This window comes from Nocardioides sp. GCM10028917 (assembly GCF_042666175.1).
Lineage (GTDB): Bacteria > Actinomycetota > Actinomycetes > Propionibacteriales > Nocardioidaceae > Nocardioides.
Genome location: NZ_JBHTFL010000013.1, coordinates 1 through 56,344, shown reverse-complemented (window position 1 = coordinate 56,344; position 56,344 = coordinate 1). Strand labels below are relative to the sequence as shown.

The 56,344-nt window shown below is 71.5% G+C and carries 54 protein-coding genes and 1 pseudogene (1 of these 55 cut by a window edge); 18 read left to right on the top strand and 37 right to left on the bottom strand.

Annotated elements, in window-relative coordinates:
- Both ACFQW6_RS20390 and ACFQW6_RS20385 read left to right on the top strand, forming a co-directional pair.
- Nucleotides 1–564: the 3' portion of a 2-oxoacid:acceptor oxidoreductase subunit alpha gene (locus tag ACFQW6_RS20390; protein WP_378549894.1), read on the top strand. 1,377 nt of this gene lie to the left of the window's left edge; the window shows 564 of its 1,941 coding nt (coding positions 1,378–1,941); its start codon lies beyond the left edge, outside the window; the stop codon is at nt 562–564.
- Complete coding sequence (locus tag ACFQW6_RS20385; protein ID WP_378549891.1) at nt 564–1,694, top strand: 2-oxoacid:ferredoxin oxidoreductase subunit beta; 1,131 nt, start codon at nt 564–566, stop codon at nt 1,692–1,694. The genes ACFQW6_RS20390 and ACFQW6_RS20385 overlap by 1 nt, the downstream gene beginning before the upstream one ends.
- Before the next feature lie 60 nt (nt 1,695–1,754).
- On the opposite strand, the gene ACFQW6_RS20380 is transcribed toward ACFQW6_RS20385, so the two are convergent.
- Complete coding sequence (locus ACFQW6_RS20380; protein WP_378549888.1) at nt 1,755–2,165, bottom strand: hypothetical protein; 411 nt, start codon at nt 2,163–2,165, stop codon at nt 1,755–1,757.
- A 100-nt stretch (nt 2,166–2,265) separates the two neighbouring features.
- Between ACFQW6_RS20380 and rarD the strand changes: the two genes are divergently transcribed.
- Genes rarD through ACFQW6_RS20365 form a run of 3 tightly spaced genes read left to right on the top strand, consistent with a single transcriptional unit; the run spans nt 2,266 to nt 5,085 of the window.
- Entirely contained in the window at nt 2,266–3,174 is a 909-nt protein-coding gene (gene rarD, locus ACFQW6_RS20375; protein WP_378549885.1) for an EamA family transporter RarD, read from the top strand.
- 48 nt (nt 3,175–3,222) lie between these two features.
- Nucleotides 3,223–3,915 carry an NADPH-dependent F420 reductase gene (locus ACFQW6_RS20370; RefSeq protein WP_378549882.1) on the top strand — a complete coding sequence of 231 codons (693 nt, stop codon included), beginning with the start codon at nt 3,223–3,225 and terminating at the stop codon, nt 3,913–3,915.
- An 18-nt stretch (nt 3,916–3,933) separates the two neighbouring features.
- Nucleotides 3,934–5,085 carry a glycosyltransferase gene (locus tag ACFQW6_RS20365; RefSeq protein WP_378549879.1) on the top strand — a complete coding sequence of 384 codons (1,152 nt, stop codon included), beginning with the start codon at nt 3,934–3,936 and terminating at the stop codon, nt 5,083–5,085.
- A 40-nt stretch (nt 5,086–5,125) separates the two neighbouring features.
- Here the strand turns inward: ACFQW6_RS20365 and ACFQW6_RS20360 are convergent, their stop codons facing one another.
- From ACFQW6_RS20360 to ACFQW6_RS20285, 16 genes are all read right to left on the bottom strand, one after another.
- Nucleotides 5,126–6,103: a polyprenyl synthetase family protein gene (locus ACFQW6_RS20360; protein ID WP_378550771.1), complete on the bottom strand. Its 978-nt coding sequence runs from the start codon at nt 6,101–6,103 to the stop codon at nt 5,126–5,128.
- A gap of 17 nt (nt 6,104–6,120) precedes the next feature.
- Nucleotides 6,121–7,713 (bottom strand): NADH-quinone oxidoreductase subunit NuoN, encoded by a 1,593-nt coding sequence (nuoN, locus tag ACFQW6_RS20355; protein ID WP_378549876.1) that lies wholly within the window; start codon nt 7,711–7,713, stop codon nt 6,121–6,123.
- Nucleotides 7,710–9,197: an NADH-quinone oxidoreductase subunit M gene (locus tag ACFQW6_RS20350; protein ID WP_378549873.1), complete on the bottom strand. Its 1,488-nt coding sequence runs from the start codon at nt 9,195–9,197 to the stop codon at nt 7,710–7,712. The genes nuoN and ACFQW6_RS20350 overlap by 4 nt, the downstream gene beginning before the upstream one ends.
- Nucleotides 9,194–11,104 carry an NADH-quinone oxidoreductase subunit L gene (gene nuoL / locus ACFQW6_RS20345; protein WP_378550769.1) on the bottom strand — a complete coding sequence of 637 codons (1,911 nt, stop codon included), beginning with the start codon at nt 11,102–11,104 and terminating at the stop codon, nt 9,194–9,196. Before nuoL ends, ACFQW6_RS20350 begins: the two co-directional genes overlap by 4 nt.
- A gap of 94 nt (nt 11,105–11,198) precedes the next feature.
- On the bottom strand, nt 11,199–11,492 hold the full coding sequence (gene nuoK, locus ACFQW6_RS20340) for an NADH-quinone oxidoreductase subunit NuoK (RefSeq protein WP_378549870.1): 294 nt from the start codon (nt 11,490–11,492) through the stop codon (nt 11,199–11,201).
- Nucleotides 11,489–12,316, bottom strand: a complete 828-nt coding sequence (locus tag ACFQW6_RS20335) for an NADH-quinone oxidoreductase subunit J (protein ID WP_378549867.1) — start codon at nt 12,314–12,316, stop codon at nt 11,489–11,491. The genes nuoK and ACFQW6_RS20335 overlap by 4 nt, the downstream gene beginning before the upstream one ends.
- A 67-nt stretch (nt 12,317–12,383) precedes the next feature.
- A complete protein-coding gene (gene nuoI / locus ACFQW6_RS20330) occupies nt 12,384–12,941 on the bottom strand; it encodes an NADH-quinone oxidoreductase subunit NuoI (protein WP_268109691.1) in 558 nt (185 codons plus the stop codon).
- Nucleotides 12,934–14,274: an NADH-quinone oxidoreductase subunit NuoH gene (nuoH, locus tag ACFQW6_RS20325; protein ID WP_378550767.1), complete on the bottom strand. Its 1,341-nt coding sequence runs from the start codon at nt 14,272–14,274 to the stop codon at nt 12,934–12,936. Before nuoH ends, nuoI begins: the two co-directional genes overlap by 8 nt.
- A complete protein-coding gene (locus ACFQW6_RS20320; protein WP_378549862.1) occupies nt 14,274–16,742 on the bottom strand; it encodes an NADH-quinone oxidoreductase subunit G in 2,469 nt (822 codons plus the stop codon). Before ACFQW6_RS20320 ends, nuoH begins: the two co-directional genes overlap by 1 nt.
- A complete protein-coding gene (gene nuoF / locus ACFQW6_RS20315; RefSeq protein WP_378549859.1) occupies nt 16,739–18,049 on the bottom strand; it encodes an NADH-quinone oxidoreductase subunit NuoF in 1,311 nt (436 codons plus the stop codon). Before nuoF ends, ACFQW6_RS20320 begins: the two co-directional genes overlap by 4 nt.
- Entirely contained in the window at nt 18,046–18,789 is a 744-nt protein-coding gene (nuoE, locus tag ACFQW6_RS20310; protein ID WP_378549857.1) for an NADH-quinone oxidoreductase subunit NuoE, read from the bottom strand. The genes nuoF and nuoE overlap by 4 nt, the downstream gene beginning before the upstream one ends.
- A gap of 70 nt (nt 18,790–18,859) precedes the next feature.
- Nucleotides 18,860–20,200 (bottom strand): NADH-quinone oxidoreductase subunit D, encoded by a 1,341-nt coding sequence (locus ACFQW6_RS20305; RefSeq protein WP_378549854.1) that lies wholly within the window; start codon nt 20,198–20,200, stop codon nt 18,860–18,862.
- On the bottom strand, nt 20,200–20,874 hold the full coding sequence (locus tag ACFQW6_RS20300) for an NADH-quinone oxidoreductase subunit C (RefSeq protein WP_378550765.1): 675 nt from the start codon (nt 20,872–20,874) through the stop codon (nt 20,200–20,202). Before ACFQW6_RS20300 ends, ACFQW6_RS20305 begins: the two co-directional genes overlap by 1 nt.
- Nucleotides 20,875–21,047: 173 nt before the next feature.
- A complete protein-coding gene (locus tag ACFQW6_RS20295; RefSeq protein WP_378549851.1) occupies nt 21,048–21,602 on the bottom strand; it encodes a NuoB/complex I 20 kDa subunit family protein in 555 nt (184 codons plus the stop codon).
- Nucleotides 21,603–21,613: 11 nt separating this feature from the next.
- Entirely contained in the window at nt 21,614–21,973 is a 360-nt protein-coding gene (locus ACFQW6_RS20290) for an NADH-quinone oxidoreductase subunit A (protein WP_191194416.1), read from the bottom strand.
- 201 nt (nt 21,974–22,174) lie between these two features.
- Nucleotides 22,175–22,864, bottom strand: a complete 690-nt coding sequence (locus tag ACFQW6_RS20285; protein WP_378549847.1) for a demethylmenaquinone methyltransferase — start codon at nt 22,862–22,864, stop codon at nt 22,175–22,177.
- A gap of 99 nt (nt 22,865–22,963) precedes the next feature.
- On the opposite strand from ACFQW6_RS20285, the gene ACFQW6_RS20280 reads away from it, so the two are divergent.
- Nucleotides 22,964–23,971 (top strand): peptidoglycan-binding protein, encoded by a 1,008-nt coding sequence (locus tag ACFQW6_RS20280; protein WP_378549845.1) that lies wholly within the window; start codon nt 22,964–22,966, stop codon nt 23,969–23,971.
- A gap of 11 nt (nt 23,972–23,982) precedes the next feature.
- Here ACFQW6_RS20280 and ACFQW6_RS20275 read toward each other — a convergent pair whose 3' ends face one another.
- Nucleotides 23,983–25,170, bottom strand: a complete 1,188-nt coding sequence (locus ACFQW6_RS20275) for an AMP-binding protein (RefSeq protein WP_378549843.1) — start codon at nt 25,168–25,170, stop codon at nt 23,983–23,985.
- 119 nt (nt 25,171–25,289) lie between these two features.
- Between ACFQW6_RS20275 and ACFQW6_RS20270 the strand changes: the two genes are divergently transcribed.
- Nucleotides 25,290–26,531, top strand: coding sequence for an isochorismate synthase MenF (locus ACFQW6_RS20270; protein WP_378549840.1), 1,242 nt, complete (start codon nt 25,290–25,292; stop codon nt 26,529–26,531).
- Between the two features lie 2 nt (nt 26,532–26,533).
- Here ACFQW6_RS20270 and ACFQW6_RS20265 read toward each other — a convergent pair whose 3' ends face one another.
- Nucleotides 26,534–27,169 (bottom strand): MBL fold metallo-hydrolase, encoded by a 636-nt coding sequence (locus ACFQW6_RS20265; RefSeq protein WP_378549837.1) that lies wholly within the window; start codon nt 27,167–27,169, stop codon nt 26,534–26,536.
- A gap of 134 nt (nt 27,170–27,303) precedes the next feature.
- Between ACFQW6_RS20265 and ACFQW6_RS20260 the strand changes: the two genes are divergently transcribed.
- Nucleotides 27,304–28,503, top strand: coding sequence for a family 16 glycosylhydrolase (locus tag ACFQW6_RS20260; protein WP_378549834.1), 1,200 nt, complete (start codon nt 27,304–27,306; stop codon nt 28,501–28,503).
- A gap of 52 nt (nt 28,504–28,555) precedes the next feature.
- Here ACFQW6_RS20260 and menD read toward each other — a convergent pair whose 3' ends face one another.
- Genes menD through ACFQW6_RS20245 form a run of 3 tightly spaced genes read right to left on the bottom strand, consistent with a single transcriptional unit; the run spans nt 28,556 to nt 32,156 of the window.
- On the bottom strand, nt 28,556–30,178 hold the full coding sequence (menD, locus tag ACFQW6_RS20255; RefSeq protein WP_378549831.1) for a 2-succinyl-5-enolpyruvyl-6-hydroxy-3-cyclohexene-1-carboxylic-acid synthase: 1,623 nt from the start codon (nt 30,176–30,178) through the stop codon (nt 28,556–28,558).
- On the bottom strand, nt 30,175–31,137 hold the full coding sequence (locus ACFQW6_RS20250; protein WP_378549828.1) for an o-succinylbenzoate synthase: 963 nt from the start codon (nt 31,135–31,137) through the stop codon (nt 30,175–30,177). The genes menD and ACFQW6_RS20250 overlap by 4 nt, the downstream gene beginning before the upstream one ends.
- Nucleotides 31,137–32,156, bottom strand: coding sequence for an AMP-binding protein (locus ACFQW6_RS20245; protein ID WP_378549825.1), 1,020 nt, complete (start codon nt 32,154–32,156; stop codon nt 31,137–31,139). Before ACFQW6_RS20245 ends, ACFQW6_RS20250 begins: the two co-directional genes overlap by 1 nt.
- A gap of 36 nt (nt 32,157–32,192) precedes the next feature.
- On the opposite strand from ACFQW6_RS20245, the gene ACFQW6_RS20240 reads away from it, so the two are divergent.
- From ACFQW6_RS20240 to ACFQW6_RS20225, 4 genes are all read left to right on the top strand, one after another.
- Nucleotides 32,193–33,461 (top strand): MFS transporter, encoded by a 1,269-nt coding sequence (locus tag ACFQW6_RS20240; RefSeq protein WP_378549822.1) that lies wholly within the window; start codon nt 32,193–32,195, stop codon nt 33,459–33,461.
- A gap of 52 nt (nt 33,462–33,513) precedes the next feature.
- Complete coding sequence (locus ACFQW6_RS20235; RefSeq protein ID WP_378549819.1) at nt 33,514–33,801, top strand: DUF1330 domain-containing protein; 288 nt, start codon at nt 33,514–33,516, stop codon at nt 33,799–33,801.
- 59 nt (nt 33,802–33,860) lie between these two features.
- Nucleotides 33,861–34,040 (top strand): hypothetical protein, encoded by a 180-nt coding sequence (locus tag ACFQW6_RS20230; protein WP_378549816.1) that lies wholly within the window; start codon nt 33,861–33,863, stop codon nt 34,038–34,040.
- Between the two features lie 112 nt (nt 34,041–34,152).
- Nucleotides 34,153–34,896 carry a hypothetical protein gene (locus ACFQW6_RS20225; protein ID WP_378549813.1) on the top strand — a complete coding sequence of 248 codons (744 nt, stop codon included), beginning with the start codon at nt 34,153–34,155 and terminating at the stop codon, nt 34,894–34,896.
- Between the two features lie 3 nt (nt 34,897–34,899).
- On the opposite strand, the gene ACFQW6_RS20220 is transcribed toward ACFQW6_RS20225, so the two are convergent.
- On the bottom strand, nt 34,900–35,376 hold the full coding sequence (locus ACFQW6_RS20220) for a hypothetical protein (protein ID WP_378549811.1): 477 nt from the start codon (nt 35,374–35,376) through the stop codon (nt 34,900–34,902).
- 99 nt (nt 35,377–35,475) lie between these two features.
- The gene (locus ACFQW6_RS20215) at nt 35,476–36,147 is read right to left on the bottom strand and encodes a hypothetical protein (protein WP_378549808.1); all 672 of its coding nucleotides are present in this window, start codon (nt 36,145–36,147) and stop codon (nt 35,476–35,478) included.
- Between the two features lie 346 nt (nt 36,148–36,493).
- On the opposite strand from ACFQW6_RS20215, the gene ACFQW6_RS20210 reads away from it, so the two are divergent.
- The 3 genes from ACFQW6_RS20210 (at nt 36,494) to ACFQW6_RS20200 (ending at nt 40,058) form a co-directional block, all read left to right on the top strand.
- Nucleotides 36,494–37,846: an MFS transporter gene (locus ACFQW6_RS20210; protein ID WP_378549805.1), complete on the top strand. Its 1,353-nt coding sequence runs from the start codon at nt 36,494–36,496 to the stop codon at nt 37,844–37,846.
- A gap of 12 nt (nt 37,847–37,858) precedes the next feature.
- On the top strand, nt 37,859–38,734 hold the full coding sequence (locus tag ACFQW6_RS20205) for a 1,4-dihydroxy-2-naphthoate polyprenyltransferase (RefSeq protein WP_378549802.1): 876 nt from the start codon (nt 37,859–37,861) through the stop codon (nt 38,732–38,734).
- A 70-nt stretch (nt 38,735–38,804) separates the two neighbouring features.
- The gene (locus ACFQW6_RS20200) at nt 38,805–40,058 is read left to right on the top strand and encodes a GNAT family N-acetyltransferase (protein ID WP_378549799.1); all 1,254 of its coding nucleotides are present in this window, start codon (nt 38,805–38,807) and stop codon (nt 40,056–40,058) included.
- Here ACFQW6_RS20200 and ACFQW6_RS20195 read toward each other — a convergent pair.
- Both ACFQW6_RS20195 and ACFQW6_RS20190 read right to left on the bottom strand, forming a co-directional pair.
- Nucleotides 40,045–41,081: pseudogene (locus tag ACFQW6_RS20195) on the bottom strand (DNA glycosylase AlkZ-like family protein). The gene ACFQW6_RS20200 and the pseudogene ACFQW6_RS20195 sit on opposite strands and share 14 nt — an antisense overlap.
- Nucleotides 41,082–41,156: 75 nt before the next feature.
- Nucleotides 41,157–41,420 carry a DUF4229 domain-containing protein gene (locus ACFQW6_RS20190; RefSeq protein ID WP_378549796.1) on the bottom strand — a complete coding sequence of 88 codons (264 nt, stop codon included), beginning with the start codon at nt 41,418–41,420 and terminating at the stop codon, nt 41,157–41,159.
- A gap of 36 nt (nt 41,421–41,456) precedes the next feature.
- Between ACFQW6_RS20190 and ACFQW6_RS20185 the strand changes: the two genes are divergently transcribed.
- Nucleotides 41,457–41,633, top strand: coding sequence for a hypothetical protein (locus ACFQW6_RS20185; RefSeq protein WP_378549793.1), 177 nt, complete (start codon nt 41,457–41,459; stop codon nt 41,631–41,633).
- Here ACFQW6_RS20185 and ccsB read toward each other — a convergent pair.
- From ccsB to hemL, 6 genes are read right to left on the bottom strand one after another with little or no spacing between them, the layout of a single operon-like run.
- Nucleotides 41,550–42,593, bottom strand: coding sequence for a c-type cytochrome biogenesis protein CcsB (gene ccsB / locus ACFQW6_RS20180; RefSeq protein WP_378549790.1), 1,044 nt, complete (start codon nt 42,591–42,593; stop codon nt 41,550–41,552). The two genes, ACFQW6_RS20185 and ccsB, sit on opposite strands and share 84 nt — an antisense overlap.
- On the bottom strand, nt 42,590–44,251 hold the full coding sequence (locus ACFQW6_RS20175) for a cytochrome c biogenesis protein ResB (protein ID WP_378549787.1): 1,662 nt from the start codon (nt 44,249–44,251) through the stop codon (nt 42,590–42,592). The genes ccsB and ACFQW6_RS20175 overlap by 4 nt, the downstream gene beginning before the upstream one ends.
- Complete coding sequence (locus ACFQW6_RS20170) at nt 44,248–44,997, bottom strand: cytochrome c biogenesis CcdA family protein (RefSeq protein ID WP_378549784.1); 750 nt, start codon at nt 44,995–44,997, stop codon at nt 44,248–44,250. Before ACFQW6_RS20170 ends, ACFQW6_RS20175 begins: the two co-directional genes overlap by 4 nt.
- A complete protein-coding gene (locus tag ACFQW6_RS20165; protein ID WP_378549781.1) occupies nt 44,990–45,529 on the bottom strand; it encodes a TlpA family protein disulfide reductase in 540 nt (179 codons plus the stop codon). The genes ACFQW6_RS20170 and ACFQW6_RS20165 overlap by 8 nt, the downstream gene beginning before the upstream one ends.
- A 29-nt stretch (nt 45,530–45,558) precedes the next feature.
- A complete protein-coding gene (locus ACFQW6_RS20160; protein ID WP_378549778.1) occupies nt 45,559–46,236 on the bottom strand; it encodes a histidine phosphatase family protein in 678 nt (225 codons plus the stop codon).
- 1 nt (nt 46,237) lies between these two features.
- Nucleotides 46,238–47,566: a glutamate-1-semialdehyde 2,1-aminomutase gene (hemL, locus tag ACFQW6_RS20155; protein ID WP_378549776.1), complete on the bottom strand. Its 1,329-nt coding sequence runs from the start codon at nt 47,564–47,566 to the stop codon at nt 46,238–46,240.
- 194 nt (nt 47,567–47,760) lie between these two features.
- Here hemL and ACFQW6_RS20150 point away from each other — a divergent pair, with 194 nt between their 5' ends.
- Nucleotides 47,761–48,999: a lytic murein transglycosylase gene (locus tag ACFQW6_RS20150; protein WP_378549773.1), complete on the top strand. Its 1,239-nt coding sequence runs from the start codon at nt 47,761–47,763 to the stop codon at nt 48,997–48,999.
- A gap of 17 nt (nt 49,000–49,016) precedes the next feature.
- Here ACFQW6_RS20150 and hemB read toward each other — a convergent pair whose 3' ends face one another.
- Genes hemB through ACFQW6_RS20125 form a run of 5 tightly spaced genes read right to left on the bottom strand, consistent with a single transcriptional unit; the run spans nt 49,017 to nt 54,615 of the window.
- Complete coding sequence (gene hemB, locus ACFQW6_RS20145; protein ID WP_378549770.1) at nt 49,017–50,012, bottom strand: porphobilinogen synthase; 996 nt, start codon at nt 50,010–50,012, stop codon at nt 49,017–49,019.
- 43 nt (nt 50,013–50,055) lie between these two features.
- Complete coding sequence (locus tag ACFQW6_RS20140) at nt 50,056–51,708, bottom strand: uroporphyrinogen-III synthase (RefSeq protein ID WP_378549767.1); 1,653 nt, start codon at nt 51,706–51,708, stop codon at nt 50,056–50,058.
- Nucleotides 51,705–52,661, bottom strand: coding sequence for a hydroxymethylbilane synthase (hemC, locus tag ACFQW6_RS20135; protein WP_378549764.1), 957 nt, complete (start codon nt 52,659–52,661; stop codon nt 51,705–51,707). Before hemC ends, ACFQW6_RS20140 begins: the two co-directional genes overlap by 4 nt.
- A complete protein-coding gene (locus ACFQW6_RS20130) occupies nt 52,658–53,944 on the bottom strand; it encodes a glutamyl-tRNA reductase (protein WP_378549761.1) in 1,287 nt (428 codons plus the stop codon). The genes hemC and ACFQW6_RS20130 overlap by 4 nt, the downstream gene beginning before the upstream one ends.
- Nucleotides 53,941–54,615, bottom strand: coding sequence for a redox-sensing transcriptional repressor Rex (locus ACFQW6_RS20125; RefSeq protein WP_378549758.1), 675 nt, complete (start codon nt 54,613–54,615; stop codon nt 53,941–53,943). Before ACFQW6_RS20125 ends, ACFQW6_RS20130 begins: the two co-directional genes overlap by 4 nt.
- Before the next feature lie 571 nt (nt 54,616–55,186).
- Here ACFQW6_RS20125 and ACFQW6_RS20120 point away from each other — a divergent pair.
- Nucleotides 55,187–56,344: hypothetical protein (locus tag ACFQW6_RS20120; RefSeq protein ID WP_378549755.1), on the top strand; the 1,158-nt coding region annotated here is incomplete at its 3' end.

Below are 56,344 nucleotides of genomic sequence, written 5' to 3'. Positions count from 1 at the left end.
CTCGCGCGGCCGTGGGCGATCCCGGGCACCCCCGGCCTCGAGCACCGCATCGGCGGCCTCGAGAAGGGCGACGGGCACGGCAACATCTCCTACGACCCCGCCAACCACGACTTCATGGTCCGCACGCGCCAGGCGAAGGTCGACCGGATCGCCGACTCCATCCCGTTGGTCGAGGTCGACGACCCGTCGGGCGAGGCCAAGGTGCTGGTCCTCGGCTGGGGGTCCACCTACGGCCCGATCGGCGCCGGCGTACGCCGGGTGCGCAAGGCCGGCTACCAGGTCGCCCAGGCGCACCTCCGCCACCTCAACCCGTTCCCCAGCAACCTCGGCGAGGTCCTCAAGGGCTACGACAAGGTGCTCGTGCCCGAGATGAACCTCGGCCAGCTGTCGCTGCTGCTGCGCGCGAAGTACCTCGTCGATGCCGTCGGCTACAACCACGTCCGCGGGCTGCCCCTCAAGGCCACCGAGCTCGCCCACGCGATCGGCGAGCTCGTCGGTCAGGCCGAGGGCCTCGACGTCGAGCTCGGCGTGTGGGGCGAGCCCACCCAGAAGGAGCACATCTGATGAGCACCCCCCTGACCGGCACCCCCATCCAGATCGGTCTCCCCGGCCTGCGCTCCGGGACCGAGCAGGTGCCGGCGGCCGACGGACCGCAGACCGGCAAGGACTTCACCTCCGACCAGGAGGTGCGCTGGTGCCCCGGGTGCGGCGACTACGCCGTGCTCAAGGCCGTCCAGTCGTTCCTGCCCGACCTGGGCCTGCGCCGGGAGAACATCGTGTTCGTCTCCGGCATCGGCTGCTCCTCGCGCTTCCCCTACTACCTCGACACCTATGGCATGCACTCGATCCACGGCCGCGCGCCGTCGATCGCGACGGGCATCGCCACGGCGCGCGAGGACCTGTCGGTGTGGGTCGTCACCGGTGACGGCGATGCGCTGTCGATCGGCGGCAACCACCTCATCCACGCGCTGCGTCGCAACGTCAACATGACGATCCTGCTCTTCAACAACCGCATCTACGGCCTGACCAAGGGGCAGTACTCCCCCACCTCGGAGACCGGCAAGGTCACCAAGTCGACCCCGATGGGCTCCCTGGACCACCCGTTCAACCCGGTGTCGCTGGCCCTGGGTGCCGAGGCGTCGTTCGTGGCGCGCACCATCGACTCCGACCGCAAGCACCTCACCGCGGTGCTCGCCGCCGCCGCCGCCCATCGCGGCACGTCGCTGGTGGAGATCTACCAGAACTGCCCGATCTTCAACGACGGCGCGTTCGACGCCATCAAGTCGGCGGAGACCAAGGCCGACGCCATCATCCCGCTCGTGCACGGCGAGCCGATCACGTTCGGCGCCACGCTCGAGGACGGGCGCCGGGCGAAGGCGCTCGTCCGCGACACCGCGACCGGCGGTGTGCAGGTCGTGGCGACCGCCGACGCGGACGCCGCGGACGTCCTGGTCCACGACGCGCACAGCCCCGACCCGACGATGGCCTTCGCGATCTCGCGGCTCACCGACTCCGGCTACCTCAACACCTCGCCGATCGGGATCTTCCGCCAGGTCGAGCGACCGACGTACGACGACCAGGCTCGCGAGCAGGTCTCCGCCGCCGTCGACGAGGCCGGAAATGGCGCCACCGCCGACCGCTCCGCCCGTCTGGCGGCGCTGATCGGCGGCGGCGACACCTGGACGATCATCTGACGATCAGCTGATCGTCGTCCGGATCGTCCAGCCGGATCGTCCAGGTGCGGTGACCGGGGCTCAGTCGAAGAAGAGCGTCCAGACCTTGCCCTTGGTGTTGCCGAAGCCGTTCGAGTGGTCGACCTTCGAGCGCCACTTCCAGCGACCCCGGTCCGGGGCGTAGATGCGGGTCTTGAAGACGCCGCTGTCGTTGGTCTTCACCTTCTTCACGGTCTTCCACTTGCAGGAGCCGCACGCCTTCTTGAGGATCTTCACCTTCTGGTTGGCGTAGGGCAGCAGGGTGCCGTCGAGCTGCGGCTCCGAGACGGTGCCCTTGAGCTTGAAGGCGTTGTAGGAGACCTGCTTGGTCTTCGGCGGCACCTCCTCGATGACGCGCTTCGGCAGCGACCCGGCGCCGGCGCTCGTGCTGAGCCCGCCGACCAGGAGCAGTGCGGCGACCAGCGCCGCCAGGACGGTGCGAAGAGTCCGCATGGTGGAGTTCCCCCTCAGTGGTGATGACGTCGTGGCCTGACGGGGTCCGCACCCCGAGGCCGCTCCATCGTAGGCGAACGGCCGCCTCTAGACTCCGGGAGTGCCAGATAGCCGACGCGGACTGATCTTCGGCGCGCTGGCCTACATCCTCTGGGGCACCTTCCCGCTCTACTGGACGCTGCTCGAGCCCGCCGGCGCGATCGAGATCCTCGCTCACCGCATCGTCTGGTCGGTGCTCACGATGCTCGTCATCCTCGTCCTGGCGCGACGCGTGGGACACTTCCGGGCGCTGCTGCGCGACCGCCGCAAGCTGCTCCTGATCAGCGGCGCGGCCGTCGTCATCACGGTCAACTGGGGCGGCTACATCTGGGGCGTCAACAACGACCGCGTCGTCGAGACCTCGCTGGGCTACTTCATCAACCCGCTCGTGACCGTGCTGATGGGCGTGCTCGTCCTGGGCGAGCACCTGCGGCGCCTGCAGTGGGTCGCGATGGGCATCGCGTTCGTCGCGGTCGTCGTGCTCACCATCGACTACGGACGACCGCCCTGGGTCGCACTCGTCCTCGCCTTCTCCTTCGGCACCTACGGCCTGCTCAAGAAGCAGGCGGGCGTCGGAGCGGTGGAGAGCATCACGCTGGAGACCCTCGTCATCGCGCCGTTCGCAGCGGCGTACGTCGCCTGGCTGGTCACCACCGGCGAGTCGACGTTCGGCACCGAGGGCGCCGGGCACGCGCTCCTCTTCACCACCACCGGCATCATCACCGCCGTCCCCCTGATGCTGTTCGGCGCCGCGGCGATCCGCGTGTCGATGGTGTCGCTCGGACTGCTGCAGTACCTCGCCCCCACCATCCAGTTCGCCCTGGGCATCCTCGTCTTCGACGAGGCCATGCCCGCCAGCCGCTGGATCGGCTTCGGCCTGGTCTGGGTCGCGCTCGTCATCTTCACCGTGGAGGCGGTCAACCACCGCCGCCGCCAGCTGCGCCTCGTGGCACACGCCAGCGCCGTCTGATCGGTGCTCTCGCGGAATGCACCGGACCCGCGTGAGGTTCGGCCCTCCATGACGACCATCGGACTCATCGGCAGCGGGAACATCGGCAGCACCGTGGCACGGCTGGCGGTCGCCGCGGGCCACGACGTGGTGCTCTCCAACAGTCGAGGACCGGAGACCCTCACGGACCTGGTCGCCGAGCTGGGTGACCGCGCCCGGGCAGCGACCGCGACGGAGGCGGCGGAGGCCGGTGACATCGTCGTGGTGACGATCCCGCTCAAGGCCTACCGCGAGGTGCCCGTCGAGCCGCTGCGCGGCAAGACCGTCATCGACACGAACAACTACTACCCGGACCGCGACGGGCACATCGCCGAGCTCGACGACGAGTCGACCACCACGTCCGAGCTCCTCCAGGCCCACCTGCCCGGATCGCACGTGGTGAAGGCGTTCAACAACATCTTCTTCCCCCACCTCGCCTCCTTGGGCCGCCCGCAGGGCGATCCCGACCGGTCGGCGCTCGTGATCGCCGGCGACGACGCGGACGCCAAGCGCGAGGTCACCGAGCTCCTCGACTCGATCGGCTACGACGCCCTGGACGCGGGACCGCTCCGCGAGGGCTGGCGCTACCAGCGCGACACGGCGGCGTACGTCCAGCCGTACGCGCAGCCCGACGCCGAGGACTTCGCGACGGGCACCCGCCCGGCCACCGCGGCCGACCTGCGAAAGGCCCTGGACGCCGCCGTCCGCTACCGCGACATGTGAGCCCTAGGCTGCGACACCATGCGCCTGCTCGTGACGTTCGTCGGAGGTCTCGGCCACCTCGCACCCCTGCTTCCGCTGGCTCGGGCGGTGCGCGCCGCCGGACACGAGGTGGCGATCGCCGGCTCGGGCGGCCTGGTGCCGCGGATCGAGGAGGCGAACTTCACCGCCTTCGCGACCAGCCCGTCGCCACACCACGCCCAGGCGGCGGCCGCTGAGGGTCGCGCGCCGCTGGAGGTGATGGACGCGCGGGCGACCGAGCTCGAGTTCGCCGACAACTTCGCCGACCGCGGCGCACGCCGGATGGCGGCAGCCGTGCCCGACGTGGTCCGCGAGTTCGGGCCCGACCTCGTGCTGCGGGACGAGACCGACCTGGGCACGACCATCGCCGCCGAGCTGCTGGGCGTCCCCGTCGCCAGCCACCTCGTGCTGGCCGCCGGCCTGCTGCTCCGGCCGGAGCTCGTCGCCCCCCGCCTCGACGCCCTACGCGCCGAGCACGGCCTGCCACCGGACCCCGCGCTGACGCGGCTGACCTCGGGGCTGGTCCTGAGCGAGGCTGCGCCGTCGTTCCGCAGTCCCGGGTCGCCACTGTCGCTCCGGCCCACGTACTACCGGTCGGTCCGTACGCCGCGGTCCCCCACGAACGCCGGTCGCCCGAGCGTCTACGTCACCCTCGGCACGATCTTCGCGCGCGCGTCCGGGGACCTGTTCGAGCGCATCCTGGCCGGGCTCGGCTCGCTCGACGTCGACGTCGTGGCCACCGTGGGGCGCGGGACCGACCCCGCCGACCTCGGACCCCAGCCGGCGCACGTACGGGTGGAACGGTTCCTGCCGCAGGCCGAGCTCCTGCCCGAGGTCGACCTGGTCGTCTCGCACGGTGGCTCGGGCAGCCTGATGGCGACCCTCGCGCACGGCCTGCCGTCGCTGCTCCTCCCGCTCGGCGCGGACCAGCCACACAACGCCGTGCGCGCTGCCGAGCTGGGCGTCGCAGCGGCGCTCGACGCCGTCACCGTCACGCCCGAGGAGCTCGGGTCGAGCGCTCGCGCGCTCCTCGACGACGGCGCGATGCGGGCAAGCTGTGTCGCTGTCGCCGACGAGATGGCCCGCCTGCCGGAGGCGTCGGTCGCCGTTGCGGCGCTGGAGGAGGCCGCGCGCCAGGCACACCCGTGGTGAGCGCTGCACTGACGGGTGCCCGCCCCAGGAGCGGGCGGGCTCAGGACGAGCGGGTCGCGACGATGTCGGCGAAGGACTCGAGGGCCGTGCGCACGGGGCCGGGGTCGAGGGCCTCGAGGAGCTTCTTGGCGCGGGCGGCCTCGGCCAGCACGTGGTCGCGGGCCTGCTCCATGGCCGGGTGCCGGCGCATGAGCTCGAGGGCCTCGGCGTGCTCGGCGTCGTCGGCCAGCGGCCGGCCGAGGAGCGACAGCAGCCGGGCGTCGGCCGGGTCGGTGGAGGCCTGGGCCATGAGCACGGGGAGCGTGGGTACGCCCTCGCGCAGGTCGGTGCCGGGCGTCTTGCCGGACGCGTCGGACTCCGAGGCGATGTCGAGGATGTCGTCGGTCAGCTGGAAGGCCGAGCCGACGATCTCGCCGTAGGAGCTCAGGGCCTCGACGACCTCCGGGCGGGCCCCGCTGAACATCGCGCCGTAGCGGGCGGACGTGGCGATCAGCGAGCCCGTCTTGCCGGCGACGACGTCCAGGTAGTGCGCCAGCGGGTCCTCGCCCGGGCCGGGCGGGACGGTCTCCATGATCTGGCCCTCGACGAGCCGGGTGAAGGTGCGCGCCTGGATGAGCACAGCCTCCGGACCCAGCTCGGCGGTGAGCTCCGAGGAGCGCCCGAACAGGAAGTCGCCCGTGAGGATGGCGACGTTGTTGTCCCAGCGGGCGTTGGCGGTGTGGGCGCCGCGGCGCAGGGACGCCTCGTCCATCACGTCGTCGTGGTAGAGCGAGGCGACGTGGGTGAGCTCCACGACGCAGGCGGCGGTGTCCACCGCGTCCGCGTCGGGGTCGGGGCCGGCCTCGGCGGCGAGCAGCACGAGCAACGGTCGGAAGCGCTTGCCACCGGCCATCATCAGGTGCGTCGCGGCCTCCGAGACGAACTGTGCACGCCCCCTGCAGTGGTCGGCGAGCATCTCCTCGACGCGCGCCATCCGCTCGACCAGCCGCTGCTCGAGAGCGGCGTCGACGACGGGCATGGCAAGGGGCGAGTCGGTCACCTGATGAATTCTCCCGCAACAGCCGCCAGGTCGAGCACCGGCCCCGGCAGCACGCCGAGGACGAGGGTGATCGCGGCACCGACGGCGATGGTCGTCGCGGTGAGCACCGACGGGTACGCCACGCTCGGGCCGTCGCCGACCGGCGCGTCGAAGTACATGACCTTGATGACCCGGACGTAGAGGAACGCCGCGATGATGCTCGCGATCACGGCCGCGACCACGACGGGCCAGGCGCCCGCGGCGAGGGCCACGGAGAAGACCGCGAGCTTGCCCACGAAGCCGGAGGTGAGCGGGATGCCCGCCATGGCCAGCAGGAAGAAGGCGAACACCGCAGCCACGACGGGCGACTCCTTGCCGAGCCCGGCCCACCGGTCGATCGAGGTGGTCTCGCCGGCCCCGTCGCGGACCAGGCTCACCACCGCGAAGGCGCCGATCGTCGCGAATCCGTAGGTCGCCAGGTAGAAGAGCACGGCCTGGACGGAGCTGATCTCGCCGACGGCCAGCTGGTCAGCGGCCTGCAGGCCGAGGACGCCGGTGAGGATGAAGCCGGTGTGGGCGACCGAGGAGTAGGCCAGCAGGCGCTTGATGTCGGTCTGCGTGATGGCCAGCGCGGCACCGACGAACATCGACAGCACGGCGATGATCCACAGCATCGGCTGCCACGACCACCGGTCCGCACCGAGAGCGACGTAGAACAGGCGCATGATCGCACCGAAGGCGGCGACCTTGGTGCCGGCCGCCATGAAGGCGGTGACCGGGGTCGGGGCGCCCTGGTAGACGTCGGGCGTCCAGGCCTGGAACGGGACGGCGCCGACCTTGAAGAGCAGGCCGACCGAGAGCAGGCCCGTGCCGATGAGCAGCAGGCTCTGGTTGCCCACGTCGTTGCGCACCGCCTCGTTGATCGAGGCGAAGTCCAGGGCGCCGGCGAAGCCGTACAGCAGCGCCGCGCCGTAGAGGAAGAAGCCCGAGGAGAACGCGCCGAGGAGGAAGTACTTGAGCGCGGCCTCCTGGCTGAGCAGGCGGCGGCGACGGGCGAGGCCGCTCAGCAGGTAGAGCGGCAGCGACAGGACCTCGAGGCCGACGAACATCGTCAGCAGGTCGTTGGCGGCCGGGAAGAGCATCATGCCGAAGACCGCGAACATCATCAGCGGGTAGACCTCGGTGTGCTCGCGGTTGGCCGCGATCGACGCGGTCTCCGCGTCGGTGCCCGGCACGGCGGCGGCCTGGCCGGCGAACGCCGACACCCCGCCGTCGAGGTGCCGCTCGGCGAAGAGCAGCACACCGGCGATGGCCAGCGCCAGGACCAGGCCCCAGATGAAGAGGGTCGGCCCGTCGACCGCGATCGTCCCGCCGACGGCGAGGACGCCACGCGCGGCGCCGTCGTCGTACGTCTGGACCTCCTGCGCGACCAACACCACGCCGACGAGGGCGAGCACGAGGCCGCCGAGGGCCAGCACGACCTGGGCGGTGTAGCGGATCGAGCGCGGGAGGAACGCCTCCACGACCACCCCCAGGCAGGCGACGCCGAAGACGGCCAGCAACGGCCAGAGCTCGAAGTACTCGACGCTGGGCTTCACGAACTCGGTCACTGGGGACCACCCTCCTGGCCGATGCCCACACTCGCGAGCGACTCGTGGACGAACGGGTTGATGACGTCGAGCAGCGGCATCGGGTAGAAGCCGAACAGCAGGAGCGCGAGCAGCAGCGGGGCGAGGATGCCCACCTCACGCCGGTCGAGGTCGGCCACCGGCGCGACACCGATCCGCTCCGGACCGGTCATCGTCCGCTCGTACATCCAGAGCGCGTAGAACGCGGCGAGGACGATCGCGAGGACGGCGACGGAGCCGACCAGCCAGTGGTGGTCGAACGCGGCGATGATGACGAGCATCTCGGAGACGAACGGCGACAGGCCGGGGAGGCCGGCCGCGGCGAGGCCACCGACGAGGAAGAACCCGGCCAGCACCGGGGCGGCCTTCTCCACCCCGCCCATCTCCCGGATGGACGCGGTCCCGGTGCGACGGATCAGGAACCCGGCGACGAGGAACATCAGCGCCGTCGCGATGCCGTGGTTGACCATGTAGAGGATCGCGCCGGAGCTGCCGTTCGAGCTGAACACGAAGATGCCCAGCACGATGAAGCCGAAGTGCGAGAGCGACGTGAGGCCGATCAGGCGCAGGACGTCGTCCTGGGCGAGCGCGACCAGCGCGCCGTAGATGATCGAGATCAGCGCGAGCACGATCACGACGGGCGTGGCCCACTGCGAGGCGTCGGGCAGCAGCCCGAGGCAGAACCGCAGCATGCCGAACGTGCCGATCTTGTCGAGGATGCAGACCAGCAGGACCGAGGTGCCGGTGGTCGCCTTCTCGGTCGTGTCGGCCAGCCAGGTGTGGACCGGGAACATCGGCGCCTTGATCGCGAAGGCGACGAAGAAGCCGACGAACAGCCAGCGCTGCGTGGTCTCGTCGATGTCGAGCGCGGCCAGGTCGCTGATGAGGAAGCTCGGGTTGCCCGCGTCGGCGGAGACGACGTAGAGCCCGATCACCGAGGCGAGCATGATCAGCCCGCCGGCGAGCTGGTAGATGAGGAACTTGGTCGCGGCACGTCCCCGGCCGGCCCGGCCGAAGCCGCCGATCAGGAAGTACGCCGGGATCAGCGTGGCCTCGAACACGACGTAGAAGAGCAGCACGTCGGTGGCGGTGAAGACCGCCAGCGACATCGCCTCCAGGGCCAGGGTCCAGGCGAAGAAGGCCTTCGCGCCGTTGTTGCCCGGCGCCTCCGACTCGTGCCAGCCGGCCAGCAGCACGATCGGCACGAGGACGACCGTGAGCAGCACCATCAGCAGGCCGAGGCCGTCGACGCCGAGGGCGTAGTGGACGCCCAGGGACTCGATCCAGGTGTGGGTCTCGGTGAGCTGCATGCCGTCGCCGGCGTCGTACTGCGTCGCGGCCACGATGCCGGCGACCAGGGTCGCGGCGGCGAAGCCGAGGCCGACCAGCCGGGCGACCGCGGCCGGCACGAAGGCCGTGACGAGGGCGCCGACGAGCGGCAGCAGGATCAGGACAGTCAGGATCATCCGAGGTTCACCGCCAGCAGAGCGACGACGACCAGCAGGGCGCCACCGAGGAGGGACAGGGCGTAGGAGCGGACGAAGCCGTTCTGGACTCGACGCATCGTGGTGGACAGGCCGCCGACGGCGGACGAGCCGCCCTCGACGACACCGTCGACGCCGACGCGGTCGAAGGTGGCCAGACCACCGACGAGCGCGGCTCCGGGGCGTACGACGACCGCGTCGTTGATCGCGTCACCGTAGAGGTCGGCGCGGGCCGCGCGGGTCGCGAACGACACGTCCTGCGGGGCCTCGCGCGGGATGTCCCGCTTGCCCACCAGGAACCAGGCCGCGGCGACGCCGAGCGCGACGACGGCGGTGATGATCAGCGTGATCACGAGCGCCGGCAGCGGCGGCTCGTGGTGCTCGACGTGTCCGGTCACCGGCTCGAGCCAGGTGACGATCCAGTCGTTGAACAGCAGGAGTCCACCGAGCACCGACAGCGCCGCCAGCACGATCAGCGGGACCGTCATCACCTTGGGCGACTCGTGCGGGTGCACGCCCTTCTCCCAGCGCTTGCTGGTGAAGAAGGTCATCAGCATGAGGCGGGTCATGTAGAAGCCGGTGATGCCCGCGCCGACGAGGGCCAGGATCCCGATGAAGAGGTTCTCGGCGAGCGCGGTCTCGATGATCCGGTCCTTGGACCAGAAGCCGGAGAAGCCCGGGAAGCCGATGATCGCGAGGTAGCCCATCGCGAAGGTCAGGAAGGTGACCGGCATCGCCTTGCTGAGCGCGCCGTAGTGGCGCATGTCGACGTCGTCGTTCATCCCGTGCATGACCGAGCCGGCTCCGAGGAACATGTTGGCCTTGAAGAAGCCGTGGGTGAGCAGGTGGAAGATCGCGAACGGGTAGCCCACCGGGCCGAGGCCGGCGGCGAGCATCATGTAGCCGATCTGGCTCATCGTCGAGCCGGCCAGCGCCTTCTTGATGTCGTCCTTGGCGCAGCCGAGGATCGCACCCCAGAGCAGCGTGACGGTGGCGACGACGACCACCGCGGTCTGCGCGACGGGCGTGAGGTCGTAGATGAAGTTGGACCGCACGACGAGGTAGACGCCGGCCGTCACCATGGTTGCGGCGTGGATGAGGGCCGAGACCGGGGTCGGGCCCTCCATGGCGTCGAGCAGCCAGGCCTGGAGCGGGACCTGCGCGGACTTGCCGCACGCGCCGAGCAGGAGCAGCAGCCCGAGCGCGTTGAGCGTGCCCTGGCTCGCCTCGCCCGCCAGCTCGCTCACGGCACCGAAGTCGGTGGTGCCGAAGGTGGCGAACATCAGCGCGATCGCCAGCGACAGGCCGACGTCACCGACACGGTTGATGACGAACGCCTTCTTCGCGGCGGCAGCGGCCGACGGCTTGTGCTGCCAGAAGCCGATGAGCAGGTACGACGCCAGGCCGACGCCCTCCCAGCCCAGGAACAGGCCCACGAAGTTGGCCGACAGGACCAGCGTGAGCATCGCCGCGACGAACAGGTTGAGGTAGCCGAAGAAGCGGCGACGACGCGGGTCGTGCTCCATGTAGCCGATGGCGTAGACGTGGATCAGCGACCCGACACCGGTGATCAGGAGCAGGAACAGCGCGGCGAGCGGGTCGTAGAGCAGGTCCATGCCGACCGTCAGCGAGCCGGTCTCGAACCACGTCCACAGGTGCTGGCCGACCTGGCGCGACTCGGCGTCGCGGCCCACCAGCGTGAAGAACAGCACGAGGCTGAGCACGAAGGACAGCGCCGCCATCGCGGTGCCGAGGAGGTGGCCGTGCTTGTCGGCGGCCGCCTTGAGCGAGGCCGGCAGGAACGGCGCGACACCGAGCAGCAGGACCGCGCCGAGCGCCGGGAGCGCGATGACCAGCCAGAGCAGGTCGAACACACCGCCCGCGCCCATGTCGGGCGCGACCACGGGCGCGTGGGAGCCCTCCTCGGCCATCGGCAGGCCAGCCGCGAGGACTGAGTGGGACAACAGGTTCACGAGCGCTCCCTCAGTACTTCAGCAGGCTGGCGTCGTCGACCGAGGCCGAGCGTCGGGTGCGGAAGATGGTCATGATGATCGCGAGCCCGATCACGACCTCGGCAGCAGCCACCACCATCACGAAGAAGGCGGTGATCTGTCCGTCGAGGTTGCCGTGCTGCCGGGCGAAGGCCACGAACGCCAGGTTGCAGGCGTTGAGCATCAGCTCGATGCACATGAACACCACGATGGCGTTGCGGCGCGTGAGGACACCCACGCAGCCGATCGTGAAGAGGATCGCCGAGAGGACTACGTACTGGGTCACTTGTGCACGCCCTTCTCGACGTCCTCTTCGGTGGTCGCGGGTGCGCCGGCCTTGCCCGAGGTCTCGGGCATCGTGGCGGGGTCACCGATCTGACGGCGTACGTCGTCGATGTCGTCGGCGAGCGCGGGAGCCGAGCGGACCGTGCCGCGGGCGGCGAGCACCCGGGAGACCGACGACTCGGCGGCGGTGCCGTCCGGCAGCAGGGCCGGGGTGTCCACCGCGTTGTGGCGGGCGTAGACGCCCGGCGAGGGCAGCGGGCCGAGGTGCTTGCCGTGCTCGGCGTAGTCGCGCAGGCGCTGGGCGGCCTGGTCGGCCTGCGTCGCCTTCGGGGCCAGGCGCTCGCGGTGGGCGAGCACCATCGCGCCGAGCGCGGCGGTGATGAGCAGGGCGCTGGTCGCCTCGAAGGCGAACACGTAGCGGGAGAACAGGATGTTGGCGATCGCCGGGACGTTGCCGCCGGCGTTGGCCTCGTCGAGCCCGACCACCGTGCCGAGCGTGACCTGGCTGATGCCGACGACCAGCACGACGCCGAAGAGGAGCCCGAGGACGACCGCCATCACACGCTGGCCGCGGATCGTCTCCACCACGGAGTCGGTCGCGTCGACGCCGATCAGCATCATCACGAAGAGGAACAGCATGAGGATCGCGCCGGTGTAGACGATGATCTGCACCGCGAAGAGGAACGGGGCGTCGAGCACGGCGTAGAGGAACGCCAGGCTGATCATCACCACGGCGAGCAGCAGCGCGGCGTGCACGGCCTTGCGGACGAACAGGATGCCCAGCGCGGCGGCCACCATGATCGGGGCCAGGATCCAGAACGTCATCGGGGTCCCCTCGAAGTTGTCGGGCGGAGGAGCGAAGCGGGGGAGAACGAGAACTTCGTGGGGTGGTTCATCGGGTGGCCCCCCGGTAGTAGTCGCCCTCGTCGTCGCCGAGCCGCATCGCGTGCGGCGGCTCCTCCATGCCCGGCAGCAGCGGGGCGAGCAGGTCGGACTTCTCGTAGATGAGGTCGGCGCGGTTGTCGTCGGCCAGCTCGTACTCGTTGGTCATCGTGAGCGCGCGGGTCGGGCACGCCTCGATGCAGAGCCCGCACAGGATGCAGCGCAGGTAGTTGATCTGGTAGACGCGGCCGTAGCGCTCGCCGGGGCTGAAGCGTCCCGAGCCGTCCGGGAGGTCGACGTTGGACGCGCCCTCCACGTAGATGGCGTCGGCCGGGCAGGCCCACGCGCACAGCTCGCAGCCGATGCACTTCTCGAGGCCGTCGGGCCAGCGGTTGAGCTGGTGCCGGCCGTGGAAGCGCGGAGCCGTCGGGAGCTTCTCGAAGGGGTACTGCTCGGTGACGACCTTCTTGAACATCGTCCGGAAGGTGACGCCGAACCCGGCGATCGGGTCCCAGAGGCTCTCCTTGATGCCCTTGGACCCCTGCTCGGACTGAGGGGACTCACTCATGGTTCTCCTCCGCTGAAGCGGTGACGGTGGTGCGGCTCTGGGCGAACGTCAGCGGCGCGGCGCCGCCGCGCACGGCGCCGCCAGCGGGCATCGGCGGGACGGGGAAGCCGCCGGCGAACGCGTCGTGCGGCTCGTCGCTCGCCTCGACCGGGCTCTGCTCGTCCGTCTTGTCGCCACGGTCCCCGACGAACATCAGCGCCACGGTGAGGACGAGCAGGACGGCGATCGCGGCGACGAGGTAGGTGCGGTTGATGTTGCCCTCGAGCGAGATGACGCGGATCGTCGCGACGGCCACGATCCAGGCCAGCGAGACGGGGATCAGGATCTTCCAGCCCAGCGCCATGAACTGGTCGTAGCGCATGCGGGGCAGCGAGCCGCGCAGCCAGACGAACAGGAAGACGAAGCAGAAGACCTTGCCGAAGAACCAGAGCAGGGGCCAGTAGCCGCTGTTGGCGCCCTCCCACACGTTCTCGATGCCCCACGGCGCCGCCCAGCCGCCGAGGAACAGCGTCGTGGCGATGGCCGACACGGTCGCGAGGTTGATGTACTCGGCGAGGAAGAACAGCGCGAACTTCAGGCTGGAGTACTCGGTGTGGAAGCCGCCGACCAGCTCACCCTCGGCCTCGGGGAGGTCGAAGGGGGCACGGTTGGTCTCGCCGACCATCGAGATCACGTAGATGACGAACGACGGCAGCAGGATCAGGCCGAACCACAGCCGGTCCTGCGCAGCCACGATCTCCGACGTCGACATCGACCCGGCGTAGAGGAACACCGCCACGAGCGCGAGGCCCATCGCGACCTCGTAGGAGATCATCTGGGCGCTCGAGCGCAGCCCGCCCAGCAGTGAGTACGTCGAGCCCGACGACCAGCCGCCGAGGACGATGCCGTAGATGCCGATCGAGGCGATGGCGAGCATGAAGAGCACCGCCACCGGCATGTCGGTGAGCTGCAGCGGCGTCTCGACGCCGAAGAAGTTGACGACGGGGCCGAGCGGGATGACGGCCCAGGTCACGAAGGCGGGCACGGTCGCGATGATCGGCGCCAGCAGGAAGACGACCTTGTCGGCCGCCTTGGGGACGATGTCCTCCTTGAGCGCGAGCTTCACGCCGTCGGCGAGCGACTGCAGGAGGCCGAAGGGGCCGTGCACGTTGGGCCCGACGCGGTGCTGCATCCGGGCGACCACACGGCGCTCGAACCAGATGTTGAAGAGCGTCAGCAGCACCAGGATCAGGAAGATGAACAGGGCCTTGAGCAGGATCACCCACCACGGGTCGTGGCCGAAGGCGGCCAGGCCCGGGTCGGGCAGGTCCGCCGCGAGCGGAGCGAGCTGCATCATCGAGTGGCTCCCTTCAGGGTGACCGTGCTGCCGGGCGAGGCGAGCTCGGCGAGGACGCCGCGGCCGAAGGACCGGGCCGGGACCCAGACGACACCGTCGGGCATGTCGGCGACGACGACGGGCAGCGTCACGCTGCCCCGGTCGCCGGTGACCGTGACGAGCTGCTCGCTGCCGGGCTGCGACTCGAGCATGCCGAGCACCGACTCGTACGACGCGCGGCTGACCCGGGCGACCGGCCTGCGGGCGGTGGCGCGCAGGTGCTCCTCGCCGTCCTGCATCGAGCCGAGGTCGAGGAGCTGCTTCCAGGTGGCGAGCGCGAAGGCCGTCTCGCCCTTCTTCGGCGCCCTGGCCGGCTTCGGCGCCTTGCCGGCGTCGTGCGCCGGACGGGCACCGTCCCACGGGCCCAGGGCCTGGATCTCGTCGCGGACCTCGGCGACCGTGCGGAAGCCCAGCGGCCGGCCGTGGCCGATCGCGGCGAGCTCGTCGGCGATCCCGGACAGAACGCGCAGGTCGGGCAGCGAGGACGGGTTGGCGAACACCGCGTCGAAGGACCGCGCACGGGCGTCCCACGTCACGAAGGTGCCGGCCTTGTCGGTGACCGGTGCCACCGGCAGGACGACGTCGGCGACGCGGGTCACGTCGGTCTCGCGCAGCTCGAGGCTGACGACGAAGCGCGCCGCGTCGAGCGCCGCCCGGAAGGCGGCCGGGTCGGCCGTGTCGTCCGGGTCGACGCCGCCGACGACGAGGCCGCCGAGGTCGCCCTTGAGGAGCGCCGCCACGATCGCGTTGCCGTCGCGGCCGACCTTGGCCGGCAGCGACTCCACGCCCCACGCGGCAGCCAGGTCGACGCGCGCCGCCGCCTCGGTGACGGGGCGACCGCCGGGCAGCAGGTTGGGCAGCACACCGGCCTCGACCGCACCGCGGTCACCGGCGCGGCGCGGCACCCAGGCGATGCGGGCGCCGGTGCTCGCCGCCAGCTGCGCCGCCGCGCTGAGCGCGCCGTGGGTCAGCGCGAGGCGCTCGCCGACGAGGATGACGGCGTCCTTGGAGATGCCGTGCTCGGCGTCCTTGAGCGAGCCGATCACCTCGACCTCGGTGCCGGGGACGGCCGGCACGAGCCGGCCGTTCATCTTCGTCAGCCCGCGCGAGGCGTAGGGGGCCACGGACACGACCTGCGTACGACCGCGCTTGGCGGCCTTGCGCAGCCGCAGGAACAGCGTGGCCGCCTCGTCCTCGGGCTCGAGCCCGAGCAGCACCACGACGGGTGCGGCGTCGAGGTCGGCGTAGGTGACGTCTGCCGACAGCGGCACCTGGGAGGCGAGGAAGCTGGCCTCCTCGGCGGTGTGCGGGCGGGCGCGGAAGTCGATGTCGTTGGTGCCGAGCGAGACGCGGGCGAACTTCGCGTACGCGTGCGCGTCCTCGACCGTCAGCCGGCCGCCGGTGAGCACGGCGGCGGCGCCGGCGTCGCGGAGGCCGCGGGCGGCGACGGCGAACGCCTCGGTCCAGGACGCGGGTCGCAGCTCGCCCCGTTCACCATTGGGCAGAGTCTCGCGGACCTGCGGGTAGGTGATCCGGTCCGCGACCTGGGCGTAGCGGAACGCGAAGCGGTCCTTGTCGCTGATCCACTCCTCGTTGACCTCGGGGTCGTTGCCGGCGAGGCGCCGCATGACCTTGCCGCGGCGGTGGTCGATGCGGATCGCCGCTCCGCAGGCGTCGTGCTCGGCGACGCCCGGCGTCGAGACGAGGTCGAAGGGACGCGAACGGAAGCGGTAGTCGGCCGAGGTGAGGGCGCCCACCGGGCAGATCTGGATCGCGTTCCCGGAGAAGTAGCTCTCGTAGGGCTCGCGCTCGTAGATCGCCACCTGCTGCAGCGCGCCGCGCTCGGCGAGGGCGATGAAGGGGTCACCGGCGACCTGCTCGGAGAAGCGGGTGCAGCGCGCGCACAGCACGCAGCGCTCGCGGTCGAGCAGGACCTGGGCGGAGATGTTGATCGGCTTGGGGAAGGTGCGCTTGATGCCGCCGCGCTCGGCGAACCGGCTCTCGCCACGGCCGTTGCTCATCGCCTGGTTCTGCAGGGGGCACTCGCCGCCCTTGTCGCAGACCGGGCAGTCGAGCGGGTGGTTGATGAGCAGGAACTCCATGATGCCCTGCTGCGCCTTGTCGGCCACCTCGCTGGTCGCCTGCGTGTTGACGACCATGCCCTCCGCGACCGGCAGGGTGCACGAGGCCTGCGGCTTGGGGAAGCCGCGTCCGTTGCCGGCGTCGGGGATGTCGACCAGGCACTGGCGGCACGCGCCGACCGGGTCGAGCAGCGGGTGGTCGCAGAAGCGCGGGATCTGCACCCCGACCTGCTCGGCGGCGCGGATGACCAGGGTGTCCTTGGGGACGCTGACCTGGACGCCGTCGATGGTCAGGGTGACCAGGCCGGTGTCGGTCTTCTCCGGCGCCTTGTCGGTCGCTGTCATGCAGAGGCTCCCACGGGTGCGAATGCGGTCGAGGCGGCCGGGTCGAACGGGCAGCCGCCGTGGGTCAGGTGCGCGAGGTACTCGTCGCGGAAGTGCTGGATCGAGCTGGAGATCGGGCTGGTCGCGCCGTCGCCGAGGGCGCAGAACGAGCGGCCCAGGATGTTGTCGCACTGGTCGAGCAGCAGGTCGAGGTCGCCCTCGTCGCCCTGGCCCTTCTCGAGGCGGGCCATCGTCTGCGTCAGCCACCACGTGCCCTCGCGGCACGGGGTGCACTTGCCGCAGGACTCGTGCTTGTAGAACTCCGTCCACCGCAGCACCGCGCGGACCACGCAGGTGGTCTCGTCGAACAGCTGCAGGGCGCGCGTGCCGAGCATGGACCCGGCAGCGCCGACGGACTCGAAGTCGAGGGGCACGTCGAGGTGCTCCGGCGTCAGCAGCGGGGTGCTCGACCCACCGGGCGTCCAGAACTTCAGCTCGTGGCCCTCGCGCATGCCGCCGGCGAGGCCGATGAGCTCACGCAGGGTGATGCCCAGCGGCGCCTCGTACTGGCCCGGGTTCGTCACGTGTCCCGACAGGCTGAAGATGCCGAAGCCGTTGGACTTCTCGGTGCCCATGCCGGCGAACCAGGCAGCACCGTTGGTGATGATGCTCGGCACCGAGGCGATGGACTCGACGTTGTTGATCACCGTCGGGCTGGCGTAGAGGCCGGCGACGGCCGGGAACGGCGGCCGCAGGCGCGGCTGGCCGCGACGGCCCTCGAGGCCCTCGAGCAGGGCCGTCTCCTCGCCGCAGATGTAGGCGCCCGCACCGGCGTGCACGATGAGGTCGAGGTCGTAGCCCGAGCCGTGGATGTTCTTGCCGAGGTGGCCGGCCAGGTAGGCCTCCTGCACCGCTCGCTGCAGGCGGCGGATCACGTGGAGGACCTCCCCGCGCACGTAGATGAACGCGGTGTTGGCGCGGATGGCGTAGGAGCTGACGATGACGCCCTCGACCAGCGTGTGCGGGCTGGCCATCATCAGCGGGATGTCCTTGCACGTGCCGGGCTCGGACTCGTCGGCGTTGACGACGAGGTACTTCGGCCGAGGGTTGTCCTGCGGGATGAAGCCCCACTTCATGCCCGTCGGGAAGCCGGCGCCACCGCGGCCGCGGAGACCGGACTCCTTGACGGTGTCGATCACGGCGTCGGGCGTCATCGCGAACGCCTTGTCGAGGGCGGCGTAGCCACCGCGCTCTTCGTACGACGCCAGCGTCCAGGCGCGGTCGGCGTCCCAGTTGTCGGTGAGGACCGGGGTCAGGGTGTCGGTCACTTGTTCTCTCCCTCGGCTCCGGAGGCTTCCTCGACCGACCTGTCGGCACCCGCCGTCCAGCCGTTCTCGCGGGCGATGGCCAGGCCGGCCAGCGAGGCGGGGCCGGCGGCCGGCCCCTCGTCGGCGCGGTCGTCGGGGAAGCCGGCGAGCACGCGCTCGGCCTCGCGCCAGGTGCACAGCCGCGGCCCGCGGGTCGAGTGGACCTCCCGGCCGGCACGCAGGTCGTCGACGACCTGGACGGCCGACTCGGGCGTCTGGTTGTCCATGAACTCCCAGTTGACCATCATCACCGGGGCGTAGTCACACGCCGCGTTGCACTCGACGTGCTCGAGGGTGATCTTGCCGTCCTCGGTGGTCTCGTCGTTGCCGACGTCGAGGTGGTCCTTGAGCCGCTCGAAGATTAGGTCGCCGCCCATGACGGCGCACAGCGTGTTGGTGCAGACGCCGACGTGGTACTCGCCGACCGGCTTGCGCTTGTACATGGTGTAGAACGTCGCGACCCCGTTGACCTCGGCGGCGCTGATCCCGAGGATCTCCGCGCACGCCTCGATGCCCGCCGGGGTGATCCGACCCTGCACCGACTGCACGAGGTGCAGCATCGGGAGGAGGCCGGAGCGGGCCTCGGGGTATCGGGCAGCGATCTCGCGCAGCTCGCCCCAGGTCTTCTCGTCGAGCATCTCCCCGGATGCGACGGCGGCGGCTTCCGCCTCGGCCTTGGCGACGGTGGACTCCGTGCTCATCGTCGGGGTCCCCTCGAAGTTGTCGGGCGGAGGAGCGGAGCGGGGGAGAACGGGAGCTTCGTGGGGTGACTCATCGGTCGACTCCTCCCATGACGGGGTCGATCGAGGCGATGGCGACGATGACGTCGGCGACCATGCCGCCCTCGCTCATCACGCTCGTCGCCTGCAGGTTGGTGAACGAGGGGTCGCGGAAGTGCGCACGGAACGGACGCGTGCCGCCGTCGGAGACGACGTGGGCGCCCAGCTCGCCGCGAGGCGACTCGATCGGGACGTAGGCCTGGCCGGCCGGGACGCGGAAGCCCTCGGTGACCAGCTTGAAGTGGTGGATCAGTGCCTCCATCGACTCGCCCATGATGTGGCGGATGTGGTCGAGGCTGTTGCCCATGCCGTCGCTGCCGATGGCGAGCTGGCTGGGCCACGCGATCTTCTTGTCGCCCACCATGACGGGCGCGCCCTCGAGGCCGGCGAGGCGGTCGGCGGCCTGCTCGACGATCTTGAGCGACTCCCACATCTCGTTGAGCCGGATGCGGAAGCGGCCGTAGGAGTCGGCCGTGTCCCAGGTCTGGACCTCGAAGTCGTAGTCCTCGTAGCCGCAGTAGGGCTGGGTCTTGCGCAGGTCCCAGGCGTAGCCCGTCGAGCGGAGCACCGGACCGGTGATGCCGAGCGCGATGCAACCAGCGAGGTCGAGGTGGCCGACCCCCTCGAGCCGCCCCTTGAAGATCGGGTTGGCGTTGCAGAGGGCGGCGTACTCCGGCAGGCGCTTCCTCATCAGGGCGATGAAGTCGCGGATCTCGTCGAGCGCGCCGGGCGGCAGGTCCTGGGCGACGCCACCGGGACGGATGAACGCGTGGTTCATCCGGAGGCCGGTGATCAGCTCGAACAGGTCGAGCACGAGCTCGCGCTCGCGGAAGCCGATGGTCATCACCGTCAGGGCGCCGATCTCCATCCCGCCGGTCGCGATGGCGACCAGGTGGGAGGACATGCGGTTGAGCTCCATGAGGAGCACCCGCATGACCTGCGCCTTCTCCGGGATGTCGTCCTCGATGTCGAGCAGCCGCTCGACGCCGAGCGCGTAGGTCGCCTCGTTGTAGAACGGGGAGAGGTAGTCCATGCGGGTGCAGAACGTCGTGCCCTGCACCCAGGAGCGGTACTCCATGTTCTTCTCGATGCCCGTGTGCAGGTAGCCGATGCCGCAGCGGGCCTCGGTGACCGTCTCGCCCTCGAGCTCGAGGATGAGCCGGAGCACCCCGTGCGTCGAGGGGTGTTGCGGGCCCATGTTGACCACGACCCGCTCCTCGGCGGACTCGCCGATGCTCTGCGTGATCGAGTCCCAGTCCTGGCCCGTGACGGTGAACACGCGGCCCTGGCTGGTGTCCCCGGGGGCGGCGTAGAAGTCCTGTTCGGTCGTCATCAGTTGTAGCTCCTGCGCTGGTCCGGCGGAGGGATGGACCCACCCTTGTACTCGACGGGGATGCCGCCGAGCGGGTAGTCCTTGCGCTGCGGGTGGCCCGGCCAGTCGTCCGGCATGAGCACCCGGGTCAGAGCGGGGTGACCGTCGAAGATCAGCCCGAACATGTCGTACGTCTCGCGCTCGTGCCAGTCGAGCGTCGGGTAGATGCTCACCAGGCTCGGCACGTGGGGGTCGCTGTCCGGCGCGGTGACCTCGACGCGGATGAGCCGGTTGTGGGTCATCGACGTCAGGTGGTAGACCGCGTGCAGCTCGCGACCGTGGTCGTCGGGGTAGTGCACACCGCTGACACCGGAGCAGAGCTCGAAGCGCAGCGCCTCGTCGTCACGCAGCATCTGCGCCACGAAGGGCAGGTCCTCGCGGCGGACGTGGAAGGTGATCTCGCCCCGGTGCACCACGACGCTCTCGATGGCCGACGTGAGCTCGGTGGCCTCGAGCCGCGCCTCCAGCGCTGCGGCCACCTCGTCGAACCAGCCGCCGTAGGGCTTCTGCGACGGGGCCGGGAAGACCTTCGCGCTGACCAGGCCGCCGTAGCCGGAGGTGTCGCCGGTGCCGCTGACGCCGAACATGCCGCGGCGCTCGCCGACCGCGTGCACCTCGCCGGTGGGCGCGGGCAGGTTCTCCGGCGACTGCTCGGGCGCCGGCTGCTCGACGCCGCTGCCGGTGCCCGTCTCGGACTTGGCCTTCTCGAGGTTGCGCTCCTCGGCGGGACGCGCTGCCTCGTTCTTGTCCGTCTTGTCGTCCGACTCGTCCTGGGCCTTGCCGGCGTGCTTCTCGTCTGGCTTGTCGGTCACCTGAGGAGGCCCTTCATCTCCGAGGTGGGCAGCGCGCGCAGGGCGGCGGTCTCGAGCGCGGCGACCTCGTCGCGACGGTTGGCGCCGAGCTTGGTCTGCTGGACCTGGTCGTGCAGCTTGAGGATCGCGTCGATGAGCATCTCCGGACGCGGCGGGCAGCCGGGGAGGTACATGTCGACGGGCACGACGTGGTCGACGCCCTGGACGATCGCGTAGTTGTTGAACATGCCGCCCGAGGAGGCGCACACACCCATCGCGAGGACCCACTTGGGCTCGGGCATCTGGTCGTAGATCTGGCGCAGGACCGGGGCCATCTTCTGGCTCACCCGGCCGGCGACGATCATCAGGTCGGCCTGCCGCGGGCTGGCGCGGAAGACCTCCATGCCGAAGCGCGCGAGGTCGTACTTGGGGCCGCCGGTGGTCATCATCTCGATGGCGCAGCAGGCCAGGCCGAAGGTGGCTGGCCAGAACGACGCCTTGCGCATGTAGCCCGCCACGCCCTCGACGGTCGTCAGCAGGACGCCGGACGGCAGCTTCTCTTCAAGTCCCATGGGTGAACTCCTCAGTCCCAGTCGAGTCCGCCGCGGCGCCACACGTATGCGTAGGCGACGAAGACAGTGGCGATGAACAGGACCATCTCGACGAGGCCGAAGAGGGCCATCTGGTCGAAGTGGACGGCCCACGGGTAGAGGAAGATGATCTCGATGTCGAAGACGATGAAGAGCATCGCGGTGATGAAGTACTTCACCGGGATCCTGCCGCCGCCCACGGGCTGCGGCGTCGGCTCGATGCCGCACTCGTAGGAGTCGAGCTTGGCCCGGTTGTAGCGCTTGGGACCCACGACGGCGCTCATGATCACGGAGAAGACCGCGAAGCCCGTCGCGATGAGTGCCAGCGCCAGGATCGGCGTGTAGAGCTCCATCGCTTCCCTTCCGGTGGACCTGCGCCCCGCCCAGACGGGCATGTGACTTTGTGAATGGCTTCACGAGTGGCGCGCGCCACAGTCTAGGACGCCGGTGGGGCGTGCGTCACGTCGGGGTGCGGACCACCTCGGCACCGGCCATTGCCGCCCTGACCTGCGCATTTAGGTGACGCGGACGTCACCTAAATCAGTCGCTCCCGGTCAGGCCGTGGCGCGGTGCAGGGCGACGATGCCGCCCGTGAGGTTGCGCCACTCCGGGCGCTGCCAACCGGCCTCGGCGACCATCGCGGCGAGCCCCTCCTGGTCAGGCCAGGCGCGGATCGACTCCGCGAGGTAGACGTAGGCGTCGGACGCGCTCGCGGTGAGCGAGGCGATCCGGGGCAAGGCCTGCATGAAGCCGTCGAGGTAGATCGTGCGCAACGCGCCGTTGGTGGGCGTGCTGAACTCGCACACGACGAGTCGGCCGCCCGGTCGCGTGACGCGGAGCATCTCCTTCAGCCCCGCCACCGGGTCGACGAAGTTGCGCAGACCGTAGGAGATCGTCACCGCGTCGAAGGTGTCGTCCAGGAACGGCAGCCGGGTGCCGTCGCCGGCGACGAACGGCAGTGAGGGCCGGTCCTTCTTGCCCTGCTGGAGCATGCCGACGGAGAAGTCGCACGGCACGGCGACCGCCCCGTGGGTGCCGAAGGGCTCGCTCGAGCAGCCGGTGCCGGCCGCGAGGTCGAGGACCAGGTCACCGCGCTGCGGTGCGACGGCGTCCACCATCGCCCGGCGCCAGGTGCGCTGGATACCGGCCGTCATCAGGTCGTTCGTGAGGTCGTAGCGCTTGGCCACGGTGTCGAACATGCGACGTACGTCGGTCGGTTGCTTGTCCAGGTCAGCGCGGGCCACGCCGCGAGCGTAGGCGTCCGAACCCCGGGAGGCGCAACGTGGGGTGTCGTCGTACGTCCCTATGATCACCACGTCGCCGGCTCCCCGGGGAGGACCCACATGTCACGCCACCGCGCACTCGCGCTCGTCCTGGCGCTGCTCTGCGCCCTGACCGGTCTCACCGGCGTCGCCGCGACCGGCTCCGCTCTCGCCGCCGCACCGTCCGCGTCGGGCTCGCGCGCCGACTTCGCACCGATGCAGCTCGGCGACCGCGGCTGGCGGGTGCGGGTGCTGCAGAGCCGACTGCACCAGCTCGACCTCCACTCCGAGGTCGTGACCAACACGTTCGACCGCGAGACGAGCGACGGCGTGGCGACCGTCCAGCGGCGGCGTGGCTGGACCGCCGACGGCGTCGTGGACGAGCGCACGTGGCGCAAGATCGTCAGCCTCACGACCCCGCCGACGACCGAGGCGCTGCACAACGTCTACACGCCCGGCAAGCCGCTGCTGCAGCGGGGCGACTCCGGCATGAGGGTGCGCCAGGTGCAGGCCCGGCTCAAGCAGGTCCGCTGGTACGACGCCCCGGTGACCGGTCGCTACACGCGGGCCACCGTGGAGGCCGTGGAGGGCTTCCAGGCGAAGCGCCGCATCCCGGTGACCGGCGCGGTCGACCGGCGCACCATGACCCGGCTCAAGGAGATGACCCGCGAGCCGACCAGGGCCGAGCTCTTCAACGTCGCGCCCTCGGGCCCGGCCCTCGACCCACGCTGCCTCACGGGCCGGGCGATGTGCGTCGACAAGACGTCACGCTCGCTGCGATGGGTCGTCGACGGCGCCGTCCTCGAGACCGTCGAGGTGCGCTTCGGCTCGGACGAGCTGCCCACCCGTGAGGGGGCGTTCACGGTGTTCCGCAAGTCGCGCGACCACGTGTCGAGCCTCTACAACACCCCGATGCCGTTCGCGATGTTCTTCTCGGGCGGGCAGGCCGTGCACTACTCCCCCGACTTCGCGGCCAACGGCTACAACGGGGCGTCCCACGGCTGCGTCAACGTGCGCGACCGCGCGGTCGCGGCCTGGCTGTTCGACCGGGTCAGGCTCGGCGACAAGGTGATCGTCTACCGCTCCTGAGTCGAGCCGGCTCAGGACCCGGAACTGCCTGCGAGCGAGAAGGCGGAGTCCAGGCCGTCGCCCGCCCGCCCGCGACGCGGGAGCGACTGCGAGGCCGCCTCGAGCTGCGGCGCCGCGGGCACGACGACCACGGCGTGCTCGCGCGACAGCTCGAGCCGGATGGCCGGGTGGTGAGCGACGCGACCGATGCGGAAGCCGAGTGTCGTCGCGAGGCCGCTGATGGTCCGGTTGACCCGGGCGTCCATCACCAGCACCCGCAGCCGGTCGCCCCACCAGGGAGCCAGGGCGGACACCTCGGCGGCGAGCTTGCGCGCCCGCGAGCCCAGCCGCGCCTCGGCCACCTGGGCCGACATCGCCTCGAGGACGTCGCGCGGCGTCTCGTGCCACGGCGAGCCGTCGACGGTCGCCGCCTCGAGCAGGTCCTCCAGTGCCCTCGAGGCGTCACGGTCGAGCAGCACGTGCGTGGGTCGGACGTGGGCGAGGGCGCCCCCGAGCTGGTCGGGCCTCTCGATCAGGGCGAGGGTGCACCCCGACGTGAGGTGCGCGTCGCGGGCGACGGTCGTGAAGCGGTCGGTCGCCTCGCCGGTCAGCAGGACGACGTCCGTGCCGGTCAGGTCGGACAGCGCTCCGGAGCACTCGGGCCGGAAGAGCCACGCCTGGCTCTTCTCCCTCGGCAGGCCCAGCACCGGCGAGGACGACGCCCCCGCGCGGGCGTCGGCGACCCAGGGCAGCAGGTCGGGCTGGCGCTTGCGCCGCTCGAGCCCCATCCCCCGCAGGCGTTCCCACGAGCGGTCGTCGCACTCGAAGAGCTGGGCGTCGGCCAGGGCGGCACGCCGCAGCAGCGACAGCCGGCTCTCGTCGTCGACGACGACGAGCCGCACCTCGACCTCGTCGAGGAGCCGACCCACCTCGGCCGCGTCGAGGTGCTCGGGAAGCAGCAGCGGCACCGCCCCGGCGACCCGGGTGGCGAGCTCGAGCTCGAGCTGGCGGGCACCGGTCGCGACGCGGATGACGACGACCTGACCGGGGTTGACCCCGGCCTCGATCATGCCGGCGGCGCCGTCGATCACCCGCCGGTAGAGCTCGTTCCACGTCAGCGAGGTCCACGTCCCGTCGCGCACCTCCGTCACGGCGACCTCGAGCGCACGGTTGCGCGCGTGGCGCTCCAACCGGACGAGAGGAGATTCGTGGGCAGGCACGTGCGGGCTCCTAGGGGTGTGGGTTACCGAGGCAACCTAGGTGACGTGCGCCTCTCCTGTTCGCCGTTTGCCCGATCTCCTCGCCTCCCGCTCCACGCCTCGGCGTAGGCTCCCCCCTCGTGACGATCCCCGCGTCCGCCTCCACCCCGCCGCTCGTCGTGCGCACCGTCCCGGTGGACCTGGCGGATCTCCCCCTCCTCGACCTGCTGCCGCGGCACGAGCCGGTCAGCTGGCTGCGCCGGGGCGAGGGCCTGGTGGGCTGGGGTGTCGCGGCACGTCTGGAGACGTCCGGACCGACCCGCTTCAGCGACGCGGTGAAGTGGTGGTCCGAGACCGTCGCGCGCGCGCGGGTCGAGGACCAGGTCGCGGAGCCAGGCACGGGCCTCGTCTCCTTCGGAGCCTTCGCATTCGCCGACGAGCCCGGCGAGTCCGTGCTCGTCATCCCGCAGGTCATCGTGGGCCGCCGCGGCGACCGGACCTGGCTGACGACCGTCTCGGTCGAGGCGCCGACGCTGGTCCCCGCTCGTGCTCCGGAACCTCCCGTCGGCCTCGTCTTCTCCGACGGCGCCCGCAACGGCGAGGAGTGGATGTCGGTCGTGGCCGAGGCGGTCCGCCGGATCTCCGCCGGCGACCTGGAGAAGGTCGTGCTCGCCCGCGACCTCATCGCGACCACCGACGAGCCGCTCGACGTCCGCTGGCCGCTCCACCAGCTCGCCGCGCAGTACGAGATGTGCTGGACCTTCCACGTCGACGGCCTGTTCGGCGCCACCCCGGAGATGCTCGTGCGCCGCGAGCGCGGCCTGGTCACCTCCCGCGTGCTGGCCGGCACGATCCGGCGTACGGGCGACGACGAGCGCGACCTCGCTCTGGCCGCCACGCTCGCCCGCTCGTCGAAGGACCTCGAGGAGCACGAGTACGCCGTGCGCTCGGTCGCCGACGCCCTCGAGCCGCACTGCTCGTCGATGAACGTGCCGGAGGCGCCGTTCGTCCTTCACCTGCCCAACGTCATGCACCTGGCGACCGACGTCAACGGCGTGGTCCACGACAACGCCACGTCGCTGCAGCTGGCCGAGTCGCTCCACCCCTCGGCAGCGGTGGGAGGCACCCCCACCACCGATGCCACCCGGCTCATCGCCGAGATCGAGGGGATGCCGCGCGGGCGCTACGCCGGCCCCGTCGGCTGGATGGACGCCTCCGGTGACGGCGAGTGGGGCATCGCGCTGCGCTCCGCGATGGTGACCGAGGCGGGCGTGCGGCTCTTCGCCGGCTGCGGCATCGTGGCGAGCTCGGACCCCGAGGCCGAGCTGGCCGAGTCGCAGGCGAAGTTCGTGCCGGTCCGCGACGCGCTCGGCGACGGCTGAGCTCAGAGGTCCCGGCCCGGCTCGCGACGCTCGAACGCCTGGCCTGCCGGCAACAGGTTGCCCATGTGGGTGGCGACCATGTCGAGGCCGATGTCGCTGTAGACGCGGTCGTGGATCGCCAGCGAGCGGGGCGCCGCGACCTCGCGCACGAAGTCGATCGCCTCGCTGACCTTGAGCCACGGCGCGCTGACCGGCGCGAGCAGGACGTCGACCTCGCGCCCGGGCGGCGTCAGCGCGTCGCCCGGGTGGTAGACGCTCGATCCCCCGGACTCCAGGACGTAGCCGGAGTTGTCGAAGCGGTCGTAGTCGGGGTGGATCACCGCGTGCTTCTCCCCCACCACCTCGACCGCCGTCCCGGCGACCTCGAGCCGGTCACCGGGCCGCACGACCGTGACGCGGTCGGCGACCTCGGGCGCCTGCTCGCGCAGCAGCCGATCGACCGCGGCGATGGTCCAGATCGGCACCCCGCTCCCGCGAAAATGGTCGGGATGCACGTGGTCGGGGTGCTCGTGGGTGATCAGGACGGCGTCCGCGCCCTCGAGCGCAGCGCCGTCGGTGAACACTCCCGGGTCGATGACGACGACACCGCCGTCGCCCTGCACCCGGACGCACGCGTGGCCGAACTTGGTGATCCGCATGGCTCCACCCTAGGCGCGCCCGCGGACGGCGAATCGTCGTACTCGTGGGGCAGAAGGTTAGGGTGGGGCAGCCTCCGACGGGTGGAGTGCCCTGGGGGAATCACCAATCGCACCCGAGACGAAGAGAGTCCTACATGTCTGCACGCCGCGTGCTCGCAGGCAGCGCCGTCGCGCTGCTCCTGCCCGCGTCCCTGCTCCTGACGGTCGAGACCGGCTCGGCCACCGACTCCGCGGCACGCCCCGCGTCGACGTCGGTGACCAAGAAGGCCGGCCAGAAGATCTCCGTGGAGGTGCTTCCGCAGATCGTCCAGCAGGGCAAGCGCACCGCCAGCGCCGACTCGGCCAAGGGCGCCGTCACCGCGACCATCAAGCCCGTCAAGGTCGGCCGGAAGGTCGTCCTCGAGCGGCTCGTCGGGACGTCCTGGAAGAAGGTCGGCACCGCCAAGCAGGAGAAGTCCGGCGACGCCAACTTCAAGGCCGCCGTCTCCAGCGGCGGCGCCGCCATGACCTACCGCGTCACCGCGCAGAAGTTCAAGGGCCTCAAGGAGGTCTCCAGCACCTCGGCCGACACGACGCAGTGGCTGACCCCGACCTTCAGCGACGAGTTCTCCGGCAGCACGCTCAGCCAGGTGTGGGGCATGCGCGGCCAGAAGTACGAGCCGCAGAGCAAGCGCAAGTGCTCCAAGGGTGACCCGAAGGCCGTCAAGGTCGGCGGCGGCGCCCTGCGCCTGAGCGTCATCAAGGACAAGTCGGCCAAGGGCAAGTGCACGGCCACCTCGCGCAAGGAGAAGAAGAAGATCTCCTACCGCCTCAACGGCCACGTCGGCACCGAGAACGCGTTCGACTTCAAATACGGCGTCGCCGCCGCGCGCATCAAGATGCAGAAGGCGCAGGGCCAGCACGCCAGCTTCTGGTCGCAGCCCAACGGTGGCAACGGTCCGGGCAGCGACGGCCACGAGATCGACATCATCGAGTACTTCGGCGACAAGCACCCGCAGGGTGGCCTCACCAGCTTCATCCACTGGTACAAGGGCAAGCGCCTGATCAAGACCGGCTCGTGGATCAAGGACTCGAAGTCGTTCCTGAAGAACAACAAGGACGGCTGGTCGAAGAACTACCACGTCTTCTCGGTCCAGTGGACGCCCAAGACGATCATCTTCCGCATCGACGGCAAGGAGACCTGGCGCACGTCTGCCCGCGTCTCGCAGGAGCAGCAGTACCTGATCCTGAGCCTGCTCGCCTCCGACTACGAGGCGCTGGAGATGTCGGACAAGAAGCTCCCGCAGCACATGTACGTCGACTGGGTCCGCGTGTGGGAGACCCCGCAGTCCTGATCGACTGACTCACCTGGCACGACGATCCGCGCCCTGGCCCGCTCTCCCTGTTTCAGGGAAGGACCAGGGCGCGGATCTTTGCGTCCAGCTCGGCCCGGTTGTCGCGTCGCACGCGCGCCTCGACCACCTCGATCCCACCGTTGGGCGTGGCGAGGGCCTGCTCGAGCTCGGGCAGTCCCGTGACCCGCAGGTGCGGCACCCGCGCCGCCGCGCACAGGCTGGCGACGTCGACGCCGTGCGGGGTGCCGAAGAGGGTGTCGAAGCGGTCGGCGTGCTCCGGTGCGCCCTGCTCGAGCGTGGCGAAGATCGACCCGCCGTCGTCGTTGACCACGACGATCGTCAGGTCGGGGCGCTCCTCGCGCGGGCCCAGGAAGAGACCCGTCGTGTCGTGCAGGAAGGTCACGTCACCCATCAGCGCCATCGCGCGCGTCGACCGCGGTCGGCCCAGCGCCGCGCCGATCGCCGAGCTGATGGTGCCGTCGATGCCGGCCAGGCCCCGGTTGGCGATGACCTTCCGGCGCCCGCCCACCTCGTAGCGCGCGACCATCAGGTCGAGGTCGCGGACGGGGTTGGAGGCGCCGACGAACAGCAGTCCCCCGTGTGGCAGCGCCCGGCTCACCGCGCCCGCCACCTCGTACGGCGTCAGGTCGCGCTCGGCGGCCAGGAACCGGTCGAGCCCGCGCGACGTGGCGCGGTCCGCCTCCCGCCAGGCCTCGAGCCATGCCGGGTCGTCCGGCCCCGTGACGTCGACCTGGTCCACCTCGCGCGCGACGCTGAACGGGCGCTCCGCCCACCTGCCGCGCTGGCGGGCCGAGACGACCTCGACGTCGTCGCGGGCGAGCAGGCGGGCGACCGGGCGCGACAGCGTGGGGTGGCCGTGGACCACCACCCGTTCGACCCGCCTTCCCAGCTCACCGGACAGCAGCAGCCGATAGGTGCGGACCACGTGGTCGCCGGTGCGACACCCGCTGGACGGCTCGGCGAGGAGCGGCCAGCCCGCCCTCTCGGCGAGGACGCGGGCCGGCGGCCCGGCGTCGTCCCCCGCGACGACGACCGTGCGGGGCCCCGGCTCGAGGACCACGCGCTCCAGAGGCGGGCCAACGGCCGGCACCGCCCACGTGGGCACGTCCCCACCGTCCCAGCCGTCGTCGTCGGGGAGCAGCGGATCGTCGAGCTGCACGTTGAGGTGGACCGGCCGCACCCCCTCGTGGGTGCGGAGGAAGGCGAGCAGCTCGTCGAGGTCCGCGGCTGCCACGTCGAGCGTGGGAGCGAAGGACCTGAAGATGCCGACCTGGTCGGTCGTCTGGTTGGCACCGGTCCCGCGCAGCCGGGCCGGGCGGTCGGCGGTCACCACGACGAGCGGCACCCCGGCGTGCGCCGCCTCCATCACAGCCGGCAGCAGGTGTGCCACCGCGGTGCCGGAGGTGCAGACGACCGCGGCGGGCTGGACGCCCACCTTGGCCAGTCCGAGCGCGAGGAAGCCCGCAGTGCGCTCATCCATCCTGGTGTGGAGCCGCAGGCCGTGCGCCTGGGGCGTGCCGGCCCGCGCCACGTCGTAGAGCGCGAAGGAGAGCGGCGCGTTGCGGGAGCCGGGCGCGATCACCACCTCACGCACCCCGGCGCCGCGGAGCGCGGTCACCACCGTGCGGGCGAGGTCGGTCGAGGGGTTGGTCACGCTCGCTGATCCTGCCCTACCGACGCCAGCCGGTCGCTCCAGTGGGCGACCCGGTCGGCAGGAGCCGCGAGCCGCGCCAGGGCCGCGTCGTCCACCTCGGGGCGGACCACGCGCAGCATGCCGTCGACCGGCAGCATCGGCTCGGTGACCACGTCGTCGGTCAGCAGCTGCACGGTCGCCAGCCCGCAGGCGTGGTGGAGCTCGGGGAGCGCCGCCGCGAGGGCGACGCCGGCGGCGATGCCGACGCTCGACTCGACGGCGCTGGAGACGACGACCGGCAGGCCGATGTCCTCGGCGATGCGCAGGCAGGCCCGCACCCCGCCGAGGGGCTGCACCTTCAGCACGGCGATGTCGGCGGCCTCGAGGTCGCGGACCCGGTAGGGGTCCTCCGCCCGGCGGATCGACTCGTCGGCGGCCACCGGCACGCCCACGCGCCGGCGTACGACCGCGAGGTCCTCGACGGCCATCACCGGCTGCTCGACGTACTCCAGCCCGCCCGCCGCGCGGTTGATCGCGGCGATCGCGCGGACCGCCTCGTCGACGTCCCACGCGCCGTTGGCGTCGACGCGCACCTGGCCGTCCGGCCCCAGTGCGTCGCGCACCGCCTCCACACGTGCCACGTCGTCGCCCAGCGTCTGGCCGCGCTCGGCGACCTTGACCTTGGCCGTGCGGCAGCCGCCGGCTTTGACGATGGCGTGCGCCCGGGCCGGGTCGGTGGCGGGGACGGTGACGTTGACGGGCACGACGCTGCGCAACGGCTCCGGCCACCCCACGTCCGCCGCCTCGCGGGCGCAGGCGAGCCACGGTCGGGCGGTCGCGTCGTCGTACTCCAGGAACGGCGACCACTCCCCCCAGCCGGCGTCGCCGCGCAGCAGCACGCCCTCACGGACCGTGATGCCACGGAACCTGGTGCGCAGCGGGATCGCGAAGACGTGCAGGTCGTCCACCGGCCGGGGCATCAGAGCGCGGCCCGGACGGCCTGCCGGTCGACCTTGCCGTTGGGCAGCAGAGGCAGGCTCTCGACCCACCGGAACTCGCGCGGGGCCCACGACCGCGGGTGCTCGAGGCTGACCCAGTCACGCAGCTCGGCCTCGCGGACGTTGCCGACCACCACGGCGACGACCCGCTGGCCCCACTCGGGGTCGGGGACACCGAGGACCTCGGCATCGGTGACGAGGAGGTGCTCGCGGAGCCGCCGGGCGACGGCGGTGACCGGGACCTTCACGCCGCCGCTGACGACCACGTCGTCGACACGGCCGATGACCTGCAGGCGTCCGTCCTCGTCGAAGCGGCCGGCGTCGGAGGTGAGGAACCAGCCGTCGACGACCGACTCGGCGGTCAGCCCGGGGTCGTCGGCGTAGTGGCTGAAGAGCGTGGGCCCGGCGATGCGCACACGTCCCTCGGCGCCGATCGTCACGCCGACCCCGTCGAGCGGCATGCCGTCGTAGACGCACCCTCCGGCGGTCTCCGACGAGCCGTAGGTCGCGACGACACGGACCCCCTGCTCCTCGGCGCGCCTGCGCACCGCCGGGTCGAGGCCACCGCCGCCGACGAGGACCGCACGGCAGCGGGCGAGGGCCCCCACCTGCTCGGGGTCGCCCACGATGCGGTGGAGCTGGGTCGGCACGAGCGAGGCGAACGTCGGGGTGCCGTCGTGGTCCGCCGGGACCGCACGCCCGATGTCGAGGCCGTCCACGACGACGGGCTCGTGACCGGCGACCAGCGAGCGGACGATGACCTGCACCCCGGCGACGTACGACGACGGCAGCGCGAGCAGCCACCGGCCCGTGGCGCCCAGCCGGCGTGCGGACGCCTCGACGCTGGCGAGCACCGCACGGCGCGGGAGCACGACCCCCTTCGGGCTGCCTGTCGAGCCGGAGGTCTCGATCAGCAGCGGCGGCGGGGCGTCGGCCTCCAGCCACCTCGACAGCTGCCGGATGGCGACGGAGGGCTCGTCCGAGGGCCGCAGGAAACTCACACGACGAACGCTAGTGGCTCTGCCACCATGTGCACGATGGACGGCACCGAGACGCGGCGCGAGCCGGGGACGCAGTCGTGGTGGCAGCGCCAGCTGCCGCCGTCGCCGCTCGCGCGGTCACTGTCGGTCCAGTCGATCCTCTTCGCCATCGGCGAGGGCACCTTCATCACCGGCTCCGCGGTCTTCTTCACGCAGATCGTGGGCCTCTCGGCCGCCCAGGTCGGCATCGGCCTCACCGTCGCGGGCGTCGTGTCGTTCTTCTTCGCGGTGCCGGCGGGCAAGCTCGCCGACCGCGTCGGCACGAAGCGCATGTGGGCGATCGGCGCCGGGCTCACCGCCCTGCTCTACCTCGTGTGGCCGCTGATCCACGGCTTCCCCGCCTTCCTGGCGATGATGGTCGTGCTCGAGGTGGTCAGCCAGGCCGGCTGGAGCGGGCGCGGCGCCTACACGATCGACATCTTCACCCGCGAGGAGCGTGTCCAGTCGCAGGCCTTCATGCGGGCCGCGCTCAACATCGGGTTCACGGTCGGCGCGCTCATCGGCGGCCTCGCGCTGGCCACGAACAGTGACGCCGTCGTGCGCGCCGTGCCATTGCTCACCGGCGCCATCCTGCTCGCCAACACGTACTGGATCACCCGGCTGCCCGACCCACCCGCCAAGGCGCCGAGACACACCGACGACGAGGTGATCAAGCCGCGTGCGTTGAAGAACCGGCCGTTCCTCGCCCTGATGACCGGCGACGGCGTGCTCGGCACGAACCAGGTGCTGCTCAACATCGTGATCCCGCTGTGGCTCGTGGAGGAGACCGACGCCCCGCGCGTGCTGCTCGCGTGGCTCTTCGCCACCAACACCGTCATGGCGGTGCTGCTGCAGGTCGCCGCCGCGCGTGGGGTCGACTCCGTCGCGCGGTCGCTGCGGGCGTCGTACATCTCGTCCGGATTCTTCGTCCTGTCCTGCGCCATCGTGCTGGTCACCCACGACACGATCGGCTGGCTCACGATCGCGCTGGTCTGGCTCGGGCACGTGACGGTGACCGGAGCGGAGCTCTACCAGTCGGCCGGCCACTGGGGCTTCATGTCGGACCTGACCGACGCCGACCAGCGCGCGGAGTACCAGGGCGCCGCCCACATCGGCGGCACGCTCGGCTCGGTGTGGGCGCCCGCGCTCTACACCTGGCTGGCGATGGAGCACGGGTCGATCGGCTGGATCACGATCGCGGCCATCGTGGTGGTCTCGACGCTCACCATGGGCCCGTCGGCCCGGGCCGCCGAGCGCTACCTCGCGCGGCACGGCTCGGCGACCTGACCGGCACCCCGACTCGGGACCGGCCCCGGACGTACGCCGTAGGGTCGCGGCCATGACCTCGTACTGGATCACCACCTACAAGGCCGTCCACGACCCCGACAAGGTGGCGGCCTACGCCGCGCTCGCGGGACCGGCGCTGACCGCGGCGGGTGGCCGGTTCCTGGCACGTGGTGTGCCGGAGGTGACCTTCGAGAAGGGCGAGTCCACCCGGACGATCGTGATCGAGTTCCCGTCGGTCGAAGCGGCCGTCGCCGCGCACGACAGCGAGGCCTACCAGGAGGCGCTCCGCGCGCTCGACGGCGGCGCCGATCGCGACATGCGCGTGGTGCCCGGGTCGTAGCCGCCCTACGACGCCGTCCACCCCGTGCTCCCCTGCCGACTGCGTGGCATGGTGGAGGGATGGACGCCTTCCGGCTCGTCGTCACGGTCGTCGTGATGGTGGGGGTCGTCCTGGCCATCCTGCTGTTCGAGAAGCGCCGGGCTGAGCGCATCAGGCGCGACACGGCGCGGATGGCGCAGGGCCGTCCCCTGGACGAGGACCAGGACGAGGCCGGCGACGGGGACGGCCGTCCGCGGTAGGCGATCCTGTGCCCACGGCCGGTCGTTTCACCCACCTCAGGGTGGAGACCGACGCGTGGTCGCGACCTACGGTCCAGAGAAGCGCTGGAAGCACTTCTCCCGAGGAGATGCCATGGGTGTCAACGTGGGATCGGCGGCCCCGGCCAGGCTGCTCGCCCTCACCTTCCTGGTGGGCACGGTCCTGGGCCTGCTGGGCGTGGTCCTCTGGGCGAGCGTCGTGGACGACGACGGTGACGACGCCACGCTGCAGGCGAGCAGCAGCACGGCCGACGAGTCAGGTCCAGAGCCACCGGCCGATGAGGCCTCTGCACCGCCGCAGCAGCCGGCCGACACCCGGGCGGCGCGTTGCTCCGAGGCGGCGGCGGCGCTCGAGGCACCCCTCGGGGCGGCGCGACCCGCTCTGCAGCAGTGGGACGTGCACGTCGACGCCATGAACCAGCTCGTGGTCGGCGAGATCACCCTGCAGCAGGCGACGACCTTCTGGAACCAGACCCGGGTCGGCGCGCAGCGAAATGTCGATCGCTTCCAGAAGGCCTGGTCCGCCCTGGAGCGCACGGGCGTCGACTGCCCGGCACCGGGGCTGCTGGGGCCCGCACCGGCCGCCGTGAGCTCGTGCTCCCGCCTCGTCGAGGCAGAGCTGGGAGTCGCGCGGACGGCCAGGACGTCGATCGACACCTGGGACACCCACGTGCAGCACATGGACATGCTCCGCATGGGCGTGCTGTCGCCCGAGAAGGCGACCGAGATGTGGCTGTCGATGTGGAGGCGCGGCATGCGGGACCTGGACGCCTACCGCGCGGCAGCGCGCAACCCGGCGCTGGACGTGGAGTGCCCGGACCCTGACTCCGCCGACTGAGCGTCAGGTGGCGACGACCTCGCGTACCCGCTCGAGCATCGCCTGCTCACCGGCACTGACCTGCTCCGCTCGGAACCCCATGAAGCCGCCCTCCTTGGCGGCCTCGGCCGCAGCCTGCGCGCTGGCCAGCAACCACGCGCCGTACGCCGCTGCCTCCTCGGCAGACGCCTTGGCGGCCACGACCGCCATCACCGCACGGAGCTCGGCGACCACCTCGTCCCCGACCGCCGGGCCCGTCGGCTTGTACCCCTTGAGCGGGTGACGGCGTTCCTGGACCATGGCCTGGACGTCGAGCGCCACGTCGGCCAGGAGCTCCTCGCGGCTCGGCGGGCTGGTGGCCGACTTCATCGCGGCCATCGTCTCCTTCGCGGCCTCGATCGGTCCGCCCGGGTCGGCCAGCGAGATCGCCAGGCCGGCCACGAACGGCGCCCGCACGATCCGGGCCCATTCCTCCTCGGAGAAGTCGCTCTTCGTCGTCACGCCATCATCCCTTCGAGCGCGGAGACCGCACCCCGTCCGGGGCTCGGCATGGCTGCCAGTGTCCACCGCGGCCGGGGGGTTGTCATCCCGTTCGGCGGGCTATCCGTCGCCCCGGGTCTGGCGTCGGATGACCAGCGCTGCATGGTCCGCCTCCGTCAGGCCCGCTCGGCGGGCCTCCTCTCGCAGCACGTCCCGGGCAACGTCGGGGCGAAGGCCCCGGGCGGCGGCGATGACACCGACGGCGATGCTGATCCGCATGCTCACCCGCAGCTTCTCGGGTCCCCGCTCCGCGTCCTGACGGGTGTGGAACGGGAGGTCCGCGTTGATCACCGCGCCCGGCGCCCACGCGCCGAACACGAACGCGATGTCCTCGTGCAGGTCGGTGAAGGCGTCCCACGAGCCGGCATACAGGTCGACGCTGTTGACCACGACGCCTCCGGCGAGGACGGGCAGGGTGAGGGTGGAGGACACGGCGGCTGCGGCGGTGTCCTGAGCCAGGCGTTGCCAGCGGTGCTCGTCGAGGACGCCGTCCTGGGCGTGGTGCGGCGCATCGAGGAGGCGGGGTGAGAGGTCGAGGACGGCGATCTCCGCGTCGGTGGCCGCGAAGGTGAGGGTGAGGTCGTGCTCGAGCGTGCCGACACTCATCCCCACGACGTCCGGGACCAGCGCGTGCATCTGCTCGCTGTGGCCGCTCAGCACGCGAAGGAGCTCGCTGTCGTCCTCGAGATCGAGCTCCGCCATGACCTCGAGTGTCTGCACGATGGGTTGCATGTCTCCCCCTCCGTACCTCCAACGCTGCGGTCGAGAACACGTTATGTCGAACGATGTACCGGGGGCGAGTGCGTGACTGCGACCTTCGTCGCGGCGCGGGTCGAGCCGGCGCGGCTGCCACACCAGCACCCGGTCGAGCATGTCACCCACCAACGCGAGAGTCGCCGCGTCGGACAGCTCGGACGGCACATCGTGGAAGGTCCGCGTCACCAGGTGACCCGGACCTTCCACGTTGTCGACGCGATCCCCGGATATCCGGGGATCGCGTCGGCCGGCCAGGTCTCACGACGGTCGCGTCCGAAATTCGCAGGACGACTGTCGGTGCGGCGGGCGAGAATGGCCGGCGATGTTCACTGCGCTGATCGCTTACCTCACCCCACCCTCTCGGCTCGCCGGTCGTCTCTCGACGCAGTCGCTGCTCTTCGCGCTCGGCGAGGGCACGTTCATGGCGGGGTCGGCGGTGTTCTTCACCGAGGTGGTCGGCCTCACCGGGCCGCAGGTCGGCCTCGGCCTGACACTCGCCGGCATCGCCGCGTTCATCGCGGCGTACCCGATGGGCAAGCTGGTCGACCGGTTCGGGCCCAAGCGCTGCTGGGCGATCAGCTCCGCCGGCCAGGCCGCGCTGGTGTGCAGCTGGCCGTTCATCGACAGCTTCGCCGGCTACGTCGCCCTGGCCGTGGCGCTCGAGGTGGTCGGGTCGCTGGGCGGCGCGGCCCACGGGGCGTACACGATCGACGTCCTCCCCGCGGCGGAGCGCGTGGAGTCGCGCGCCTACATGTACTCCGCGCTCAACGTCGGCTTCACCCTCGGCGCGCTCGCCGGCGGCGTCGCGCTCGCCACCGAGTCGTTGACGGTGATCTCGGCGCTGCCGTGGTTCACCGCGGCCGTCTTCGCTCTCAACGCCGTCAACATCATCCGGCTGCCCCCCGCCTCCCACGACCTCAAGACGACCGAGGAGCGCAAGGTCAAGGTCGAGGGCCCCGGCCCGATGAAGAACGTCGGCTGGCTCGCCGCGTCGTTCTGCAACGGCACGCTGTGGACCAACCAGGTCATCCTCAACCTCGTCATCCCGCTGTGGCTCGTGCAGAAGACCGATGCCCCGTGGGTGGTGCTGGCCTTCCTCTTCGGCACCAACACCGTCATGTGCATCCTCCTGCCGCTGGCCGCCGCGCGCGGGGTCCGTGACCTCTCGACCGGGCTGCGCGCCATCCGGATCTCGACGGTCTTCTTCATCGTGTCGTGCGTCATCACGTTGTCGACCCACCACACGATCGGCGTGCTGACGGTCGTCCTGTTCTTCCTGGGCCACGTCACCCTCACCGGCGCAGAGCTGTTCCTGTCGGCCGCCAGCTGGACCTTCGAGGCCGAGCTGATGGACCCGCGACGCCGCGGCGAGTACCAGGGCGCCGCCGAGCTGATGGGCACCCTGGGCCGGGTCTGGGCGCCCGCCCTCTACACGTTCCTCGTGATGGACTGGAGCTCACTGGGCTGGCTGGTCATCGCCGCGCTCGTCACCGCGGCAGCCGTCGGCCTGCACCCCTCCGTACGCCTCGCCCGCCGCTTCCTCGAGCAGCACGTGCCGGCCGACATCCTGGCCGACGCGACGTCCTCGGCGCAGGCGGCCGAGCCCGCGCCGCTGGGCCCGCCGACGGTCGACCAGCCCGCGGAGCCTGGCGGCGTGAGCCCGCTCGGCTCCTGACACAATCCGGCGGTGACCTCCTCCGCTGACTGGCTCGCCGGCGCCCGACCGCGCACCCTCCCGGCCGCGGTCGCGCCCGTGCTCGCCGGCACCGGAGTGGCGGCGTACGTCGACGAGGTGGTGTGGTGGAAGGCCCTGCTCGCCCTGGCAGTCAGCCTCGCCCTGCAGGTCGGCGTCAACTACGCCAACGACTACTCCGACGGCGTCCGCGGCACCGACGCCGACCGCGTCGGCCCGATGCGGCTCGTCGGCTCCGGGACGGCGTCGCCGCGCGCCGTGAAGACCGCTGCCTTCGCCGCCTTCGGCGTGGCAGCCGCGGCCGGCCTGGTCCTCGCCGCCACCACCGCGTGGTGGCTCGTCGCGGTCGGCCTGGTGTGCGTGGTCGCCGCCTGGTTCTACACCGGCGGCGAGAAGCCCTACGGCTACCTCGGTCTCGGCGAGGTGATGGTCTTCGTCTTCTTCGGCCTGGTGGCGGTCATCGGCACCACGTACGTCCAGACCGAGACATGGGAGTGGCCGGCCCTCTACGCCGGGGTCGGTGTCGGAGCGCTCGCCTGCGCGATCCTCGTCGCCAACAACCTGCGTGACATCCCCACCGACACCGTCTCGGGCAAGCGGACGCTGGCGGTGCGGCTCGGCGACGAGCGCACCCGCTCCGTCTACGGCTTCCTCGTGCTCGTGGCCGCCGCTGCCGTGGTCGCCGTCGCCGCCGCGACCACGTGGTGGGCGCTCGTCGGCCTGGGCTTCCTGGCGCGCGCGCTGCCGCCCACCCGGGCCGTCCTGGGCGGCGCCACGGGCCCGGCCCTCATCCCCGTCCTGGCCGCCACGGGGGCCGCGGAGCTGATCTGGTCCGTCCTCGTCGCGGTGCCGCTGTTCCTGGTCCCGTGACGGGACCTCGTCCGCCTAGACCAACGAAAAACGCGTGGCCCGCACGCCGCGCGCTCACTAGCGTGGCCGGGTGGACTACGACTTCGCCATCCTCGACTTCTCCGACGAGTCCGACGAGGCGGTCGCCCGGCGCCGGGGCTGGATCGGCGCCGTCCTGCGGGGGTTCCGCGACCCCCGTCCCGAGGACGAGCTCATCGACCGGTGGGTCCGCCACTACCGCACCGACGAGGTCATCGTCCGCGGCGCCTGGCTGCCCGAGGGCGAGCTCGGCGCCGGGCCGATGCCGGTCGCGACGTACGCCAGCCTCGACAAGACGCTGAACGCCGGCAGGGGGCTGCTGCCGCTGCGGATGATCACCGACGTCACGACCAGCGCCGCCCACCGGCGTCGCGGCCTGCTGCGCCGGATGATCGAGGACGACCTCGACGACGCCGTGGCGAAGGGGATCCCGATCGCGGCGCTGACCGCGTCAGAGGCCACCATCTACGGCCGGTGGGGCTTCGGGCCGGCGACGTTCCGGCACGGCGTGGCCGTCGACACGACCACCGGCTTCGCGTTCCGGTCGTTCACCGACCCCGGCCGCGTCGAGCTCCTCGAGCCGGCCGACGCCTGGCCCCACGTGAAGGGGGTCTTCGACACCTTCCACGCCCGGCAGCGCGGGTCGGTCGCGTGGCCGGCGCCGTACGAGGACATGCACACCGGAGCCTTCGACTTCAGCGGCAGCGGCTCCCACCGCAAGATCCGCACCGCGCTCCACCTCGACGACGGACGCGTCGACGGCTTCGCGATCTTCAAGCACGAGGAGAAGGACACGGTGAAGGTCGACGAGATGGCGGCCCTCACGCCCCAGGCACAGCTCGGGCTGTGGTCGTTCCTGGCGTCGCTGGACCGGGTGAAGACCGTGACCTTCAACATCGCCCACCCCGACGACCCGCTGATGTGGGCGCTGAGCGACCTCAATCGCGTGAAGACCACCGAGCTCGAGGAGTTCCTCTGGCTGCGCGTCCTCGATGTCCCGCGAGCGCTCGAGGCCCGGCCCTGGGCGGCCGACGGGACGGTCGTGCTCGAGGTCGACGACCCGCAGGGGCACGCGGCCGGACGGTTCGCGGTGACCACCAGGGACGGCGTCGCGGCGGTCGCGCGGACCGACGACGAGGCGACCGTCCGGGTCGCGGCCGAGACCCTCGGCTCGCTCTACCTCGGCAACGTGCCGGTGCCGCAGCTGCGCAGGGCCGGGCGGGTCGACGGCGCGGACGACGACGTACGACGCTTCGCCGCGATGGCGGACCTGCGCGAGCCGGCCTACAACCTCACCGGGTTCTGAGGTCGAGGTCGGCGCCGAGGAGCGACCCCAAACGGGTCGCCTCGCCCGACAGCTCCGCCGACACCGGGACGTCGACCTCGAGCACGTCGGCGCGGACCCGCCACGTGCCGGCCACGACGCCGTCGACCAGCACGGGGTTGCCACCGCGGGTCATAGCGGTGCGCAGCCCGGCCGGCACGACCCAGGTGTCCTGGGTGCCCGGGCCCATCACCCAGTCGTCCTTGCCCGGCAGCAGCACCACCGTCCGCTCGGGCCGGGTGGTCCCGAGGTCGTCGACCCGGGACGCGAGGTGCCAGCGCGCCTCGCCCTCGACGTCGACCTCGACGAGGTCGCCCTCGACCTCGCGCCACCACCGCTGCAGCCGCTTCCGGCCGGCGCTCAGCCCTCCGCCGAGCCAGTGGTCGACGTGCTCCGGCGTGGTCGGGCCGTAGGCGTCGACGTACTCGAGGACGGCGCGCGGTCCCGCCTCCTCGAGGGCACGCCGGCCCACCCCGTGGCCAGCGTGGGGCTCTGCAGCTCCAGCGGTCCGGCGAGGTCGGGGCCGAGCACGATGTCACCCTGCCACGCGAAGGGCTTGAGGAAGGTGTGGTTGGGCTCCGCGAACTCCTTCGCCAGGTGGGCGAAGCGCGGGTGCCGCGCCAGCACGTCGGCGACGGCCCCCGGTGGCACCGGGCCGGACGCGACGACCTCGCGGACGACGGCCCGCAGGTCCGGCCAGTCGTCGGGGGCGAGCCGGTAGTGCTCGACCCAGCTCCTCAGCGCCCACTGCCGTCCCGCCGCCCGGAGCGCGAGATAGGTGCCCGCGGTCTCGGGCGCCATCACCTGCACGGACCCGCGGAACGAGAACGTCCGCACGAGTCGGCCGTCGGCGAGGGCCCGCTGCACCTCCCCCGGCTCCCCCGGCGTCGCGAGCCGACGGCGTACGGACAGGTCGGGGTCGGAGCCGAAGACGGACACCGCGGCCAGCGTCCGGACGACCTCGGTCGGGTCGGCAGCGCCCGCGAGCAGGTGCTGACGGCGCATCCGCCAGGCGAGCGCCTGGCTCCGCGTCACCTGCAGCGGCATCGGACCCCGGACCAGTCTCGCGTCAGGCTCGCGTCAGTCCCGGTCCTCGCGCGCCTTGCGCTCCTCGAACGCCGCAGACGCCCGGGACGCGCGCGCCTCGACGCGCCGCGCGAAGGCCTCGCGCTGCCGGTCGAGGATGAAGTAGGACGCGATGCCGGAGATCAGGAAGGCCAGGATCACGGCCCAGAAGAGGTTGTAGCGACCGTCGAAGAAGAGGGCCATCAGGCCCACGACGACACCGAACGACGCCACGAACAGCACGAGCCTCATGGCGGTGTAGACAACGAACTCCTTCACGACCCCAGCCTAGGTCGTGGCGACTACATTGGAGGAATGCTGAAGGTCCTGCTCGTCGTCGCCCTGATCGCGGTCGTCGTGTGGTTCCTCGTCAGGCTGACGCTGCGTCGCCTCGACGGAGGCGGACCGTCACGCCCGCGGGTGATCGGCCCCGACGACGACCCCGACTTCCTGCGCGGCCTCGACCGGCCCCGCAAGCCCGAGGACGACTGACACCTCCGGCGCGGCTCCCTCGGCGTAGGAGTGCTGGCTGCTGGAGCTGAAGAAGTTGATGCCGATGAAGTTGAACCACAGCGTCGCGGCACCGACCAGCGCCAGCACCGCCGCGTTGCGGCCGCGCCAGCCCGCGGTCGCGCGGGCGTGCAGGTAGGCGGCGTAGACCACCCAGGTGATGAAGGCCCACACCTCCTTGGGGTCCCAGTTCCAGTAGGCGCCCCACGCCTGGTGCGCCCAGATCGGTCCGGTGATGAGGACGGCGAAGGTCCACACCGGGAAGCCGAAGGCGTGCATCCGGTAGGAGAGCCGGTCGAGCACCTTGGGCTCGGGCACGCGGGCGAGGTAGCCGGTGGTCGCCGACGAGCGCGACTTGACGAGGTAGAGGCCCGAGAGGAGCGCGCCGATCGTGAAGGCACCGGTGGAGATCACCGCCGACACCACGTGGATCACCAGCCACGGCGAGTTGAGCGCGTCAGGCAGCGGCAGCACCGCGTCGTCGAGGCCGAGGAACGCCGCCATCAGCGCCGCCACGACGAACGTGGTGACGAGCGGCCCGAGCCACTCGATGTCGATGCGCAGCGTGGCGAGCACGAAGATCAGCGCGACCACGAAGGTGCCCGCGATCGTGAACTCGTACATGTTGCCCCACGGGACCCGGTTGGGGTCGGCGGCGAGACCGCGCGCGACGAGGGCCACGAAGTGCACGAGGACCGCGAACGCGGTCAGCACGAGCCCGAGACGGCCGGCCACCTCGGTGGGTCGGCTCCCACCGACGGGGTCGACATGGGCGCTGCTCGCGCTCCCGGGACTCGCGCCGACGGGGACGAGCTCGCCCTCCTTCGTCGCCGTTCGCAGGCTCGCGAGCTCGAAGAAGTAGGCCAGCATCGCGAGGAAGTAGAGCACCGCGGCGGCGATGACGCCCCGGTAGCTGAACACCTCCCACTGTAGGTCCGTCACGACTCGTCCTCCCTGGTGCTGGTCGTCCTGGTGCTGGTCGTCTTGGTGCGGGTCGGGTCCTGCAGCTCGGCCACGATTGCGGCGAGCTCGGCCTCGCCGTCCTCCGGGTCGCCGCCCGAGGATCGGTCCAGCCGGCCGAGCTCGACCAGCGTGGTGCCGTCGTCCTGCCGGCGCGCGCGGACCCACAGCCGCCGGGGCCGCACGAACAGCGAGCCCAGCAGGCCCAGCAGGGCGAGCACGACGCCGGTCAGGGCGACGAGCTTGCCCGGCGTGCGGCTGATCTGGATCTTGTTCCAGCGCTGCAGCCCCTCGAACGTCACCGACCCGAGGCCGTCGGGCAGGGTGGCGCTCTCGCCGGGGCGCAGGTCCATCCGGAACGGCTGGCCGTCGGCCTTCATGACCTGGGTGGCATTGGCCTTGTCGAGCACGTAGACCGAGGAGGCCGATCCGTCCTGGAGGCCGAGGTCGCCGGTCCACAGGCTCATCGAGATGAGCGGGTCGAGGGCGTCGCCCCAGACCGACGCCGGCATGGTGAGGTTGCCGTCGGCGTCCTCACCCATCGCGAAGGTCGGGTAGAAGGCGCCCTCGAGGCCGATCTGCTCCGGTCGGGCGAACGGCGCCTTGACGACGCCGAACGACTCGAAGGTCTGCGCGTTGGTCGGCAGGAACACCACCGGGCCGCTCTTGGTGACCTCGCCCTCGCCGTCGCGGATCGTGATGACGGGCGCGTAGCCGTGGCCGATGAGGAAGACGTCGGTGCCACCGATGGTGAGCGGGTGGTTGACCTTGAGGTCGTACGTCTCGGTGTCCCCGCCGGGCTCGGTCTCGTAGTCGAGGGAGGCGACGAACTCGCGGGCCATGCCGGCCCGCTTGCCCTCGGTGAGCCAGTCGACGTCGAAGTCGGTGATGCTGAAGGAGAACGGCTCCATCACGTCGGGGTCGAAGAGCGCGCCGGGGGCGAAGTCGTCGTACTGCGTCAGGTTGTTGGAGAAGCCGTAGTCGTCACCGTTGAGCAGGATGACGCCGCCCTTGTAGCCGAACAGGCTGCCCGCGGCCACGCCGACCAGCACGACGATCACGGCGACGTGGAAGACCAGGTTCCCGGCCTCGCGCAGGTGGCCGCGCTCGGCGGCGACCGCGTCGGAGCGGCCCTCGACGTAGTGGACGCGGAAGCGCCGCCCCTTCACCACGCGCGCGGCTCGGGCCAGGACGACGTCGGGGTCCTCGTCGGTCGTGTACGACGTGCTCTCCGGCAGGCGCGAGAGGTGGCGGGGTGCCTTCGGGGGCTTGGCGCGCAGGGCGCGGGCGTAGACGAAGAGCCGCGGGATGATGCACCCGACCAGCGAGATCATCAGGAGGATGTAGATCGCGGCGAACCACACCGAGCCGTAGACGTTGAACAGGTCGAGCCGGTCCCAGACCGGCGCGAGCCGCGGGTGGTTGTCGCGCCACTGGCTGACGGCGAGGGAGTCGATGTTGTCCTGCGGGATCACCGAGCCCGGGATCGACGCGAGCGCGAGCAGCAGGAGCAGCACCAGCGCCGTCCGCATCGACGTCACCTGGCGCCACGTCCACCGGGCCAGCTCGCGGGCCGTGAGGTCGTAGGGCAGCGCGGTGGCCTGGCGATCGTCGGACGGCCGCTGCTGGAGGTCGGTCACACCGGCACCGTGAATCCCTGGACCACCTGCAGCTGGAGCCACTGCACGATGCGGTCCCACCAGCCGGTGACGAGCAGGACGCCGACCAGGATCATCATCACGCCGCCGAGGCGTACGACGAGCAGCTGGTGGCGGCGCACCACGCCGAAGGCGCCCAGCATGCGTCGGTAGGCGAAGGCCGCGGCGATGAACGGCAGCCCGAGGCCGAGCGCGAAGACCGCCGAGAGCAGCGCGCCTCGACCGGCCGTCGCCTCGTTGACCGACAGCACGTTGATGGCCGCCAGGGTGGGCCCGACGCAGGGCGTCCAGCCGACACCGAAGAGGAAGCCGAGCAGCGGCGCCGCCGCGAGCCCGACGGCGGGCACCCGGTGGATGCGCCAGTCGCGCTGCAGGAAGCCGAACGCGCCGAGGAACGCGATGCCGAGCAGGATCGTGATCACGCCGAGGACGACGTTGAGCTGGCGCGTGTGGGTGAACAGCCACGCCCCGGCCGCTCCGGTGAGGCTGCCGAGCAGCACGAAGACGACCGAGAAGCCGAGCACGAAGAGCGTCGCGCCGAGCACCATCCGGCCGCGGCGCGCCTGGTCGAGGTCTCCCCCGGAGATGCCGGTCGCGTAGGACAGGTAGCCCGGCAGCAGCGGGATCACGCAGGGGCTGAAGAACGAGATCAGGCCGGCGGCGAGGGCCACCGGGAGTGCCAGCACCATCGACCCGGACAGCGCCGTCTCCTGGAACCAGTCACTCATCGCGGACCGCCTCGACGAGCGAGACCAGCGTCTGCGTGGTCGGGATCCGGCCGTTGACCGACGCCGCGACGCGGCCCTCGGCGTCGAGGACGACCGTGCTCGGGATGGACCGCGGCGTCAGCGTGCCGGCGAACGGCAGGAGCGCCGAGCCGTCAGCGGAGTAGATCGAGGAGTAGGTCACCTCGAGGTCGCGGACGTACGCCGCTGCGTCGTCCTGGGAGGCGTCACGGATGTTGAGGCCGAGGAACTGCACGTCGCCGCCGAGCGCGGCGGCCGCCGCGTTGAGGTCGGGCTGTTCCTTGATGCACGGCGGGCACCACGACGCCCACACGTTGACGACCACCGGCTCGCCGCGCAGGTCGGCGAGGTCGACGTCGCCGCCCTCGAGGTCGGTGCCGGTGAGGTCGACGGGCTCGCCGCGGTCGGCCGGCGCCACCTCCGTCGGGACGCCGGTCCCCGAGATGTAGCCCTTGTCGCCGGTCCCGGACAGGCCGGAGCAACCCGCGAGCGCGAGCAGGCAGGCGAGGCCCACGAAGGGGCCGAGGAGCAGGCGGGCGAGCTTCAGGGCCGGTCCTCCCGCGGGGCACCGCCGGCGGAGAACGGGGCGGAGCGGTCGGCCACCGGGATGAGGTCGCCGGCCGGCTCGGAGTAGCGGACCTGGGTCACGCGGTCGTCGTCGAAGACGACGCTCGTCAGCGAGCAGAGCGTGCACTGACGGGTCTTGGGGTGGTGGAGGTAGCTGCGCTTCTCCAGGAACAGCCGCGTCGTCCAGATCGGCAGCTGGTGGGACACCACGACGGCCTCGTGGCCGGCCGCGGACTCGCGAGCGTCGTGGACCGCCGCCATCATCCGGCCGGCGATCTCGTCGTACGGCTCGCCCCACGACGGCTTGAAGGGGTTGTACATGTGGCGCAGCAGGTCGGGGCGCTTGAGGAACGTCTTCGCCCCGCCGCCGAAGTTGACGCCCTGGAACTTGTTGCCCGACTCGATCACCCGCGGGTCGACCTGCGGCGTGATCGCGAGCCGGGCCGCCAGCGGCGCGAGGGTCTCCTGCGCGCGCTCGAGCGGCGACGTACGGAGGTGGACGATGTCGCGGTCGCCGATCGTCGCCGCGATCCGCTGCGCCATCTGGTGGCCGAGGTCGGACAGGTGGAACCCGTCCATCCGGCCGTAGAGGACGCCGCCGGGGTTGTGGACCTCACCGTGCCGGAGCAGGTGGACGACGGTCTGGACTCCCATGTCAGTAACCTCCCGCCGCAGCGGCCGCTGACGCGGCGGCCGGCAGTGCGTCGATGATGGTGGAGATGGCGCGGTCGTCGTGCGCCGAGGAGACGAACCACGCCTCGTACGCCGACGGGGGCAGGTAGACGCCCTGGTCGAGCATCGAGTGGAAGAACGCGGCGTAGGCCCCAATGTCCTGCTGGCTCGCCTGGGCGAAGTCGCGCACCGCCCCGTCGCGGAAGAACACCGAGAACATGGTGCCGGCGGTCTGGACGACGTGCGGGACGCCTGCGGCCCGGAGGTGCTCGGCGGCGGCGGCGCGGATGGTGTGCGCCGTGGCGTCGAGCTGCGTGTAGACCTCGGGCGTCGCGAGGCGGAGGGTGGCGAGCCCCGCCGTCGTGGCGACGGGGTTCCCCGAGAGCGTGCCGGCCTGGTAGACGGGTCCCTCGGGCGCGAGGTGGGCCATGAGGTCGGCTCGACCGCCGAAGGCCGCCGCCGGGAACCCGCCGCCCATCACCTTGCCGAAGGTCATCAGGTCGGGCGTCCAGCCCTCGACCGCACCGTCGAGGCCCCACCCGCCCTGCTCGGTCGCGCGGAAGCCGGTCATCACCTCGTCGCTGATGAACAGCGCGCCGTGGGCGCGGCAGGTCTCGGCCAGGAAGGCGTTGAAGCCGGGCGCCGGCGGCACGACGCCCATGTTGCCCGGCGAGGCCTCGGTGATCAGGCACGCGATGCGCGGCCCGTGGGCCTCGAAGGCGGCCGCCACGGCGGCGCGGTCGTTGTAGGGCAGGACGAGCGTCTCGGCCGCGGCGGTCGCGGGCACGCCGCTGGTGCCGGGCACCGCCAGCGTCGCGACGCCCGAGCCGGCCTCGGCGAGCAGCGGGTCGACGTGGCCGTGGTAGCAGCCGGCGAACTTCACGACGAGGTCACGGCCGGTCGCGCCGCGCGCCAGCCGGATCGCCGACATGGTGGCCTCGGTGCCGGAGGAGACGAAGCGGACCCGCTCCACCGGCGTGCGGCGCACGATCTCCTCGGCCAGCTCGACCTCGGGCTCCGTCGGGGTGCCGTAGGACGTGCCGCGGGCCACCGCGCCGGCCACGGCCGCCTGCACGTCGGGGTGCGCGTGGCCGAGCAGCATCGGACCCCACGAGCAGATCAGGTCGACGTAGTCGTTGCCGTCGGCGTCGGTGAGCCAGGCCCCCGAGGCCGAGGTGATGAAGCGCGGCGTACCGCCGACCGCGGTGAAGGCCCGCACGGGCGAGTTCACGCCCCCGGGCGTCACGGCCCGGGCACGCTCGAACCAGGCCTCGCTGGCCGCGGTCGTCGAGTGGATGGTCGCGGAGGTCACCGGGTCATTGTCACGCAGGAGTGCAAGGGATCCCCAGTCGGTGCGCGCACAGGTCCCCCGGTTGTGGGTTGGCGCACAGCCGACGCGCGCGTAACTTGAGGTGACGAATCGTCGTTGACGAGGTGTGGACGTGCCCGGAGGGGGTACGAGGACTCCAGTCCGACCACGGGACGACCAAGGGGAGTGCGCACGACATGTCGAGTTCCACCCGACTGCACCGAGCGATCGCCATCATCCCGCTGGCGGTGCTGTCCGCCGCGTGGACCGCCAACCTCGCAGGCGTGGGCGTCGACGCGGCGAGCGCCGACCCCGACGGCTCGCAGACCCTCCCCGACGGCACCGTCCTGCCGACCGCCGCGATCGAGGCTCCGGCCAGCGTGGGCGACGCGGTGACCCGGGCCGCCGCGCTCACCCCCGGCACCGCCAGCGACATCCCGCAGGCCGCCCTGTCGGCCTACCAGCGCGCCGAGGCCGTGATCAACGAGGCCGACAAGGGCTGCAACCTGCCGTGGGAGCTGGTCGCCGCGATCGGCCGGGTCGAGTCCGACCACGGCCGCTTCGGGGGCAACGCACTCGACGACCGCGGCGTCGCCCGCCCCGGCATCTTCGGCATCGCGCTCAACGGCAAGCACGACACGCAGCGGATCCTCGACACCGATGCCGGGCAGTACGACGACGACACCCGCTTCGACCGGGCCGTGGGGCCGATGCAGTTCATCCCCTCGACGTGGTCGGTCGTCGGGGTCGACGGCGACAACGACGGGACCCGCGACCCGCAGGACATCGACGACGCGGCCCTCGCGACGGCCGTCTACCTCTGCTCCGGCGAGGACGACCTGTCGTCCGAGAAGGGCCAGCGGGCCTCGGTCTACCGCTACAACCACTCCAACGCCTACGTCGACCTGGTGCTCGAGATCATGCAGGCCTACCTGGACGGCGACTTCAGCGCCGTGCCGACCTCGACCCTCACCTCCGGTGTGATCGTCCCCGACCCCACCGCGTCGACCGGCGGCAACGGCGGCCAGGGCGGCAACGGCGGCGGCAAGGGCGGCAACGGCGGGAACGGCGGGAACGGCGGGAACGGCGACGACGGGGACAACGACGACGACTCCTCCCCCACCAAGGACCCGAGCCCCACGCAGACCCCGACCCAGAGCCCGACGCAGACGCAGAGCCCCACCCCCACCCAGGACCCGACCCAGTCGGCGACCCAGGACCCCACCAAGGACCCGACCAAGGACCCGACGGTCGTGCCCACCGTCGACCCGACGACCCCGCTGCCGACGCTCACCCCGTTGCCGCCGCTCCCGAGCAACACCATCACCGCCACCCTGACCTGGGCCGAGGCCCAGGCTCAGTGCCTGGCCAGCGGGATCTCCGCGCTCGACCTGCCGGCGCTCAACGCCTGCATCGCCAACCTGATGAACCCGTGATGAACCCCTGACGGGGATCAGGCGCGGAGCAGGCGGGCGGCCTCGGAGGCCCAGTAGGTCAGGATGACGTCGGCGCCGGCACGGCGGATCGAGGTCAGGGTCTCCATGATGGCGGCCTCGCGGTCGATCCAGCCGTTGGCCGCAGCGGCCTCGAGCATGGCGTACTCGCCGGAGACGTTGTAGGCGGCGACCGGGACGTCGACCGCGTCGCGCACGCGGCGTACGACGTCGAGGTAGGGCAGGGCCGGCTTCACCATGACGAGGTCGGCGCCCTCGGCGACGTCGAGGAGCACCTCCCGGACGCCCTCGAGGGCGTTGGCGGGGTCCTGCTGGTAGGTGCGGCGGTCACCGACGAGCGAGGAGTCGACGGCCTCGCGGAAGGGGCCGAAGAAGGCGGAGGCGTACTTCGCGGAGTAGGCCAGCACGGACACGTGGCTGTGCCCGGCGGCATCGAGCGCCTTGCGGACCACGGCGACCTGGCCGTCCATCATCCCGCTGGGTCCGACCATGTCGACGCCGGCCGCGGCCTGCGCGAGGGCCATCTCGGCGTACGCCGCCAGCGTCTGGTCGTTGTCGACCTCGCCGTCGGGCGTGAGCAGCCCGCAGTGGCCGTGGTCGGTGAACTCGTCGAGGCACAGGTCCGACATCACCGTGAGCTGGTCGCCCACCTCGGCGACGACGTCGGTGATGGCGAGGTTGAGCACGCCGGCCGGGTCGAGCGCGCCGGAGCCCGTGGCGTCCTTGTGCTCGGGGATGCCGAAGAGCATCACCCCGCCGAGGCCGAGCTCGGCCGCCTCGGCGACCGCCCGCTTGAGCGAGTCACGGGAGTGCTGGACGACACCCGGCATCGAGGAGATCGGGTGCGGGTCGGCGAGGCCCTCGCGGACGAACACCGGCAGGACCAGCGAGCTCGGCACCACGTGGGTCTCGGCGACCATGCGGCGCAGCGCGGGGGTGCGCCGCAGCCGCCGGGGTCGGATGGTCGGGCCCTGGACGTGCGTCTCCTCGGTCACTTCTCCATCCTTCCCCAGCGGCGGGTGCAGCAGCGGCTGCGGGCTACTTGGCGCGGGCCTTGCGGCGACCCGACGCGGTGCGCTCGCTCGGGCGCGTGACCGGCTCGCCGGCCTCGAGCATCGAGAGGCGGCGTGCCGCGCCGAAGTCGGCGAGGGCGTCGACGAGGACCTCGACGTCGGGCGTCGGGGCCAGGACGTCGACCCGCAGGCCGTGCTCCTCGGCGGTCTTGGCCGTCTGCGGGCCGATCACCGCGATGATCGTCGACGGGTGCGGCTTGCCGGCGATGCCGACGAGGTTGCGGACCGTCGAGGACGACGTGAAGACGACCGCGTCGAACTTGCCGGTCTTGATGGCGTCGCGGACCGGCGCCGGCGGCGGCGTGGCCCGCACGGTGCGGTAGGCGGTGACGTCGTCGCACTCCCAGCCGAGGTCGACCAGGCCGGCGACGAGGTTCTCCGTCGCGATGTCGGCGCGGGGCAGGAAGACCCGGTTGATCGGGTCGAGCACCTCGTCGTAGGGCGGCCACTCCTCGAGCAGGCCGGCGGCGGACTGCTCGCCGGACGGGACGAGATCCGCACGCAGGCCCCAGTCGGCGATCGCCTGGGCGGTCTTGTCGCCCACCGCGGCGATCTTCAGGCCGGAGAACGCGCGTGCGTCGAGGCCGTACTCCTCGAACTTCTCGCGCACGGCCTTGACCGCGTTGACCGAGGTGAAGGCGATCCACTCGTAGCGGCCCTCGACGAGGCCGCGGACGGCCTTGTCCATCTGGAGCGGGTTGCGCGGCGGCTCGACCGAGATGGTCGGCACCTCCTCGGGCACGGCGCCGTACGCGCGCAGGCGACGTGACAGCGAGCCGGCCTGCTCCTTGGTGCGGGGCACCAGCGCACGCCAGCCGAACAGCGGCTTGGTCTCGAACCACGACAGCGTCTGGCGCAGGTCGACGACGTCACCGATGACGGTGATCGCCGGCGGCGCGATGCGCGCGGCGCGGGCGTCGGCCGCGATGTCGGCCAGCGTGGAGACGAGCGTCTGCTGCTCGGTCGTGGTCCCGACCCGGGTCATCGCGACCGGCGTCGCGGGCGAGCGGCCGGCCTCGACGAGCGCTGCGGCGGTCTCGCCGATGCTGCCGACGCCGGAGAGCAGGACCAGCGTGCGGTCGTCCGCGTAGACGCTCCAGTCGACCTTCTCGCCGCAGGTGACGACGGCCATCTCCTTGTGGCGCTTGGTGGTCAGCGGGATGCCGGCGTAGGCCGGGACCGCGCTGACGGACGAGACGCCGGGGACGACGTCGAAGCCGACGCCGGCCTTGACGCAGGCCTGCGCCTCCTCGGGTCCCGAGGCGTAGAGGAACGGGTCGCCGGTCATCAGCCGGACGACACGCTGCTTCTTGCCGTGGCGTACGACGACCTTGGCGCGGGCCGCGTGGGTCAGGGGCTGGCCGTCCTCGCCGAAGCCGCCGTCGACGATCTCCGGGCCGCCCTCGAGGCCGTCGGGGCCCTCGACGAGGCCGAGGACCTGGCGGACCAGCTCGACGTGCTCGGGAGCCTCGGTCACGATCACCTCGGCACCCTGGAGGAGCTCCACGGCTCGCACCGTCAGCAGGCCCGGGTCACCGGGTCCACTGCCGACGAACGACACCCAGCCCTGGGCGGGGGTGGGCGCGGTGCTGGCCTGCGGGGTCTGTACTCGCGTCATGCGTGCTGATTCCTCACTGGTGGTGCTTCCATCAGGTCTGCTGCTCCCTCGTCGAGCATGTCGCTCGCGAGGCGTGTACCGATCTGTGCGGCCTCGGCGACGGGGCCGGTGGTGCTCATCCGCACGGACAGGCCTCCGTCCTCGGAGAGGACCACGGCTCGCAGCCACAGCTCCTCGCCGTCCTCCCCCTCGACGACCTCGGCCAGGGCACCCAACGGGGCCGAGCAGCCGGCCTCGAGGGTGGACAGGACCGCGCGCTCGGCCGTGACCGCGGCGCGGGTGGCGGGGTCGTCGAGCCGGGCCAGCGCCGCCACCAGGTCGGTGTCGTCGGAGCGGCACTCGATGGCGAGGGCGCCCTGGCCGGGCGCCGGCAGCATCTGGAGGGGGTCGAGGACCTCGGTCACCTCGTCGAGGCGGCCGAGGCGGGCGAGCCCCGCCCGGGCGAGGACGATCGCGTCGACCTCGCCGCTGCGGACCTTGCCGATGCGAGTGTCGACGTTGCCGCGGATGCCCTGGAGCTCCAGGCCGAGGCCGAGGGCCGCGAGCTGGCTGACGCGGCGCGGTGAGCCGGTGCCGAGCCGGCTGCCCACGGGCAGCCCGCCCAGCGTCAGGCCGTCGCGGGCCACGACCACGTCGCGCGGGTCCTCGCGCACCGGCACCGCGGCCAGCGCGATGCCGTCGGCGGGCGTGGTGGGCAGGTCCTTGAGGGAGTGGACGGCGAAGTCGACGTGGCCGTCGAGAAGCGCGTCGCGCAGGGCGCTGACGAAGACCCCGGTGCCGCCCAGCTGGGCGAGCGGGGCGGCGCTGCGGTCGCCCTCGGTCGAGACCTCGACGAGCTCGACCTCACGGCCGAGGTGCGCCTCGACCAGCCCGGCCACGAGCCCGGACTGGGTGGTGGCGAGGGCCGAGGCGCGGGTGCCGAGGCGGAGCGGGCGGGAGTCGGTCGTGCTCATGGCTGCCCCTCCGCTCGCGAGATGGCGTCGACCGCGTCGGGGTCGAGCCGGAAGAGCTCGGCCAGCGCGGCGGTGTAGGACACGGCGGGCTCGGCGTCGGCCAGCTCCTTGACCCGGACGGTCGGCTCGTGGAGGAGCTTGTCGGCGACCCGGCGCACGGTGTGGAGGACCTCGGCACGCGTGGCGTCGTCGAGGCCCGGCAGGCGCGCGGACAGTCGCTCCATCTCGGCGTCGACCACCGCGGTGGCCATCGAGCGCAGGGCGACGACGGTCGGCGTCACGCTCGCCTGGCGTCGTACGGCGAGGAACGCGCTGATCTCCTGGCCGACGATGGTGCGTACGTCGTCGACGCCGGCGGTGGCCTCGAGGCCGCGCAGCTCGTCGGCGAGGCCGGCGAGGTTGATCAGCTCGACGCCCGGCAGGCCGGCCAGCGACGGGTCGACGTCGTGCGGCAGCGCCAGGTCGATGACCGTCAGCGGCCGGTCGCTGCTGCCGCGCGCGGTGACCACGTCGGCGAGGCGGACCAGCGGCTCGGGCGCGCCGGTGCAGGAGATGACGATGTCGGCCGTGGCGAGCTCGTCGGTGAGCGACTCGAGCGGCAACGAGGTGGCGGCGTACTCCTCGGCGAGCCGCTCGGCGCGGGCGGCGGAGCGGTTGAGCACCGAGATGCTGGCGGCCCCGCTGCGCGACAGGTGGGCGACCGCGAGGGAGGCCATCGCACCGGCACCGATCACGACCGCCTTCGCGCCGGCGACGGGCACCGCGCTGCGCTCGAGGGCGGCGGTGACCAGCGACGGGGCAGCGCGGTCGATGTCGGTCTCGGCGTGCGCCCGCTTGCCGACGCGGAGAGCCTGCTGGAAGAGGGTGTTGAGGGCCGGGCCGACGGTGCCGTGCTCCTGGCCGACGCGGAGCGCCTCGCGCGTCTGGCCGAGGATCTGGCCCTCGCCCACCACCATCGAGTCGAGGCCGGCGGCCACCTGGAAGAGGTGGGAGACGGCGCCCTCGTCGTAGTGGACGTAGAGGTGGGGCAGCAGCGCCTCGGTGGTCTCCTCGGCGCGCGCGACGAGGAGACCGGACAGGTCCTCCACGCTGCCGTGGAAGCGGTCGACCTCGGCGTAGACCTCGAGGCGGTTGCAGGTCACGATCGCGGTCGCCTCGGAGACGTGCTCACCACCCATCACGTCCTGGATGAGCTTGGTGGCGCCGTCACCGTCGAGCGCGAGCTTCTCGAGCAGCTCGACGGGAGCGGACTTGTGGGAGATGCCGACGACGAGGACGCTCACGACACGACCTCCGATCCGGGAGCGATCGACTTGCGCTGCTCGTGGTAGGCGAGGATCTGCAGCTCGATGGAGAGGTCCACCTTCCGTACGTCGACGCCCGCTGGCACCGTCAGGACGGTCGGGGCGAAGTTGAGGATGCTGGTGATGCCGGCGGCGACCATGCGGTCGGCGACGGACTGAGCGGCCACGGCCGGCGTCGCGATCACGCCGATGGACACGGCGTCCCCGGCGACGATCGACTCGAGGTCCTCGAAGGAGCGGACGTCGAGCCCGGCAACCACCTCGTCGTGGCGGTCGGGGTCGGCGTCGAGGAGCGCGACGACCCGGAACCCGCGGCTGCGGAAGCCGGAGTAGTTGGCGAGCGCGTGACCGAGGTTCCCAATCCCGACGATGACGACCGGCCAGTCCTGCGTCACGCCGATCTCGCGGGCGATCTGGTAGCGGAGGTACTCCACGTCGTAGCCCACGCCGCGGGTGCCGTAGCTGCCGAGGTAGGACAGGTCCTTGCGGAGCTTGGCGCTGTTGACGCCGGCCGACGCGGCGAGCTCCTCGCTGGAGCAGGTCGTAGTGCCGTCCTCCGCGAGGCCCGTCAGGGCACGGAGGTACACGGGAAGCCTGGCGACGGTCGCCTCGGGAATGTCCCGGGCTGAGTCGGGGGTCCGTGCGGTCACAGCGCTGCTTCTTTCCAGTCCGCGAATCTCGCGTGACTTCGCCACTGTAGGAGTTTGTGAACGGGAGAACAAAACGACGGAACGGGCGGCTAGCACATGTGAGAAGACCCACCCGAAGCGGGGGTCTCCCGACTTGCGCGAAGGGTGCCGAACGCCTAATGGAGCCGGTCCGCGCCGCCGGTCGCGACAGGTCCGCTCGGTGGTCCGGGGAGGGATGGTGGCTTGCCCTCGTCGCTGGTCGAGGAGGGACGGAGTCCCGTCACGAGACCCACCCGCGTCGACGGAGATGAATCGAGCCTCGGCTCTGACTCGAAGTTCGCTCGCGCCATGTACGAGCAAAGTAGAAGTCAGCGCTCGGCGGCCGCAGGTTGAGGAGGGACGAAGTCCCGTCACGAAACCCGCCACGCGCTGGTTGAGGAGGGACGAAGTCCCGTCACGAAACCCGCCACGCGCTGGTTGAGGAGGGACGAAGTCCCGTCACGAAACCACTCTGAGAAAGGGTGGCCGGCAACCGTCCACAGCCATGCGGACTCGATGCTCGATGTCGGTGGCCGCCGATAGAATCGAACACATGATCGAGACGCTCGCAGGACTGGGAGCAGGCGAGGTCGACGACCTCACCGCTAGCGACCTGCTCTCGCTCGCTAAGGCTCAGAAGGCGGCCGAGGACCGCGCTGCCGCACAGCTTCTCGTCAGCGCAGCCCGGTGGGCCGACCTGCACCCGCCGGAGTCGATCCATGATGCGGCTGCGTTCGGGGTCCCTGGCTGTGAGCACGAGGAGCCCATTGCGGGCGAGGGGGCGCCGCTGGTCGCGGAGTTCTGCCTCGCCGAGCTCGGCACCGTCCTCGGCATCTCGACGACCGCGGCGAAGAAGCTCGTCGGCCACGCCCTCGAGCTCCGCCACCGCCTCCCACGCCTGTGGGCACACGTCCAGGCCGGCCGTGTGCCGGCGTGGCGAGCGCGCGCGGTCGCCGAGGTCACCATCCACTCGACCCCGGCGCTGACGGTCGAGGCCGCGGCGTTCGTCGACGCGCAGGTCGCCGCGGTCGCCGGTCGGATCGGTGCGGCGCAGCTGGACCGACTCGTCGCCGAGACCATCAAGCGCTACGACCTCGCCGGATGTGATCCGGCCGCGGATCCGGAGGACGGCTACCTCCACGTCGACCCGCGCCACGCCACCCTCCACGACGACGACGTGCACTACGCCGGCACGATGCGCTTCGAGGCCGAGCTGTACATCGCCGACGCCCTCGACCTCGACCGCGCCCTGGTCCACGGTGCCGCCACCCTGAAGGCACTCGGCTCGAATGCGCCCCTCGACGCGCGCCGTTCCGCTGCTCTCGGCGACCTCGCTCGCAGCCAGACAGCGCTCGACCTCCACACCCAGGGCGCCACCGGCGTCCGCGACGCGGACGGCTTGCCCGCCGCCCGCGAGGTCGTGCTCCACGCCCACTTCGACGCGTCCCTCGACGGACTTGCCACCGTGTTCAGTCCGACCGGACGGATGGAGGAAGGCCAGCGCCTGCTCCTCCTCGACCAGGTCAAGGACTGGTGCTCCGACTCCCGCACCAAGGTCACCGTGAAGCCGGTGATCGACCTCAACGCCGACCTGTCGACCCCGGCGTACGAGGTGCCCGACCGGATCCGCGAGCAAGTGATCCTCAGGGATCGCAGGCGGAATCTAGGTAGTCACGCAACACCGGATGTGTTCGTGGTCTGGGACAGTATC

Bases quoted from the DNA above. Each gene is read 5' to 3' on its own strand.
- ACFQW6_RS20385 (WP_378549891.1), top strand. From the start codon at position 564: ATGAGCACCCCCCTGACCGGCACCCCCATCCAGATCGGTCTCCCCGGC.
- ACFQW6_RS20380 (WP_378549888.1), bottom strand. From the start codon at position 2,165: ATGCGGACTCTTCGCACCGTCCTGGCGGCGCTGGTCGCCGCACTGCTC.
- ACFQW6_RS20370 (WP_378549882.1), top strand. From the start codon at position 3,223: ATGACGACCATCGGACTCATCGGCAGCGGGAACATCGGCAGCACCGTG.
- ACFQW6_RS20365 (WP_378549879.1), top strand. From the start codon at position 3,934: ATGCGCCTGCTCGTGACGTTCGTCGGAGGTCTCGGCCACCTCGCACCC.
- ACFQW6_RS20360 (WP_378550771.1), bottom strand. From the start codon at position 6,103: ATGCCCGTCGTCGACGCCGCTCTCGAGCAGCGGCTGGTCGAGCGGATG.
- ACFQW6_RS20350 (WP_378549873.1), bottom strand. From the start codon at position 9,197: ATGATCCTGACTGTCCTGATCCTGCTGCCGCTCGTCGGCGCCCTCGTC.
- nuoL (WP_378550769.1), bottom strand. From the start codon at position 11,104: ATGGGCGCGGGCGGTGTGTTCGACCTGCTCTGGCTGGTCATCGCGCTC.
- ACFQW6_RS20335 (WP_378549867.1), bottom strand. From the start codon at position 12,316: ATGACGTTCTGGATCCTGGCCCCGATCATGGTGGCCGCCGCGCTGGGC.
- nuoI (WP_268109691.1), bottom strand. From the start codon at position 12,941: ATGAGTGAGTCCCCTCAGTCCGAGCAGGGGTCCAAGGGCATCAAGGAG.
- nuoH (WP_378550767.1), bottom strand. From the start codon at position 14,274: ATGCAGCTCGCTCCGCTCGCGGCGGACCTGCCCGACCCGGGCCTGGCC.
- ACFQW6_RS20320 (WP_378549862.1), bottom strand. From the start codon at position 16,742: ATGACAGCGACCGACAAGGCGCCGGAGAAGACCGACACCGGCCTGGTC.
- nuoE (WP_378549857.1), bottom strand. From the start codon at position 18,789: ATGAGCACGGAGTCCACCGTCGCCAAGGCCGAGGCGGAAGCCGCCGCC.
- ACFQW6_RS20305 (WP_378549854.1), bottom strand. From the start codon at position 20,200: ATGACGACCGAACAGGACTTCTACGCCGCCCCCGGGGACACCAGCCAG.
- ACFQW6_RS20295 (WP_378549851.1), bottom strand. From the start codon at position 21,602: ATGGGACTTGAAGAGAAGCTGCCGTCCGGCGTCCTGCTGACGACCGTC.
- ACFQW6_RS20290 (WP_191194416.1), bottom strand. From the start codon at position 21,973: ATGGAGCTCTACACGCCGATCCTGGCGCTGGCACTCATCGCGACGGGC.
- ACFQW6_RS20280 (WP_378549845.1), top strand. From the start codon at position 22,964: ATGTCACGCCACCGCGCACTCGCGCTCGTCCTGGCGCTGCTCTGCGCC.
- ACFQW6_RS20265 (WP_378549837.1), bottom strand. From the start codon at position 27,169: ATGCGGATCACCAAGTTCGGCCACGCGTGCGTCCGGGTGCAGGGCGAC.
- ACFQW6_RS20260 (WP_378549834.1), top strand. From the start codon at position 27,304: ATGTCTGCACGCCGCGTGCTCGCAGGCAGCGCCGTCGCGCTGCTCCTG.
- ACFQW6_RS20250 (WP_378549828.1), bottom strand. From the start codon at position 31,137: ATGCCCCGGCCGGTGGACGACCTGCACGTCTTCGCGATCCCGCTGCGC.
- ACFQW6_RS20240 (WP_378549822.1), top strand. From the start codon at position 32,193: ATGGACGGCACCGAGACGCGGCGCGAGCCGGGGACGCAGTCGTGGTGG.
- ACFQW6_RS20235 (WP_378549819.1), top strand. From the start codon at position 33,514: ATGACCTCGTACTGGATCACCACCTACAAGGCCGTCCACGACCCCGAC.
- ACFQW6_RS20230 (WP_378549816.1), top strand. From the start codon at position 33,861: ATGGACGCCTTCCGGCTCGTCGTCACGGTCGTCGTGATGGTGGGGGTC.
- ACFQW6_RS20225 (WP_378549813.1), top strand. From the start codon at position 34,153: ATGGGTGTCAACGTGGGATCGGCGGCCCCGGCCAGGCTGCTCGCCCTC.
- ACFQW6_RS20215 (WP_378549808.1), bottom strand. From the start codon at position 36,147: ATGCAACCCATCGTGCAGACACTCGAGGTCATGGCGGAGCTCGATCTC.
- ACFQW6_RS20210 (WP_378549805.1), top strand. From the start codon at position 36,494: ATGTTCACTGCGCTGATCGCTTACCTCACCCCACCCTCTCGGCTCGCC.
- ACFQW6_RS20185 (WP_378549793.1), top strand. From the start codon at position 41,457: ATGCTGAAGGTCCTGCTCGTCGTCGCCCTGATCGCGGTCGTCGTGTGG.
- ACFQW6_RS20170 (WP_378549784.1), bottom strand. From the start codon at position 44,997: ATGAGTGACTGGTTCCAGGAGACGGCGCTGTCCGGGTCGATGGTGCTG.
- ACFQW6_RS20160 (WP_378549778.1), bottom strand. From the start codon at position 46,236: ATGGGAGTCCAGACCGTCGTCCACCTGCTCCGGCACGGTGAGGTCCAC.
- ACFQW6_RS20150 (WP_378549773.1), top strand. From the start codon at position 47,761: ATGTCGAGTTCCACCCGACTGCACCGAGCGATCGCCATCATCCCGCTG.
- ACFQW6_RS20140 (WP_378549767.1), bottom strand. From the start codon at position 51,708: ATGACGCGAGTACAGACCCCGCAGGCCAGCACCGCGCCCACCCCCGCC.
- hemC (WP_378549764.1), bottom strand. From the start codon at position 52,661: ATGAGCACGACCGACTCCCGCCCGCTCCGCCTCGGCACCCGCGCCTCG.